The following is a 48,958-nucleotide window of genomic DNA, read 5'->3' as shown; positions in this document are numbered from 1 at the left end:
TACAGGCTACGCTTTAAGCAACTTCGCATAGTAAATGCCTCGGTCGGACTGGATATGCTGGTACACGCAGAAACAACACGGGAGGTGAGACTGCGGGGATATCGACCCTGTTTGCCGATCCGCTCGGACGGGCTCTGCTGACACTCCTGACGACGGATCACGGCCTGCCGGGCGCCCCACAGCGTACCGTGCTTCTGCGGGCGCTTCAGGATTTGCGTATCAGAGCCGACACGGACGGCGCATCCGCGTAAGTGCGGGGCGCAATCCGTTCGGCGTTGTGGGCCCTGCGCGCGGAGTTCCTGACGGCCTACGCGATGCAGCCTGCCGCTTGCGCGGATGCCGGGATGGATGCTTGAGCCGAACGCACACCTTCAACGATCGTTTGTTGGGCGGATCAATCGTTCAAGGGGACGCCGAAGCTTTTCAAAACGATCGATCGTGCCGTTCAAGCGTCGCCGTAGGGTCAGTGATGCAAGGCCCGGGACGACTTCGCCGAAAGCCTGCGGGGTGGCTCAGGGCAGCGCCGAGCCGATGCGTGCGCTTGCTCACTCAGATCAGCCCGCCGGCTGGGCTGGATGTCAGCGCACGACCAGCGCGTGTGACGAGCTTGGCGAAGGCCAGAGCCGCCGCCGAAGCCTGTGTTTCCGACGGGAAAGCCCGGTCCGACTCCAGGACCGTCAGCTCCGTTGCGTCGAGTAGGACCCAGGTCCACATGTGGCGACCTGTCGAACGGATTTCGAAGTGCATGGGTGGCTCGCGCGTCTGAACATGCCCACAGCATGGACTGCGAAAAGCCGCGCCAGATTAATGACTTGGGTGATGCAACAACCTGTGTCGGCTAACATCGGGCTTGTCCCCAACATCCCCGCAGATCACAAGCCAAGCCGGCCGCGTTCCGGCGCCGCAGGATGTTGCCAAGGGTCCTTGGATAATACGGGAGAGCTCAAGTTGGAATTGACGATGCAAACTGCGCATGTCCCGAACTTCCACGGGCTTCGAGTGAACCAGCCGGTTGACGCACGCCTGGATTGCATATTTGTGCGCAACTCAATCGCGCGTTATTTTGTTTGGTGAGCGGCCGGAACGCCGGCTGTCCCCACCGTTCTACTCGAAAGCCACGTTTGCATGTCTGCACGTCCGATCACTCACACGGCACCCAAGTTGGCGACCGACGCCGATCGCACCATCGGCAGCCGTATCGCCGTGCTGCGGGCTGCACAGGGCTTGAGCCAGACCGCCCTGGGAAACGCCCTTGGCGTCAGTTTCCAGCAAGTGCAGAAGTACGAGAAGGGGCGCAATCGCATCGGTGCAGGCCGTCTTCAGGCGATCGCCGACCTCCTGAAAGTCCCGGTCGAAACCTTCTTCGCACGTCAGCCGGGATCGAATGAGACTGAAGCCAGTCCGGTGACCTTTCTGGAAGATCCGCAGGCGATGGAGCTTGTGATGGCTTTCGCAAGCATCACGGACAGCACTGCGCGGGCTGGCGTGCTGGCGATCGTAAAGGCGACGGCCAGCCTTCAGCGACCGGCTGATCGAGGTTGAGGGTACCTGGCGGCGAAGGTCCGGCTCACTCGCGATGGAACGGACCCGCAGCAGCTGTTGCACCTTGAGGCGGCTTTCGTTGCGCCGATACCGAGAAGGCCCATTGCGGTGGTGGGCCGATTAGGGCGTGCTTTGATTGCTCGCGCGGGTTGGCCGGCCCATGCTCTACAGATTGGCTGGAAGCAGTCTCTCGCCGAGCGCAGTGCCAGCATCCTGGATGCACCCAAGCAGGTCGGCTTCTGAGAGCGGTTGGCCATGCGGATCGAGAACTGCGATCTCGGCGTAACCCTTCGCGACAGCATCGCGCAGCTTCTGAACAGACCAAATCGGCCGTCGGGCATGTATAAGTCACGTTGCCGCCATGTAAACGGCTGCTTCGGACAACGTAGATACGGGGCTGAACGCTCAAATCTCTATCCCCGCGGCTCCTAGTATCGCTCGCTACTTGATGATGCCGACTTGGTGTGTCCGGATTTCACCTTCAATATCGGCCGCATTGGGATCCTTCGCATCGCGCAGAACGCTTGCGGCAACTGCCAGAACTTCGATCACCCGCTCGTCCATCGCGATGGCGCGTGCGATTCCGCGACACAGCACGTCGCTTTCGATCGCGTTGGGTTTTTCCGGCGCCGACATGGCTGCTTAGCAGCGCAGCTGAAAATTCGTTCACTGTTGGAGATTGTTACGGCGTAATCGGCCCTCGTTTGCTGCCCGAATGACGATGCTACGGGGAGCCGATGTCGGTTCACACCAAGAAAGGGGCACAGGAGAACGCTACTGCAAGCGCGCCGTTGATTAAGCCTTTCGGAACGTTGCTGACCAGCACCGGCATCGTGGCAAGCACAGAGGTTGCAAGATTGGTACGGGCAGCCGAAGCGGAGGCTGCTTCATTCGGAACAGCCTACGGTCCCGCGGTTGCCGAGATTATCTGCGAGATCGGCGTGGACCAGAAAAAAGCAGAGTAGGCGCGGCGCGAAGAAGCCCGCTGCGGCTGGCCGGGCCGGCTTCTCGAGATCCGGACCGTGAGGGGATACCTGGGCTGGATCCCACCACAGGATGCAGTCCTCCAGTTATCGAAAAAGCCCCGCGCGGCGGAGCCGGCGGAGCTGAGTGAATCCTTGGGAGGAGCGCGGTTTATCGCAAGCATTGGGCCAACTAAGGCGGCCCGCTCGGCCCCGCCCCGATCTGCTTACGGGGTGGGGGAGCGTCCGATCTCACCAGTGGTGGGCCGCTACGCAACGCGGCCCCAGGGGCACCATGAACAGGGCGGGCTAGGCGGCCGTCACCGACGTTGGGTGTGCGCTGTCCCAGGCTGAAGCTGACGGGAACCGATTTGCCAGCCTCGTGCTACTTCGATGCAACCTGGGCGCGTCGCCGGAAAGCACCGGATTTGCGAAGTAGTTTAACTCGTTGTCTTCACTGGTAAATTGGTGAGCGCGTTGGGGTTCGAACCCAGGACCTACAGATTAAAAGTTATTTGCCAATCCAATAAAGATCAATGATTACAATGATGCCTGTGTCCAACCTCTGAGCCCTGATCGTGCAAATGCGCGTCGGGGAAAGCGGGAATTGGACACAGCTCCTGAGCGCCGGATCAGTGCGCGCGGCCGTCCCCAAACAGGTTGGCCCGGGTCTCCTTCCAGCACTCCTCCAGCTTGCGCATCCCGTTGATCGCGAGCCGCCGCTTATTCACGTCGCGGCTGTAGTGGCGCACCATCTGCTCCGACATCTCGACGATCGCCGACACCTCGGCCTCGGTGTTGCCGGCCTCCAGCAGCATGTTCACGGCATTCTTGCGCAGGCCGTGAAACACGAAGGCACCGTCGCGCAGCGTCTTCATCGCGGTGGCCTTCGCAGCAGAGACGGGCGCCGCCGTGCCCTTGCTGGTCTTCGACGTGACCTCGCGCTGCCAAGCGGTCCGATAGGCCGCGAGCGTCCAGGCCTGACCGTCCTCGCGCAGGTGCAGCGCCGGGTGGTCGATGTGAGTCCGGGTCAGGATCTCCCGGTACTCGGAATGGATCGGGACGAAGACCTCGGCGCCCGTCTTCCGTGCGATCAGCTCGATCGCGTTGGCGCCCGGCGCTGGCCGGACCATGGGCACCACATCGACCGAGCGCTGGCCGGTGTAGAGGGCCGAGTAGACCGGGAGATGCAGCCCGGGCCGCGCGTGCTCGAAGAACGCTTCGAAGGCGCGGTCCGACCACGGCTTGTGCGGCTCGACCTCGTGCTCAACTTTCTCGGTGATGCGGGCAACGTTCGCGGTGCAGTAGCCACGGGCGCCGCCGAACGAGAGCAGCTTGGACAGAACCGCCCGGAAGTAGCGTGCGCCCGATGGCGTGCCGGAGCGCAGATCGATCGCCTCTTGCGCGGCGATGGAGGTAAGGGCCGCGACGGGCTCGCTGCCCCACGCGCTGCTTATGGCCTTGAGGTGCCGGTCGTAGTCGCGCTTGGTCAGGTCCGCGAGCTTCTCGAAAGCCGGGTGAGCCCGGTAGACTTCGATCAGCGCGTCGAACGTCTTTCGGGCCTCGCCATCGTCCACGCGGTCCCGCATCTCAGCGGCATCGACGGCCGCCCAGAACGCGGCCGGTCCACCCTCCCCGCGCGGCTCCGGCAGCGGATAGGACCGCCCCGAGTCGCTCCTCCAGGCCCATTCCCATCCGGCATGTGTGCGCTCGGCGATCAGGGCCTCGCACTGCCGGCAGCGACGCCAGAAGGCATCGTCCTGCGGTGCGTCCAGGATCGGCACGACCGGCCAAGCGCGCGGCGTCCCGCGATAACGCTCGAAGCTGAAATACATCCGGCCCGACGGGTTCGGCCGGCCGCGCACGTGGCGCGGCAGGTCAACCATTCCGCCGCCGCTCCTGGGCCTGCCGCTCATAGGCTTCACGGGCCATCGCTCCGAGGTCCTTCTTCGGACCGGGAGATGACACCGCCGACTTGCCGCCCGTCAATTCCGGGAACTGACTCGGGTGCCGGTGCAGGCGCCACCGGTCGATCGCCTCCAGGCAGTACATGCCGGTGTCGGGATCCGGCCGCGGGAAGCCGCGCGTGAACAGGCGCACCCTACACGCTTCGAACTGCGCCAGCGTAAGATGTAATCGCCGAGCGACCTTCTCGGCTGGGATGTCCGCCGGGTCGACTGCAAACCGCACGGTTGACGGGCGAGGTGCGCTACGGGGCATCGACTGGGCACCCCCTTGCCAGCCAGTCACGAAGCTCGCCAGTGTTACGGAACCACTCGCCGGACGTTCGCAGATGCGCGAAGCATGCGTGGAGCCGCTTCTCCATTTCCACCGATCCGGAGATAGTCGCGAGTAGGGTGAGCTTCTCAGCCGATCCTATCTGCAAGTGGGCGAGGCGCTTGCGAGCGCCCTTGCTGGTGAAGCCGATCTTCACGTGCCCGCCGGAGCCGATGACATAGACGCACTGGCTGGGCTCTTCCGGCGCCAGCTCGCGCTTTGATCTTCGGGCTTGACCCGAAGGCTTCGCCAGGCGCGCTTTCAACTTTTCCAGCTCCCGCCGAATGACGGTCAGCCTATACGCGGTGATGCGGTACAGGCTCGGTCCGCCGGGCTTTCGGCAGAACTGTCGGAACTGATCGACGCTCACGCCCACCTCGTTGGCGGCCACCTGCAGGGGAATGTGCTGACGCATCGGATCGAACAAACTGCGTGGCATGCTTATCCCTCCTCTCCCCTGCCGCGTGCCCGGGCGACCCGCGCCCGCACGTCCGGCCAGTTTCGTCGATCGGCCCATTTCGCCCAGCGCGTGCCGGCATCGCGGTGCAGCTGCCGGATGGCGGTGAGCAGCTCCTCCGTCGGCGCCGATAGCAGTCGCGCCACACGCTCGGTCGTCCAAGCAGCGGCATCACGCACGCCATCGGCGTAGCCGGCCGCATAGTCGTCGCTGTCGGGGGGGCGCGCCGTCATGACCCCGGCCTCCCGAACCGCAGCCCCTCGATGCGGGCGATCTCGGCGCGCAGCTCGGCGAGCTTCGCCGCCTGGAGCTGGCGCGCGTAGTTCTCCGCCGCCCAGCGCCGCCGGTGCCACATACGGCCCTCACCCGTGAGCCGATACTCGTAGGCGCTGTGGGCGATGGTATCGCCCTCGATGCGGGCCCAGACCTCGGGGATGACGCCGTGCGTCAGCGGATCGCAAGTGAGGAATACCTGGACGAGAGGCACGGTCTCCTCGGTCACTCAGGCCTCCGGGATCTGCGGGTGGGGGAAGGTGCGCATCGTGCCGTCGCCGGCGGCCGCGCGGAGGCCATCCGACAGCGCCCGGGCGTCCGGGCGTCCCATGACGAAGCGGGCAGTGATGGGCTGGCCCTGGAGCGTGAAGGCAATCGCGAGCTCGACGCCGTCAGGTGTCGGCACCGCGTCGATTGTCCAGTCGGAGCCGTCGGGCGGGATGAGGCGGAGAGCGGTCACACGGCGGTCCTTCCGTAGGTGGTTTGTAGGGCCTTCCACGCCCGATCCTCTGCAGCCTCTGCGCGTTCGGCCCAGGCCTTCGCCTTGAGCCAAGCGGCCTTCGCGTCCTCCTCGACCTGCAGCTCCTTGATGAGCTGGCGGCGAGTTTGCGGCTTGCCTGCGGCCGGCTTCGGTGCGGCGTCGAAGTACCGCTCGCGCGCCGCGCTGGCCTCAGCGCGCGCCAGCGTGGCGCGCTTGCCCAGTACGTCCCACCGGGCGGACCAAAGGTCGGTCGCTGTGAACCGGATGAACCGATCGGACGGGAGGTGCAGCAGCTCCTCGCGGTCGAGATCGTCGAGGGCGATCGGGGGCGGGGCGGCGGTCATACCGAGCCCTCGCGCGCAGTCATCGACGGGATATGCCGCCAACGTTGGCCGTTCATGACCCTGCTGATTTGGTTCTGTCGAACGCCGTATTCAGAGGCGAGCTGCTGTTGAGGCACCTTGCCTTTCAAGCTTCGAATACGCTGAACGTCAGCCTCAGTGAGGCGTGCCCATGGGATTGAGCTACCCTGTCGATGCGTGCCGTGCCGCCGCTTATCAGCTGAATTTTCAGTAGGCGTGCCCCAGTATAGGTTGTCGAGCTTGTTGGTTCGCGGATCTCCGTCACGATGGCAGCCGTAATGGCCGACAGGGCGAGGGCCCACGAAAGCTTCAAGGACAAGCACGTGAGCCGCGGTTTGGCGGCTGTCATGATCCTTCCATAGCGTTAGATGCTGGTATCCCTTGTCGTCGGGGGCGGGCTTTAACAGACGCGCGCGCTGTCTCCGCCAGTATCCCTCTGAGCGCGCAGAGGCGGATATGCAGATGCGCCGCTCTAAGCTTCGAACACGCCCAAGATCGCTGACCTCGTAGATACCTTCGAAGCCAATCACGGCTTTCCAGCACTCTGTCATCGCTCACTCCATGCCGAGGGAGCGAAGGTACAGCTCCAAAATGGCTTCCTGCTCCTGGCGCTCGCTGTGATCCTGCTTGCGGATCCGTAGGATGGTGCGGACCGCCTTGGGGTCGAAACCCCGGCCCTTCAGCTCGGCGAAGACCTCCTTGATGTCGCCCATGATGCCGGCCTTCTCCTCCTCCAGCCGCTCGAGCCGTTCGATGAACTGCTTCAGCTCGTCGGCGGCCACACCCTCGGCGGAGGAGACGTCGCCAGATGTGTTGAGGCCCGCGGTCACGAGGCGGCCTCCGGAGTGCTAGCCTCGGTGACGACCGGCGGCGCCCAGGCACGTCCTGCCAGATAGGGCTCGGCCGCACGCGCGAAGCGGATCTCCCGGGCCACCTCCGCCGCCGCCTCGGCTTCGCGCCGGCCAGGCGGATCTCCCGTCAATGGCAGACCCCGTATGAGCGCTCGAGCGGGATCGCGGTAGGCATGGACCTCCGCCTCGGTCCAGCCTTTCTGAAACAGGTGCACGATGGTGCAGGCGCCCTCCGGGCCGTTCTTCTGCTCAACCATAAAGCGGGCCATGCGGAAGATCTCGGCGCGCGCATGCGGCGCATGACGGGCGGCATGGACGAGGGACGGCGACGGCATGGGCGGATCTCCTCAGGCGCTACAGGGGACGGTCGAAGGGTAATACGGAGGACGCGTCGGATGCCGTCCAGCGGCTACAGGCCGGTGCCCTGGCCCGCACATCACTGGCGATGCCGCCGGTCCAGCCCCGCCGCATCAGCCCGCATTTCAGGTAGACGCGCGCCATCTGCCGACGGACCAGGTGTCCGCAGGAGCCGCACGTTTCGCCGGCCTGACCTGTCCCGGGCAGCGCCGCGTAGCCCTTCGGTGTCGTACCGGCGCGCAGCCGCTTGCGCTCCTGGGGCGTAAGCGCACGATCGAGGTTGAACAGGTCGGCGAGCGGGATCACGTCAGTCCACCATCCGCAGGTCGAACGACACGAGTTCGCGCCGGTAGGGCATCTCGCGCAGCTGGGCCTCGAAGGCGGCGAGCTCGTCGGGATCGTGGGTCTTCGGCTGGAGGACGGCCACGTAGGCCAGGACGGGGGTCCCGCATTCCGTGGTGCCTGACCAGATCCGGCAGGGTGTGCCTTCGACGCGCTCGATGCGATCGGTGGGTTCGAGGGTGAGCTTCATCGAGCGCCTCCCGTTGCAAAGGCCGCCTTCAGCGCTGCCTCGGCATCCTCGGTCACCTCGACGAGGAGCCTCGGTGATACGCGCTCCAGCGCCTCCAGGATGTTGGCGATCGGCGGAGCGCCGCGTCGGCCGGCCCGGGCGTTGGCGATCGCCGCGGCGGCCGCCTCGATCATCTCGCGGGAGACAGTGCTGTCGGCCATGGCCCCCTCCGCTGCTGCGTCTATGCCTACAGGTCGCGAAGACTGATGGAGGCCACCGTTCGACAGGACCTCAGGCCCGAAATCAGTTCTGATAGGGCTCGTTAATCGACTTTTGGCAGAATGGCCGCGATCGAGATCACGAGGTTCTGGGATGATTGAGGAGCGGCGAGGACGTCCGCGGCGCGATCTGTTTCGGCTGGGCGAGCTGCTGCCGGATGGCGCCCTTACATCGATCGATTGCCTCGTGCGCAACGCCTCCGAAGGGGGTGCGCTGATTGAAGTCTTGGAGACCGAAGGACTGCCCCAGACGTTCTGGTTGAAGGTCGAGACTTTGCGGATGAACAAGCGCTGCCAAGTGGCGCGACGGACCAAGCATCTGCTCGGGGTGATCTTCATCGCCTGAGGGACGCGAGGCGCGCTCGTATCTACTCGTCCGCGCTCGCCCGCGTTCCAAACACCCGACGGGTCGCCGGTGGTCCGGTGGTGCTTGCTGCGCTCGGTCATGTCATCACCCCGAACAGATCGCCGGTGGTGGCCTTGCCGTCCGTCGGCAGAAACGGACGCACGCCATGCTCCGCCAGCGCCCGCAGATCCGGGATCATCTCCAGGGCGATCTCGACCTTCGTGTATTCCCAGCCGGGCAGGCACGCGTGGGAATAGCGCTCGTTGACCTGGAGGAAGCCGGGGAGCTTCGACCAAGTGATGTGGCACTCGCCCCGGCGCGGGTTGCTGAAATCGAGATGCATGACGCTGGGCACACCGCGGGTGTTCGGATCGGCGAGCGCACCGGCCAAAGCCTCGGCGGCGATTGCCGCGGCCTCGCGTTCCTGTCGGGTCGGCGGCGGGAGCTTGGGGGCGCGCTTCGTCATGCGGCAGCCCCCGCTCTATCGAGCGCCCAGGCGTAAAATGCCCGCCACGTGCGCAGATCGCTTTCCCATCCAGCCTGCACGTTGTGCCAGCGGCCTTCTACGACGCCCGCGATGCGCTCTCCAATCTTGCGAACGATCTGCACCCGGTCGCGCGCGTCGACTTGCGGCCACTTCGCTTTGAGCCAGTCGCAGCATAGGCTCGGTGCATCGCTGTGTCTGCCGAGGCAGTAGCGGACGCCGGCCAGCATCATGAAGCTGTCGTCGCTCGTCATGCCGCCCCCGCGATGTCGAGCGCGTCGGTCGGGGCGAAAACAGTTTTGAGCGGCAACTTGGATTTAATACAGTCGCCTATATCATGGCTATAAATTGTTCGGAGGTAGACAATGGCCGAAGATTTTAGAGACGAGCCCCGTAAGCCAGCTCTCAAAGCAGGGCAAATTTCTTTCGGCGCCCCACAAGACAGCCTCGACTGTCTCGTTTGGGACCTTAGCAAATCAGGCGCAATGATCGAAGTCGATCTGCATTCATCCCCGCCGGATACATTCCGTCTACTTTCGGCAGGACTTTCGCTTAACCAACGCTGCGAGGTGATATGGCGCAGCGATCGAAAGATCGGTGTCAAATTCGTTGATTGATTATTGATCTGCCTCACAAAATCACAATTGCAGGCGCTGTCTGGTAGATTACTTGCAGCTCTCGCAAAAATCGATGCGGGATATTGAATACAGTCGGCGCATATATATTTCAAGTTGTAATCGTGTTGATTTGACGCATGCCCGTAAAAGTATTTTGATCTCGTCAAGATATGCATAAACTGCGTTAGTACGGTTTCAAGCAGAGATTGCATGCCAGCCGATCCTCTAAAACCGCGAGTAGGCTTCAAGGTAGCGTCTGCGGCTTTTGGCGATCCGATCCGCACCATCGATTGCGTGGCGAAGCTCGAGGGGTTCCGGGAGGCGCGGGTCGAGCTCTCAGATCCGAGCCGCCTTCCGGAAGAGTTTCTTCTGATCGCAATGTCGATCCAGATCCGAAACCGCTGCCGTGTGGTGGAACGAGCGGCAGATTTTGTGCGGGTGAAGTTCACTTCAGAATGACGCTCACCCATGACTCGCCTCCGGCAGATTACGCAGACCACAGAATGGCCGGACGACGCAGCTGCCTTCCTGGAGTTCGCTTCCTTCCGCGCCAGCGTGCGCCGCAGCTGCTGATCCAGGACTGGGATCAGCACGAGGGCGAGCGCGATCGACAGGACGAGGACTGCCATGGCGATGCCAAGGGGCGCGGCGCGGCCGGTCACTGTACAGCCTCCTGTGCAAGGCGGATGCGCTCGACCGGTGTGAACCCCTTCCGCGTCAGCTGCCGCACGTACGCGAGCGATCCAGGCGGGTAGATCCGACGCAGGTCGGCGCCAGCGCGTGCGTTCGCCCGGGCGATCTCCACGTGGCACGGCAGATCCCGGACCCATTTCCACGCCGTCGGCTTGGACACGTCGAGGGCGGCCATGATGGTCGCCATGGTGCAGCCGTCGGCACGCATGGCCCGGGCGCGGGCCCGGAGATCCGCATAGGTCTCCCCGGAGATCGGGTGACGGCGGCGATCGCGCGCGGGCCAAGCCATCAGCCGGCATCCTCCGAGCTCGCCGACGCAGCGACGAGGGCCTCTGCGTTGTCGGCGAACGCGCGCCGGAGCTGCGGGGACAGGGCCGGGAACGCCGCGACGAAGCGCCGGCCGTCCGGATCGAAGATCAGGGTGGCGACAAGCGCGCTCGGCACCGCGTCGGACGTGGGTTGCGGGCTCGGCGCGCTGAACGTCTCGACCGGTACGCCTAGCGCGGCGGCAATCCGGTCCAGCAGTTCGGCGGAGCGGGAGGGGGCGGCGCTCATCGTGCGCTCCACGTCTGAGAGGCAGCCGGCGGCGGAGCCGCGTACCGGATCCGCTCGGGCTGGCAGTCGACGACGCCGAAGCGACCGTCGAACTGGACGCCGATACCGGCGAGTCCAGCGCGTGCCGGAGCGACCGTGCCGAGGCGCCCGGACAGGCGCTCGACGACGCGAGCGCCGATGACGGTCGGCGCGCCGGGATGGGTCTGCTTGACCAGGTCGTAGGCCATGTCAGGCGTTCTCCGCGCGGGGCGGCACGGTGAGACCGGCGGCCCGGGCCCGGGCGTCGTCGAGGCGCTGGAGGCGACCCTGCAGGTCCAGCAGGTTGTAGCCGGTCAGCCGCCCCTGGCCCGCGAGGCGGATCAGAGTGTCGATCGCGGACGCCGCGATGACCTCGTGATCCGGGATGGCGCCGGTCGGGCCGTAACAGGCCAGCAGCACCACCGGGATCTGATGGCCCAGCTCACCGCGATCGGCGGGATGCGGCGGAATGCCGACCTCCTTGAGGAAGCCGTCGAGATGCTGCAGGGGGAAGGACAGGTGCGCCACGAAGTGACGGCGCGACCAGTCGAAGGTCACGTCGACGAATTGGCCGGCATAGGCGCCCTCGCGGGCCTCTGATCCTTTGATCACGAGATCACTCCAACAGGGACTGGGTCGTAGGACGGCAGCTCGGCGTGATGAATGAGTGCGACGCCGGGGGCGGCATGGGCGAGCACGGCACCCGACACATGCAGGTCGAGTCCCGCGATGCGGTGGCGGAAGGCGTCTCCGACCGGATTGCCGGCTCTCAGCAGGTAGCCAGCGCCGGGGAGGCGATCGAGCCAATCCACGACGTAGAGGACGGTCCCGGTCTGGGCGTCGGGGACGACTTTGCGGCCGGCGAGCGGATGCTCCTTGGCATGGGGCATGTCAGGCTGCCTCCGCTCGGGCTTCGCAGCGGGCGAGCGTCATCAGGCGCCCGCGGATGGAGTTGGCCGGCCGGCCCATGGCCCGACCAATCGCGCTGTGGCCCAGGCCTTCGGCGTCCAGCGCCAGCAGGCGAGCATCATCGTCTGGCGTGAACCGGCGGACGACGTGGTCGCCGCGTTGGACTACAGCGGGCCCCGCCGCGGTCGCTGGTGTCGGGCGCGCCTTCGGATAGTCCGCGCCGAGCGCGAGGCAGATCCAATAGACGTTCGAGGCCGAGCACCCGAAGCGCCGGCCGATCTTGGCGTAGCTGTCGCCCGCCTCGCGGCGCTCGGCCATCTGCTCGCGCTGGGCATCGGTGAAACGGCGACCGGCCATGTCAGCCCCTCCCCAGCTTACGGGCGGCAATCACCGGCTTCGGCGTGAACACGATCGCCTGATGTTCCGGGCACCAGACCGCCGGCTTGTCTGGGTTGTGGTGGACCGCAGGGCGGCCGCAGAAGCGGTGATCGGTCCCGTGGGAGGTGCAGGCGAAGCGGCACTGGCTGTCGCCAAGCTGCTCCAGACGGTAGGCGCCGAACCCGGGACGGGACGGGGCCACGGCGGGCGCCGGTCCGGGCGCGGGCTGGCGGCGGGCGCGGGCGGCCATCAGAGTTCGCTCACGTCGATCACGCCGCGGCGGGACAGGACGGCGCCGGTGGCGCGGTCGCGCACCAGCCCATCCATGCCGCGGGAGGTCCGGTAGAAGGACGAGCCCGCCATCGGGCGGGACGGCGCCTTGGTGCCGCACTCGCGCTTCTCGAGGCGCCGCTGGTGGGCGATCTTGGCCGCGTCGGCGGCGTACTCGGCGCGGTGGCAGGGCGTGCACCAGACCGCGCAGTTGTCGAGCGTCGGGCGCCCACCCATGCGGTCGGCCAGGATATGGGCGAACTCGTAGTGGCCTGGGTGGAGGGCGCAGGGGCAGCGGTTGCCGTCGGCGTCTACGTGCTCGCAGCGACCTTCGGCGCGCTCGAGCGCAGCCTCGCGGACGCGGCCCGGGAAGTTCATGCGCAGCGCTCGCATCACAGCACCCTGGCGCGCTGGAGGAACAGGCGACGCGCGGTCACGAGGCGCGACGTGGCGGCGTCCAGCATGTCGGCCAGGACCTTCGCCTCGGCGGCCGTGTCAGTGGCGCCGGGGCCTTCGGCAGCCAGAGCGATCCGGGCCAGGAGGCCGAGCGCCTCGTGGAGGACGCGCTCGGCCTCGGTGCGGGTGCTGCGGGTGGCGGCGAGCGCGGCTGTCATCAGAACGCCCCCACGACGCGGCGCGGCCGAACGGCGGAAGCAGCACGTTCGTCCAGCGCCCGCAGGACCACGACCGCCGCCTGAAGATCCACGAACGCGGGTTCCACTAGGACCTTGTCGACGTGGATGCAGACGATGGTCGGCCCGGCCTCGCCTCTCAGCTCGGCGCAGTAGAAGCCCTCTCCGAAGGCGGGACCAAGGATGGTACCGGGGATGAGGGAGCCGTCGGGACGAGGGCGGCCGATGCGGGTGCCGCGGGGGAGCGAGGGGGCCATGTCAGCGGCTCGCCCGGTAGGCGGAGACGTGATCGGCGATCAGGCACGGCGCGAAGCACGCTGAGAAGATGCCGAGGGCGCCAAGCAGGCAGCTCGCGACCTGGATGGCGGCCGAGGCGTGCTGGAGGTGGTAGAGGTAGGTGATGAGCACCGGGGCGGCTCCGTCGCGGATGGCGATGGGTCGTATGGTATGCTGTAAATCTACCGCGTCAACCCGTTTCGCTGTAAAAATACCTCACGCGATATTCACATCCGTCCACACGCGACATAACGTCTGTTCTTGTTTTGTTCGGACGCAGGGCGTTCGATGGCGTCAACGCAGAGTTGAGGAACGCCCATGGCCCTGAAGCCAGTCGTCGCTCACGGTGTCCAACTGTTCGTTACCGAGAAAAGCCGACTTACCCAGGGGCGCTGCCTAGAGGCTAAGACCGCAGCAGAGGCCTGCAGGATCGCCGAGGAGAAGGTCCGCCTCGGCTGGGCCATCGGCGCGGCCGCCTTCACCCGCACGGTCGTGGATCCGGACTACGATGATGGCGGAGAGCCGATCACGCTGGCGATCTTCGGGAAGGTGCCACCGGGGCTGGCGGATCAGTTGCCGTTCTGAGCCGCGTCACACCAAGCGCAACTCGCCTGGCTCCAAGCCCAACCGGCGAACCGTATCCTTCGACAAGCCGCCGATGATCGCGGGTTTGGATCGTAGGGCGACTTCGTGTGCGACCGCCGCCAGAGCCTCCTCTGCCGCATTCGCCAGGACCGCGTAGACGGGTGCGGATCCTCGCTGGCGGTCGGTCGATACGAGAAAGCAGCGGAGTTTGAGCGGCTTGCTCGCCCAGATCGAAGGCGGCTCGGCCGCGCCGTTCGTGTGGGACGTGCAGTCCGCGTGATCGACCGGCCCCGCATCGAGCGACACCCTGAGGCGCAGCCGGATGGCACCCCGCGCATCTCGGACGGCGGCGACATAGTCCTGGCGCCCGGGCTCGTCCCTGAAGCCTTGGGTGACCCGCGTCAGGATCCGCACAGCCTGAGCGCGCGCGGCGACGAGGTCGGGCAGCTCGCAGCCCACGGTGTCTCGGACCGGCTCGGATCCGTCGTGCAGATCGATGAAGTAGCGGGGCATGAGAGGCAGCGGGACGCGGGCGCAGCATGCCCGATCTACGTAGTTCGACGGCCGCACGTCGTACCATCGCCGACGTGACGTTTGCGTGTCGGAGGCCTAAATGCGCAGCTTCCCGTCGATCCGAGTTAGACCGGTCCGCTGTCGCTGTTGCGCTGCTTGCACCGCCACCCGACGAAGCAGGCCGGCACGTCGAGAGTCGGCGCGTAGGCGGGCGCGCTCGTCTCATCCTGCTCGCACGCGCCGCTGTCCCGGTGGACGGTCTCATAAGCGAGCTCGCTCGACGCGAGCACCGCGTTGCCCGCCCGAGCGACGAAGGCCTTCAGGTCGGCGCAGTGGAAGGTACGCGTATAGGTGCGACCCTGGGCGGAGGCGCCAGTCGCGGCACCCAAGATGAGGGCGAGTGCGACGGCATTCGAGGTGAGAGGCATGGCGGTGCGCGGTACTGTTGGCATCGCCGCATGGTGCGCCTCGGCCTACGCGGTGGCCATGCCGGTCGCCGCGTCATAGGCACGCTGGCCGATCAGCGGACGCGCTGCGTGTGACCCTGCTGCGCTCGCCGATGCCAGCCGCTCATGCCATTCTCGGGCATGGCCAAATCAGACCACGCGATCTGCGAAGTCAAAGTCCAGGGCGCCTGGCAGCGCGTGGCGGCCGTCGAAGCGCACGCCCATCACCGTTCCGCACCGAAGCGCTGTACGGAGTGCCACGGCCCCGTGATGACGGCGAGCAACTATACCCAGCCGGTCCAAATCAGGCTGAGCCACCGAAAGGCGCACGACGGCTGCTCGCTGCAGCCGGACAGGTTCAAAGGGGTACGGTCGCCGCACCCACAGGCGCTGGCATAGGCCGTGAGCCGATCACGCTGGCGATCTTCGGGAAGGTGCCGCCGGGACCGGCGGATCAGTTACCATTCTGAGCAATGTGCTCGTGGCTAACCGGAACAATTAGCCGACAGTCTTCTCCACCTTACGAGACCACTGATAAGTTGTCGTCAGATAAAATGATGCCGTTTAGAGCAACGCCACCGCAAGCCGACAGTCGCACGCTGGCAGCATGAGACCATTTAAGCCATGAGCGAGCGGCGAGCGATCCCACGTCACGCAATCATCCTTCCCGCTCTATGTTGGCGCGCTGACGGGTCGGAGTTCCACGCCGTCACAGTCGATATCTCAGCGGATGGCATCCGCATGCGCTCCGCATCCATCCCACCAATAGATGCGCAGCTCGGTTGCTCGATCCGCGGCGTCGGCGAGATGGAGATCCGCGTCGTGCGGGCAGGGACCGCCGACTTTGCCGTCCGCGTCATGGGCCGCGGCGCCAAGCCTGGCGAGGTAGTGCGTAGCCTCGTGGGTCTGGCACGGCTGCAAGCTCCACCACCCGAGGAGGTGCGCGTGCACCGCCGGGTCGTACCGAAGCGCAGAACCGTCGAGATCGCGCTGGCGGACGGCACGGGCATTCCTGCGAGGATCTTGAACCTGTCGGCCTCGGGCGTGGCGCTGCAGTTGGACACCCAGGTGGAGGTCGGCCAGGCGATCGTGGTCGGACGCCACCGGGCAAAGGTCGCGCGCCGGATCGACGGGGGCGTGGGCGCGGCGTTCCTCATACCCCTCGACGAGGCGACGGTGGGCGAGCACACCGTGCTCTGAGAACAGGGCTCGGACGGGTGCCGCCGGGGCTGGCGGATCAGCTCCCGTTCTGAATGTGTCCCCGCCGCGCTGGCAGAGACCGGCCGAACATGGCAAATTCCGGTCATGCGTCGTCCCGGTCCCCAAACCTGCGAAGCGAAGGTCGACGGCACGTGGCGCTCGATCAGCCTTGAGGAGGCCAAGGGCGTCTACGCGATGGCGCCGAAACGCTGCCCGGCCTGCCACGGGGCGGTGATGCTTACCGGCACGCTCACGGCCGGGGCGCCTCGAAACCTCGTGCATCGGGTCGCCCATACGGGCTGCCCCCGCGATCCGAAGCGCTACTCCGGTACGTCCTCGCTCCATCCGCGGGCGCTGACGTAGGCTCGGAACCGATCCCGCTATCGATCTTCGGGAAGGTGCCGCCGGGGTTGGCGGATCAGCTGCCGTTTTGATGCGCGCTTCTATTCCACTCCGTTCCAAAAGTGTCCTGCTTTTCACGTAACACACTTTTTTGAAAATCTCGTTTAATATTTTTAGTCAGAGCCCGAACCCAATCAGCGTCCTTCAGCGCTCTTCTATAATCAAACTCTGGATCAAACTCGATGCTTTCAATATTAATATCTATAATAATATCACCTATGAAGCCGCTAATGGTTCTTCTAAATCTTTCGCGCTGAGCGGCATCTCTCATATAATCAGCTGGTTTCGCGAGGATCTCGTTAAAAGCCTCATCTTCCAAAAATATCTCCCTCAAAATGTACATAATCATATATCGAGTGAGATTATACTTCGCTAATAGCTCCTCTTTGATCTTAGGTAGCTGGTCGCAGATCTCCTCATCAATCACACGCAGCAGAACAATCCGATCCGCGTCCACCTCTGGCCGGGCAAAAAGCGCGGTATGTTTATCTTCAAATACCTCGTACTTGCGGAAGGTGCCCCAGGGTTCGCGAAAGTCGAACGCCATGAGATACAACCCCGCTTCTTCATTTGAGATGGGCGCGCCTTGACTGCCGGTTTCTCCGCGCTTGATTTCGTAGCTATATAGACCCTTATAGTTTTGAATGAATTCTGTTCGAAGACGAATTTGGGTCTGGCTGTTTGATTTAAAATCTCTCGACCGAACGCCATTTTGATTGTTGGAATACTCGGTGATCATCTTGGCTTCTTCAGATGCGGGATCCATTTGAATGAACTTTGTGAGTAATTTCAGATCATCTGTGATTACGTCGCGGTGGCCATGGAGTGATGTTATGCTTTGGCATCCATTCACAACATAGTAGTCCGAGATCTCAATTTTATCCCCGGATACCTCTATCCGCTTGGCAATTACGGTCACCCCGTTATGAAAAAGCGGGAATATTTTGTGAAGATTTTCATCGTTGATGCTCTTCACCAAATCTCTGTTGACGCTGGTTCGCCCTAAAGGTCCGCGAACGTTATATGAAAACAGAGACTGATCCTCAATTCCATCAAGCTGAACAAGTTCACGCGCTTTGATGGGTGCTATAACAGCCTTTCGGCTGCCGTCGACTATATGTTCGGCATATCTAATACCATAAATATCAAACGTAGCAGGTTTTTGATTGGGCAGATCCCTGGCATCCGAGATGTAATTTGCAATTAGCTTTGATTTTCCGATGAAGGTAATTTTATTTCCATGCTGCTGCAGAAACGCTAGTCCATTATTATCGAGGTCGATATTGGTGACGAATTCCCCTCTGAGCTGATGGGAGTCCAACTTCGTTAGGAGGCCGCTATGACGAATTAAATTCGCCACCTGAGCGTTGCCTGCCGTACTCATTAGGTGGGTTGCGGCTTCTACAGAGGCAAACTGCTCAAGAGTACCCAGAAAATCCCTGAGAGATGCGTCTCCCACAGTTGTGTTTGACTTGTGTGAGAGTTTCGATTGAAAAATAGTAATCGTCAAGTCATTATCGTTTATAAAAATTCCATCGACGCCTTTGTCTCCGCTTTGATCACATACGGCGTCAATGGCTTCGGTCGGATCAAGGCGATAGTACTGCTCAAGATACCAAATCAGAAATGCCGCGCTTTCCGATCGCTTAGGCGCGATATGTTCTCTGAAGTTATCTAAGAGCGCCGGGTAATCTACGTCGAGCGGCATAAAAGACCTATGATTTGCGTGCTTTGGTTGTCCGGTTCTATCGAACGGGTACCGTGCGCGCTGGGGCACAATTTCCAGGCATGAAAAATTGTGGAATTTCACGTGACCCGGCATGTCGATGACGAGGTGTTTTTGGCGCCGACTCGCTCACATGGCATCGGCATAACGTCACCCCTAGCACGTCACTGCACCTTCATCCCCCGACCTCAGCAACCGCAGCCCTGCCGCAACGACCTCCTGTAGATGCTCCAGCGCGTTCACCCCGATCGGTACCCCCACCCGCTGCCCTTCCACGGTGGTCACCACCAGGACGGCAAGCGCTTCCCCGAGTTGGAGCTCTGGATCCGACAGGCAGATCGGCTGGATGAAGTCGGTGTGGAGCTCGCCGAGCTGGAGGTAGGCGGCCTTGTCAGAACGGAAGGGCTTGGTGTCGGTCATGGCTTCCTCTCCAGGGCGCCCTTCACCAGCGAGCCATCCGGCCCGAACAAACGGTAGGTATCGGCGCACCACGCGTCCTTCCCTGTCCGCGCATAGGCCGTGGTCACCGAGGCGGTGCTCTCTCGGATCCTGTCCGCGATCGCTGCGTCCTCGGCATCGGTGATCCGGGCTTGCACGCGCGCGAGGGCGAGCTTGGACGCGCTCGCTCGAAAGCCGGAGCATGCCTGCTCCGCGAACGTCGTCGTGGAGAGGGTCCTGGCGTAGACGTTCAGCTGTTCGGCATGGCTCTGCGAGTACGCCACCCCGGGTGTGAGCGCGACTGCTAGCGCTGCGGCAAGGCGGAGACGCCGGCGCCGATCGCCGGCGCGGACTTCACGTGCGACCCCGGCCATACTGGCGTCGAGCGTCGCGGCCGAGATCATTTGCGCGTACCACCCGGGATCGGCGGACTGCCATCCGCGCCCTCGATCGCTCCGACGCCTGGCGACACGTCCACCGTACCTGCCGCGTCTGAGGCCTTCGGGGAACTCACGGCGTTCTTCGCCGTGTCACCCTCCATGCCGGAGGTGCTGTTGGCAGTCGGCGGCTTGTCGGTCGATGGCGCCTGTGCTGCGGCGCCTCCCACTGTGGCCGCGGTGATCAGAAGCGCGATGGTTGCGGTAGCGTAGCGGATCATCGTTTCCTCTCCCGATTATTTTATCGACGCGGCACCTTTGGCATCGGCCGGTAGGCGCCCAGCACGATCGCAACGATCTCGACGCTGAGCCCCTTCTCCAGCGCGTAGCTGAATATGCGATGGGGTACGTGGATTGGCTCGTCCCAGCGCGGGTCGTCGCTGTAGGCGCGCAGCTCGACGAACTGGTTCTCACCCTCGTGATAGGCTTTGGCCGTCCGCTCGCGCAGCTGGCCGCTGTCGCGAACCTTCTCCACGATGACCAAGTCGCCATTCACCGGGAGGCGACCGCTTGCTCCGATGTCGAGACAGTGAAGTGTGTCGCCATCGGCGGCGTAGAGGTTGAGCGACGTCCCCCGCACGACCAAGCCGTACTGCGCCTCGCGACGCCACCGCGGGTCGGGCGTGATCGGAGCCGGGTCGTAGCGCGACTCATCGATATGCTGTTCCACCTCAAGCCAGCGGCCGGCCGCCACCTCACCGAGGACAGGCATCAGCTGCCCGGCACGTTCGGCCGTCTCTTCCATGGCGCGCCGGAGATCGTCGTCGACCCGGGCGTGCCCATTGGCTTCAATGGCCTCTGGGCCTTCTGCCTTGACCAGCCAGTTCACCGTCGTCCCCAGGACGCTAGCGAGCTTGTGCAGGTTCTCCGAGCGGGGCGACTGCGACTTTCCGTTGAGGATGTTCAGCGCGAACGCGCTGCTGAGGCCCGCATCGAGCGACGCTTTGCGAGCGCTCATTCCGAGGGCATCGAGGCGCTGCTGAACGCGCTGAGATAAGCCGGCCTGGGTCACGCGGTATTTTAACCGCATGGAACGCACGAGCAGAGCTGTATGTTTACCGTTGACTCGTGCGGTAAACATACAGCATCTTCCGACTCGACATGACGCTTCTCGACGCCCTGCTGGCTGTCTCTGCGAGGTTCTGCGAAGCGCGCGGCATCAGCGCCGCGCGGACCTCGACGCTCGTCTTCGGCGACGGGAAGGTTCTGACGCGCCTCGCAGATGGCCGTGATCTCACTACCCGGCGGCTTGAGCTGGCGATGCAATGGTTTTCCGACCACTGGCCCGAAGACAAAGCCAAGTGGCCTGATCCAGTCCCCCGACCGCCCAAGTCCATCGCCATCGCCGCCCCCACCGAGGGAGCTGCCGCCTGATGGACATCGATCTTTTCATCCGCCGCGACGGCGAGAGTGAGGGCATCCCTCTCCATTACGGCCCCGTGCGGGTCGATCCGGATGGCACGGTCTCCCGCGTGCTGGCGCAGCCGTCCTTTCCCCTCGATGCCGAGCAGATCGTCCGCCTCACGGGCGCCGTGCTCACGCGCGTGCTCAACGCGATCCGGCACCCGGACGCAAAGAGGGCCTGCGAAGGCGGTGTGACGCTGGCCATCGCCGACTCGACTGGCGTCGCTTTGCCGGTCGAGTCGGGGCCCCACGGCTACCGGCGTCTGCTTCCTTACGGCAGCGAGAGCATCACGCTTCCTGAGGGGCGTCGTCTTCCCGGCTCGATCCTTTCGGAACGAGGGCCCGATACTCTTCCGGCGAGAGATGCAAGCTACGCGTCCCCTCGACAAGCTCAAGAAGGTCGAGGTGAAGGCGATGCATAGCAACGCGTATGATATCGGACGGGCGGCACGTGTCCCGGCCGACCCAAACCGGGATTGTGAAGTTCTGGAAGCCGCGTTTGGCGCGGAACGTGACCGGATACGCGTCCGTGTAGCCCGGGCTGGGCGCCTTTCTTTCTGCCGAGGCAAACTCAACTTCGAAGGGCTCTCGTTCTTCCGGCATATGTTCGGTTCCTTCGGTGGTGTCGCAATCACGAAGGTAGCAGCGCGGGTGGGCCGAGTCCTGCGGGGCTCGCGCCTGCCCGTGTCTGTGTTCGCCGCCCCCACAGCGGAAGCGGCCGCATGACCGGCGCCCGCAACCGCTGCCCCTACTGCGGCAGCCCCACAACGCCGAACGGCCACCACGTGCCAGCTGGGTCGGGTTTCCCGTTCAACGCCGAGCAGCTCGTCCGCTTCGCTGGCTTCGTCCTCAGCCTCTGGCACAAGCGCACCAAGCTGCCGGGCGAGGCGATCCCGTCCGCCGAGCAGCTGACGCTCGACCTCGCCGCGGCCGTCGGCGTGCCGCTCCCTACCCGGCAGGACGCGGTCGGCATCCTCGCCAACGGCAAGAAGGTCCAGACCAAGCTGCTGCCCTACGGCTCGACCTCGATCCCGGCCGCCCTCGATCGGGAGGGTTGCTAGGTGTTGCGCGTCGCTAGGATGCCCTTCGCGTGGGTGATCACCTCGTCGATCACCCTCGGTTCTAGCTTTCCGCTGGCCGCAAGATGGTCTGCGATCGTCTCGACTTGCTCGTACGGCTCGTCGGCGGTCCCCGGGTGTAGCTCTTCTATCTTCGCCACGAGCAGGCGGAGGACGATGTTCGTTCCCGTGGCGTGCGCCAGAGCCCGCGACTGCGGGACCAGGTCGTCGTCTGTCATCCCGAGCTCCATCCTGTCCGACAACAGTGCTGGTAGCGGGCGCGGCGGGGCTGTCGAGCATCATGCCCGGCGCCCCGCCTGCGTTTGCACACGTCCTTCGGCCGGCACGACCCGTGCAAGCCGTACCCCTGCCCCTCGTGGGCGTTTCCTCCCTTCGACTGGCCGGGGCCTTCGGGCTCCGGCCCCTTTGGGAGGCGCCTGACGATGGCGCTCATCCCGTCGGTCTTGAGCCTCAATTTCGCGAGCAACGCCGCGGTCGCGGCGCAGATGAGCTTCGTTCATCGCCGCAATCGCGCCGCGTGCGAGCTGCTGGCCGGTATCGCCGCGTGCCTGCTCGTCGCCGGCGGCGGGTTCCTGCTGATCCACCGCGCCTCGCTCGCGCGGTTCCACGACGACGGGGCGGCCCGCATGATGCCGGCCGCCCCCGCCTCCCTTCGCACGCCTCCTAGCCTGGCAGCCCTGGCGCGCGGCTCTGTGCACTGTCTGTCCCTCCTTTCGCGAGGCGCCCGTGAGCGGTAGCGCCTCGTTCTCTCAGCCCGGCCGCTTGGCTCGAACCGCCGCCTCGATACCCGCAGTGTCGAGGAAGGATATGCGGAAGTCTGGGACTGATGAGACCCGCGGTTGGGTGATTAAACCCCAACTTTGGGTAGACCAGTGGCACAAGCTCCACCCGGTCAAGCCAGCGCAATGCGTGGCTGAAGCTATCGACGCGCCGGTGCGTACGGTGGAGAAGTGGTTCTCCGGTGAGGCCAAGCCGTCGCTGGACTACGTAGGGCCGATCCTCAACCGATACGGGTTGGCGTTCGTAGTCGGCGCCATGGCCGCGCCTCTGCCCTGGCTCGACGACCTCGCCCGCGAGGACCGCAAGCGCAAGCTCCTGGCCGAGCGGCAGGCGATCGACGCCATGCTCGCCGAGGATTGGCAGCGGAGGGCCGGCACGTGAGGCCGCTTGCCTTCCACTGGCACCGTTTCCGCGAGTGGGTCGACGACCTCGGAGCCGCGCGCGCTTTTGCTCGCGTCCGCCGGGATCACGCGCTCGCACGGCGCCTGTTCGCCAGCGCCCGCCGCCACGGCGCCGCGGCCGATGCGATCTGCCCGCCGGCCGGCCCAGGCGGTGAGCCGCCGCCCGAGGCCGCCCCGCCCGAGTGGGACGCGCGCCTCGAAGCCCGCGGCGGCCACAGCCGCCCGCATCCCCCCGTCGGCGTTCCGGGCTCGCCGCCCGGCCGCTGCACATCCTGAGGAGCCAGCTATGGACCGTTTCAGCTTCAGCCTGGGCCAAGAGGTCCGCCTCGTCCGCAGCGGCGAGGCGGGCGTCGTCGTTGGCCGCGCCGAGTACACCGATGCCGCGCCCTCGTACTTCGTGCGCTACGCGGCTGCTGACGGCCGCCTCGACGAGCGCTGGTGGGCGCAGTCCGCCCTGGAGGCGGCTGACGCCGGTTCGCTCTGCGCCTCGCAAGCCTGACTGCCCCATCCGGACCGCGCGTCCGGCCATCCCGAGCCCTGAGGCCCCTTCGTGCGCACCGCTCTCCTCGCCCTCGCCGCCTGCCTGCTGTCCGGTACCGCCGCCCTCGCGGCCGAGCCCCCGGCCTTCCGTCTGTGCACTGGCTCCGAATCCGGCAACTACTTCCGCGCCGGCCACATCCTGAAGAGCAAGGCCGGGGGCCTGAAGATCGAGGTCGTCCCGACCCAGGGCTCGCTCGACAACCTGGACAAGCTCTCGTCCGGGCAATGCGACGGCGCCTTCGTCCAGTCCGACGCGCTGCTGGTCTACAGCTCGAAGAACGCGGCCGCGCTCTCCACGATCGAGCGGGCGGGCGTGCTCTACCAAGAGCAGGTCCACCTCCTGTGCAACCGGGCGGCGGGCATCGCCCGCATCACGGACCTCGGCAAGGCGACCACGGTGGCGGTGGGGCCCGACGGCTCGGGCGGACGCACCACGTGGGACGCCTTCGCGCTCGCAGACAAGAAGCGCTTCGGGCCGGTGAACGTCGACACCCGCTCGGGCGTGCGGGCACTCTCGGCCGTGGCCGACGGCAGCCAGGTGCAGTGCGCCCTGTGGGTCGGCGCGCTCAACGCGTCCTTCATCAAGAACGACGCGCAGGCCCAGGGCGATCGCGTGGTGCTGGTCCGCTCCGACGACCGGGAGATGGTCGGCTCGGCCAAGGACGCCCGCGGCCAGCCGGTCTACGGCTACGGCGAGATCCCGGCCGGCACGTACCCGCGCATCCAGCCGGGCGGCCTCGTGTTCGGCACCAAGGCGCTCGACACCATCGCGGTCGACGCCCTGTTCGTCACCGCTCTGCCCTGGGTGAACGCCAACGAGCGCCCCTACGATCAGCTGCTGCGGGCCTTCACGGCCGCCAAGCCGCAGATCCAGGCGATCGCGCAGCCGCAGAACTGACGCGATGGCCGCCCGCTCCCTCTCCCTCTGGCTCCTGGTCGCGGTCGTCGTGGTGACCGCGATCATGGTCCATCCGAGCTTCGCCGCGCTGCTCACGGCGCCGGTCCAGCTCGGGCTTCTCATCGCCCTGCGGTGGCAGGCGCGGCGCGAGGGCCGGGCGGCCGAGAAGGCCCTGCGCGTGCCGCTGCGGCGGGGGTTCGTCTGATGTCGGCCCGTTCGCCCATGCCTGGCCTGACGTCGGCATGAATCCCGGGCGCGCCATGCCGCGCGCCGTTCCCACTCGTAATCCCAATCCGGATCAGGGCTCGTTCATGCGTGAGCTGTCGCGGTGGAAGCCGAGCGACATCGCTGTGTCGGCGCGCCCCCTGTTGGAGCAGGAGCAGGAGCTCGCCCGCACGCGCATTTCTCAGAGCGGCAAGGGCGTGAAAATTTCACGACCTTCCTTGGCGATGGACCGGGCCGCGGAGCGGTACGGGATCACCGGCCGGACCCTGCGCAAGATCTTCGACGTCGCCGAAGCCGCGGCGGCCGACCCCGACCGCTTCGGCCACCTCGTGGCGATGATGGACAAGGCCGGCGGCCCGGATTCGGCGCGCAAGGAGCTGAACCGGATCCTCGATGAGCAGCGCGTCCTGTCGCTCGCTCCCGTCGCCGGTCGCTTCCGCACCCTCGTGGTCGACCCGCCGTGGGGTGAGGACAACATCTCCCGAGCGGCCGGGCACGACTATGCGACGATGCCGCTCGACGAGATTCGCGCGATGCCGGTCGCGGACTGGGCCGAGGAGAACTGCCACCTCTATCTTTGGGCGACGAACAACACGCTCGGGCTGGCCTTCGAGCTGATCGCGGGCTGGGGCTTCGCCTACAAGACGGTTCACACCTGGACGAAGTCGACGATCGGGCTGGGTCGCTACTTCCGCAACAGCACCGAGCATGTGCTCTTCGCGGTGCGCGGTGAGCTGCGGACGTTGCGGCCGGCCCGCTCGGTCCGGACCGATCACGACTGGCCGGTGGGCGCGAACAGCGAGAAGCCGGAAGATTTCTACAATCTAGTCCGCGCGTGCAGCTACCCGCCCTACGGCGAGGCCTTCCAGCGGCTCGCCCGGCCGGACTTCACGAATCTGTACGCCGCCCCACCAGCGATGAGCGAGGCGGCCGAATGAGCGCGAATCCGCATCGCCGCGGTCTGCTCGCCCTGCTCGGCGCCGGATCCGCCGCCATGGCCGCCAGCAGCGTCCCTGCCACCGGTCGGATCCTCGGCGCCCTGCGTCCGGGATTTGCCGGTGATTTGCGCGGTGCCGAGCTGGCGCGGCTCGCGAGCGTCGGCGCGCGAATCGAACGCGTAGCTCCGCTCGACTTGGCTGCCTCCCCGCACTTGGCGAGGCTGACCGCGGCGCTCGATTCGAATCCCGCCAGCATCCCGAAGCAACAGACCGCCGAGGCCCGCGCGATCGCCGCCCTGGCGCTCGCCTACCCGCCCGAGATCGCGGCCTACCGATCCTTCGGCGCCCCGATGCGCCGCCGGCTCTACGCCGAGCTGCTGACGCGCGAATCCGTGCGCCTCACGGCTGCGGGCGTACCACCGCCGATGCCACCGGCATCGCCCGGACCGGACGCCTAGCGTGGCGCCCGGGAGCAGGCCGCAAAGCGGCCCCGACTCCCGAAAGACTCGGACTCCATCCCGATTCCTGGCCTCTCCCGGCCACCCCTCCGCCTGCGCGCGGCAAACCTTTCGAGGTCATCGATGAGCACGCCCACCACCAAAGTGGTGATGTCGGCCGGAAACCCGACGGGCCGGAAGCTCGAGGAGCTGCTGGCCGACATCGTCCAGGACCTGCGCATCAAGAACGACGCGCTGGCGGGCGACACCTCGCCGACCTCCCGCGCGATCCTGCTCAACAACCTCGGCATCATCGACTGCCTGGCGCTGGCCGGCGCGCGCCAGAGCGACACGCTTCGGCGGCTCGACCTCCTCGGCCCCGATCAGGGCCCGGGCGGCACGCCGCGCATCGGCACCGACGCGGCCGCCGCGCCCGCGATCCCCACGCCCGCCACCGGCGTCGACCCAGCGCTCGCCGCGGCCGCGCCGGCTATGCCGTCCCCGCAGGCCTGACCCGTGGGCCTTTCCTCTCTCTCCCCGTTCGGACGCGGTCGCCCGTCCATGCGGGCGCTCCTCGGCGACCTAACAGGCAAGTACATGTCCATCGAAGCGTCACTCATGCGGATCGAGCAGCAGAACGCCCTCATCACGGACGTCCTGACCGGGGTGTTCAAGACGCAGAACACCCACAGCGACATGCTGAAGACGCTGGCCGCGGCCGCGCCCGGTGCGATCGACACCACCGCGCTCGACGCCTCGATCGCCGAGACGGATGCCAAGCTCGCCGCCCTGACGCAGCCGGCCGCCGGCGCTGCCGCGACTGGCGGCGCCCCGCAGCAGCCCGACCCCGCGACCGGGACGGCCGCGGCCGGCGCCGAGCCCGCTCCCACGAGCGCCCAGCAGCCCGACGCGCCCGCCGGCGCCTCGACCACCGCCTGACCCGGGAGCGCTGACGCCATGATTCCGCAGCTCTGGCCCCGGCCCCGCGGTCCCCCGCGCCAGGCCCCATAGATCCTCGCGCGCCCTGCGTCAGGTCCCCGCCTCGTGCCCGACTGATGCCGCCCGGTCCGGACGAGATCCGGCCTTCCGCAGGTCCTGAGCTGCCGCCTCCAGACGCCGTCCCTTTCGGCGGGGGCTGACGGCTCGGTCTGCGCCGCGGGATCCACCACCCGCCACACCGCCCGACCGGCCTTCGCGAGAAGCGATTCAGCCGACGGGTCTTCGCGTGCCCGGAGCCGGACAGGCTTCGCGGCCAAGCGCTCCAGTTTTGCCTGAAGAAGGCGCCCGCCATGACGATCATCCGCAGACGCCACACCAAGAACTTCACCGTCATCGGCAACGAGGTGTTCTCCGACGAACGGCTGGAGCTCGATGCGCTCGGGCTGCTCTGCTACCTGCGCTCGCGCCCGCACGACTGGAACATATCCACCGAGCATCTGCGCCGCCGGTTCGGCTGCGGCCCGGAGAAGATGCAGCGCCTGATGCGCGAGCTGATCGCCGTCGGATGGATCCAGCGTCACGAGCTGCCACGTGGCCCGCGCGGGATCTACGGCGGCTTCGAGTACGTCGTCCTGGACGAGCCAGACCTCGCCTCGGACGACCAGAACGCAGCGGAAACACAGGTCTCACGGGAAGCGGAAAAACCGACTCCCGTGCCGGAGTCGGTTCAGCCGACTCCCGGTGAACCGTGCACGGCTGAACCGGAGTCGGTCGAACCGGAGTCGGCAAACCCGACCGCCTACTTAGAACTAGATTCTACCAAGGGATTCTCCCCCCTTTATCCCCCCGCCAGCGGGGGGACGCGCCCGCTGGATGAAGATCGGATCTCCGAACAGGAGGCCTGGATCGGGAATCGGCCCGAACGAGGAACCGAGCGTCGGCCACGACTGTCGCAGGGCTGCCGGGGTGCAGCGCCGCCTCCGGTGCCGCCGGAGATCGCCGCCCGATTCGAGCGGCTCTGGGCGGCCTATCCCGAGAGCGGGCGGCTCGCCGCGGACCGACCCCGGGCGGTGGCGCTGTTCGCCGCGCTGGACCCTGCCGATCAAGAGCGGGCGATTCACGCCGCCTCCGCCGAGGCTCGGACCCGTGCCCGGCATCGCAGCCAAGCCCGGGCTCTGCACCGATGGTTCGAGCGCGGTCTCTGGCGCAACGGCGCCCCCGCGTCCGGCGGCGTCGGGTCAGCAGGGACGACGGCCGCGTCGGGAATAGCCGCCGCCGACCCGTTCGCCGTCCGCAATGCCGCTGGCATGGACCAGGCTCGCCGCGGCCAGTGGCCGGGCGGCTGCACCCACTTCGTGCTCGCTGATTCCGACGAAGGCGCGGCCTGGGAAGCCTACTTCGCGGAGCGCGCCGTCAAGCCCCGGTGGATGTCGATGCCGGGCGGGCTCGGCGCCTACATGCCGGCGCCGTTCCCGCCGGCGACCGCGGCAGCATGACGCTCGGCGCTCCCGGCAATCTCAACCCACAGGAGAGTACCCATGTCCGACGCCCACGACCCGATCCTCAACCACACCGCCGGCATCGTGGCGGCCTACGTCAGCCACAACACGATCTGGCCGCAGGACCTGACCGGCTTGATCGACACTGTCCACGGTGCGCTCCGCGACCTGGCGCAGGGACCGACGGTACCGGTGGCGACCGTGCAGCCCGACGTCGACTGGCCGAGCGCGGCCCAGATCCGCAAGTCGGTCCGTCCGGACGGGATCGTCAGCTTCATCGACGGCAAGACCTACAAGACGCTCAAGCGCCACCTGACCAGCCACGGGCTGGACCCGCGGGCCTACCGCGACCGCTACGGCCTGCCGGCCGATTACCCGATGGTCGCTCTGGCTTACGCCGAGCAACTCTCCCCCCTCGCAAAGGCGATCGGCCTCGGTGTGCCTGGCGGGCAGGCAAAGCGGCAGGCGGCGGAGTAGTGTGATGGCCGACGACTTCATCCGCACGTCGACCTTCGCGCATAGCTTTGCGACCGTAGCCTCGCGGAGAAGGAAGCGTGGATGATGTTCGGCAACGCCGACATCATGCCCAGGGCGGGCGCCATCGGCGCCCATCCGAGGGCAGGGACGCTTGTACGAGCTACTGCGAAGGCCAAGGCTTGGTATGCGGCGGCGATCACTTAACGGGAAAATCCGTCCAATATGCAGACCGGACGTCCGAGATGAGGGGCTTCATGCCCGTCCGCTTCTTGAGCATGGACGCATTAAAGCGAAATTGGCCGAGGGACCGGCTCACGACCCATTGCGAGCGGCGCTCAAAGTCAAGCTAAAGCGCCAATCGTCGCGCTGTGGAATACGTCCCTTAAGATGGTTTGATGCATCCGCGTACAGCTTAAAACAGAGTAGCAAGATAGTTCAATTGTCGGCTCCCTGCGCTGCATTCCTTTAACTTTGGCTTAAATAGCACGCTTGCACACCTATCTAGGATCAAGTTCCAGCCTCTGACCTATAACGGCCCCCGCGAAAACCAACAAATCCAACGTGTAACGTCGCCCCAATCGGTAAGGTTCTTGAGATAATCGAAATAACCATTCCATCCTTAACTTCTGCACGAAAAGGGGCGCCCGTGCCACGGCATTTGCTTCGAAATCAAACAGTGCGCCAACGCCAATGAAAAGACAGGCACGCATCTTAGGTGCGTAATCCCGGATCCATTTTTCCTGTGCGGTATTGCCGAGAGCCACGAGCACAATATTGGCGCCACTCTCGTTGATACGAGCGATAAGCTCATCTGGTGCGCCCGACCATCCATAGCCGTCTTGTACACCAACGATTTGAACGCCCAAGCGATCTCGGAAGGAATGGGCGGCTTTAGCAACAATCGACGGTCGCGCGCCGAACAGGAAGACCTTCGCTCTTGAACCCGCCTTAACTAAGAGCGCCGGCGTGAAGTCAGTGCCGGTTAGATTTTCTGGAAACGGCGCGCCGTAGAGCAGCCGCGAAGCCAGGTCGACCCCTATTCCATCATTCAGAACAATGAAGTCTTCGATAAGGCTGGCACTCTTCCGACGGTGGAGTAGAGTTAGCAAGTTGCTATTTGCGAAACAAACCGATGCTTTAGAACCCTGTTCGAGTCTATCCAGCAGCCATGCGATCATGCAATCCCGGCTTGTGACGCAGATTTGAACTTGCAGGATGGTTCGGACCAGAAAGGGGACGCGCTCATCGACGAATGCGATCACAAAAATGCTCCTCAAGGTGTTATCGGTAATCAGCCAATGTTCCGTGAAACAATGATTCGAATAGCATAGGCGGCTGCGGTCCATCTTTTGCAAGATCGCAATTCCGCCTATGGAACTTTCATCAAAAGGGCCAATTTCCAAAACGATGTAGCGCGTCGAGGAGGAATAAGACAAGCCATGAACCTTCAGATTAGCTCGCGAGCTTGACTTTCGAAGCCACTGGCTCAATCAATGCGAACGATCAATAATTATATAAGAACCCTCTACGGATCCATCGACTCAACATTGCTGGACCACCTATAACATCAGGAAATAATAACTCATAATATCGTGTCAACCTTTCGCCCACGTCAAATAAACGAAATAGAGCTTCACCGCCCTGCAATCATATATCGTTTGGTGCAGAATGGGCATGGTTCCTGCAGAGATCGTGGCTGACTCGCTTTCGGTGGGTATTGCAAGGCTCCAACTTGATGAGCGTTGAAAAAATCAGAGATCACTCGCCGACGTTTGCGGTCCCTATGCATATTGTCCGGCCGGTGTTCCCATCCCTCGAGAGCTTCGCTGAAGCCTTTCGTGAAACGCTTATCGGTGGTTCAGTCACGAATGGAGCTCGCTGGGTTTGCGAGTTCGAGCGTCAGCTTAGCGCTTTCCTCAATGTTCCAACGCTCACCTTCTGCAACGGACAAACGGCACTCCTCTCGATGCTGCGCGCCGCCGGTGTCCAAGGTGGGGAGGTCATTGTCCCTTCATTCACATTCGTAGCTACCCCAAACGCCGTGCGATGGTGTGGCGCCGAGCCGGTGTTCGCGGACGTCAATAAAGATGGCTTAACAATAGATCCAGAGGACGTTGAGCGAAAGATTACATCAAGAACTGTCGCTATTCTTGGTGTCGATGCGTACGGGGTGGCTTGCGACTATGGAGCCCTAGAAGAGATAGGACGTCGAAAAAACATCAAGGTGCTATTCGATAGTGCGGCAGCCTTCGGCACTTTAGTAAGCGAACGGCAAATAGGCGGGTTTGGCGATGCCCAGATCTTCAGCTTTCATGCAACAAAATCGTTCACAACTATGGAAGGTGGTTGCCTGTGCTCGCACGATCCAGTGCTGCTAGATCGGGCCATAGCCATCAGGAACTTCGGACAGATTGCAGGCGGCGATTGTGCCGAACCGGGGTTGAACGGAAAGCTCACAGAGGTGTGTGCCTTGATTGGACTCGAACAGTTAAAGGGGTTCGAGGCCGCGAGCCAAATGCGCCGCCGAGCGGTCGCGCAAATGCAGGAGGGACTCGGCCGCATTGATGGGCTTACGATTGCTCGGGCGCCGTTCGGCCAAAATCCGATCTGGCTATACCTCCCAGTTTTTGTAGATGGTACAGTTTTTGGCCTCGATCGAGATGCACTTGCGGTTGCCCTGCAGTGCGAAAATCTATTTGTCCGCAAATATTATTGCCCGCCGTGCCATAAGATGTCAGCTTATATAAGCGAAGGCGGGCGTTTGCCTTATACTGAAAAACTCGCTGATATGGTTCTCGCGCTCCCTGTTTTCAACGACATGACTAGTGCGGAATGTGAAAAGATAGTTGAGTCTTTCTTAGCGGTAAAATCGAGGCTTTGAGTCAGAACGGCGTTTAATGCCCGTCCAATCAACTTTCATTGCCTCGCACCGAAAATGAGCCTGGCCGCGATGCAGAGCTATTGTAATTCAAAACTATGCAGGCCGTCCGTACCGTGACTAGTCAGCCAACATTCGGATCATCCTTGCAAATCAAAAGACGATGGCGGAAATGAAAATTGCCACGCAGAAAATCCTGGTCGCGGGTGCAGGTGGCTACCTAGGCATCCCGACCTGTCTCGCTTTGCTTGGTGAAGGCTATGAAGTAGTCGCTCTCGACCGCTACTATTTCGGACGAAATAAAATGTCCGTTGCAGCGGGTCACCAAAAACTATCTATAATCGACGCGGATATTAGAACATTTGATAGCCTTTATCTGAAAGGAGTGCACACAGTTATAGATTTATCTGGATTAAGTAACGACTCTTCTGCTGAATTAAATGAAGAAATCACAAAGTCGATCAACTGCACAGGCGGGAAACGCTTGGCATGCCTGGCTAAGGAAGCTGGGGTGACGCGTTATATTTATGCAAGCTCCGGATCAGTATACGGATCGCAATACAATAATGTGCTCTCGGAAGAGTCCGATTGTAATCCGGTAACGCTTTACTCGCGCTGCAAGCTCGAAGTTGAAAATTATCTCATCAAAATTGCGTCCCATCATTTTCAACCTATAATATTCCGCATCTCAACGGTGTTTGGTGTCGCCACCCGCATGCGATTTGATTTGGTAGTCAACCTGATGTCGCTGCTCGCCTGGAAGGATGGGGTCATCCGGATCAACGGCTCTGGAGATCAATGGCGTCCCATAATCCATGTCAATGATGTAGTCAGGGCGTTTGTGCTTGGCATACAATGCCATCACTCATCTGCCCCAAATCAAATATTCAATCTTGGGTGCTCGTCGATGAATTATCAGATAAAAGATATTGCTGACATGGTTTTGAGATGCTTTCCACGGGCGGGTATCGAGCGACTGTTGGATGCCCAAGATGGTATGAGTTATCAGTTGTCATTTTCTAAGATTGCAAAATTTCTAGGGTTTGAAGCTGTGCTATCTCTGAGCGAGGGAATACACGAAGTTCAAGACGCACTCGCCCGTGGTTATATTAGTGGGGTTGATCCAACGAGCTACACCTCACAATGGTATCGTACCCTCCCGAATTTTTCTGCCGCGCCGTCGGAATGTAAGAGTATTATTACATAAATTCGATCTCCTTAATTTGTCAAATGTAGCCGAAATACGTCGAAATCTTTACGACTGATATCTGGATGGACGCTATGTACACTGGGAAGTTCAATGCCATTGCGAAACGCCTTTTGGATGTCGTTCTGGCTATTGCAGCGCTCCTCTTGTTGTGGCCGCTCTTCGTAGTCGTAACCATTGTCATCAAGGTCGAAACTAGAGGGCCTGTAGTTTTTAAGCAATTGCGTGGTGGACGTGGAGGCGTCCCCGTGGGTATTTACAAATTTCGGACAATGAACACGATCAATGGTGCACTTGAAAATTCAAATACGCAAAAAAATGACGTGCGTGTGACCAAATTTGGTAGGATTTTACGCAGGTTGAACATCGATGAACTTCCTCAGCTTTTTAATGTCATTAGGGGGGAGATGTCGCTAGTGGGACCTAGGCCCCATGTGCTTGCCGAAGACGAGTTCTTTTCGGTTCACATTCAGGACTATAGCGCGCGGTATCGTGTCAGGCCGGGAATCACAGGTTGGGCTCAGGTAAATGGGCTAAGAGGACCAGCCGAAGAAATTGAGACCATGCGCCGACGCTTAGCGTTTGATCTAGAGTATATCGAGCAGCAGACGCTTAGGCTTGATTTGAAGATTATTTTATGGACTTTATGCTCTCCGAAGGCCTTCCTGAATGCCTATTAGTCCAGCGATATCATTCTGGCTTCACCAGCTCAATGTCATTGTCACAAAGCTGAAAGTCCTCTTCAATTTACTAAATTGACTTCAGTTTCCCGCGCCGGGTTGCTGTTGCCGGAGAACTGATTTGAATTTCGAGTTGGAGAAGCTTGTTCCGCGGTCTGTTGGCCGGATCGGCTCCGAAGCAGGTATTGGCGATGCGTGGATAAAGGCTCTCTCGCGGGGCAACCGTACTCCGGGTCGGCCTCCTCAACTCTCTCGGGATCATTAGGTACAAGGCGGGGAGGATCTGAACAGAGGGGCCCTGCGAGGCCTCTTCCTGTTTCCGTCTGCTGCAGAACACCGCCGCCGCTTGTTGTCGCGACGGCCACGCTTTCGTGAGCGGGACCATGGTAGGAACGCGAAGCGGCGCTTTGGGGCGCCTCTCCGCGTTCGATGCTCGCCCGTCCGGAAGGTCCCGATCCTCCTCGTGAGCCTTGGACCTGCGCCGACGTCGAGCACTGGTTGAAGACCGCATCTCAGGCGATGCCTTACACCCCGATCTGCAGGCCGCGCATCTCAAGCGGAACTGAGGAACTGGCGAACGGTTGGCGGATCGTAAGCATCATCCGACGGTGGACGCCATGCGGGCTCTCTTCCCGGCAGCTCTCCTGCTCGCGGCCTCGGGCCCGGCACTGGCGCAGAGCACGACCGGGACCAACTCACCCTCGATCGCCAGCGTCAGCGTTGCACCGGCCACGCCGGGCACGGTCGGTCTATCGAGCGCATCGGTCGAGCCGACAGGCTCGATCGCGAATGCCGGTGGTTTAAGCGGCAGCAGCTATCCATCGATCTCAAGCCTCACGGGGGGCATCACCAATGCGGGCGCCCTGAGCTTCGGCGGCGGCGGATCGGGCGGCGGCTCTGTACCGACCCCAGCCGGTAGCTCATCGTCGACGCCCAGCCCCGCTGGTTCCCTCTCGACCGTCAGCACCGGCCTGAACGTCTCGGGTCTCACAAGCTTGTCTACGACGGGCAGCCAAACGCTCGGATTGACGGGCGGTACCAGCAGCGGCGTCGGTAAATCGGGGAGTCTCTCGGCATCGAGCACGGCCTCCACGGCGAACGCAGCGGTAAATGGCGTCGAGGCGGCGCAAGAGGCTTATCAGACTGCGTTGGGTGGATCGGGTGCGGGTATCGCCGGCGGGTCGGGCTCGAGCGGGAGTTCCTCCAGCGGCACTGCGTCGGCATTCAATTCAGGGACCTCCTCAAACTCGACGACCCTCACGGAACGCGCCTCCACCACTGTGCAATCGACGACGGGCGGCGGTTCGACGGGCGGCGCGGCAATCGCAAGTAACTCGACCGCGTTCACAGAGCAGGCCGCAAACGCGGCCCGAGCGACCACGACGACCGCAGCGGGCGGTGGATCGACCGGAGGGGCCGGCATTTCAGGTGCGGCATCAAACAGCCCGACCGACGCCTGTAGTCAGGCGTTTGGAGCGACGTGCGAGAGCACCGGCATCTACTGAGCACGACACGATCTGCTTCGTCCGAGCGGATATAGAACTTCATGGGGATTGCGACGAACTTCGATCGTCGCCTGCCGTGATGGCGCCTTGGCATCCGTCAAGCTGATCTCAGTCTCGCCGCGGGCGCCGCAGCGTAAATGCCTCGAAGGGTGCCAGCTCGCCATCAGGGCCAACGACGTCGTAATAGGTGACCCTCATCGTGGTCTCAGCACCGGGTCCAGCGCCCGGATCGACCTCGAATGCCGCAAAGCCGTAGGAATGCGCAGCATTGCGTACTGCTGACCAAGGCGCATCCTCCGTGACGTAGACGGATGGCCGCCGGCCCGTCGTCGGGTCCAGCGGGCCGACCGAGACGATCACTCGGCACCGCGGCGGGTCGAAGAAGCTCCCGTTCGTCGGCGCCGACGTGCCCCCGCCACCGATCACCATGTGCACCGTGCCCTTCGTGGTGTCGATCACATCAAGGGCGGTCGCCTGCGGTGTTGGAGTCAGCGTCCGGTTGGCTTCTTGCCCCCTGATCGGGTGCGAGCGCTCGTAGTGGTGCTCGTGCCCGCAGACCACGAGATCGACGTTGTACTTGTCGAACAGCGGCACCCATTCCTCGCGGATGCCGAGATCCGCGCCGTTGGACCTTTCGGCCGTGGAGATCGCGACCTGGTGCATGCAGACGACAATCCAGTCGATGCCGCGATCGGCGCGGGTGGCGGCCAGCTCGCCCTCCAGCCACGACTTCTGAGCGCCCGCCGAGTAGCCTCGGACGTAGGAGTCGCCGCCGTCCTGGTAGGTGACGTCGTCGTTGGCGATACTGATCACGCGGACGGACCCGGCCGTGAAGGCGTACCAGAGGCCGCGGGTGACATCGGTCTGCCCCGTCGCGGTCGGCACGGAGAAGAAGGTTTGGTAGGCCTTGTAGCCAATCGGCCCATTGCCGAGCTCGTTCTCGTGATTTCCGGGCGAGGGCATCCAGGGCCGGTTTCGGGCGCTGCGGGTGTTGTTCGCCCAGAAATCCCACCACGTCCGGATGCGGTCATGCGCTAGGTTGGCGTAGCACAGGTCACCGTTGAACAGGTGGAACAACGGCCGCAGCCGCTCGACGCCGAGCGCCGTGTCGCCCGCCGCTGGCGAGCCGAGATTGTCGTTGATGAACAGCGGCACCCGAAGCGTTGACCCAGCCAGCTTGTCGATTTGCCGACCTAGCGTCGGCGTTCCCTGGTCGCCGAAGCTGGTGAACGTGAAGGCTGCACGCCCGCGCGGCGCGGTCCGGAAGGTTCCGAATTCCGGAGCGGCGCCCTCGTGCGCGGCAGCGTACATGTAGGCGGTGTCGGGCTCCAATCCTGCGAGCTTCGCGTGGTAGGCGTGAACAGTTCGCCTCGATTTGCCGTCGACGTACTCGCTCGACGCGGCGTCTGCGGTTTGCTCAAGCCGACCGTCGAGGCGGCCGAGCAACACGCGTGGCGTTGAGACGGGCAACAGCGTGTGCCACGACACGGTGACCTCGCTGGCAGCGTCGGCACCGAACTGCAGGTGCAGCCCAGAGACGGTCGGCGTTCCAGGCTGCCCTGACGGCGCGCCCGATAGCGCAGATTGGCTCGCGGGTGCGGCGCCGATGTCCGACGACACGAGGAGGCCGGGTGCGAGGCCTGCAGCGGCTAGCAGCTTTCGGCGGCTCACCTCCATGTCCATTCCCTTGTGCTCGCCGGCCATTGTCGAACCTACCTGGTATAATCTGCCGAAGAGGGTCGGCTATCGCATGTGGATGACGGTCCGTTGAGTCTACCTTGAGCTCTGGGTTCGGCGGCTCCCCGTCGCCCATGGGGCGGTAAAGACACTCTCGATGCGGATGGGCGGAAGGCCGTTTCGCACGCTCGCCGCGTTCTGGCAGCGAACCAGACGGATCCAGACCATGATGACCCGTGCGCCACGCTTTCCTGATCAGGAACATGGTAGGAACGGGCAGCGGCGGTATGGGCCGCGTTCCCGCACCCGATGCCCGCCCTCCGCAAAGGCTCAAGCCCCCCACCGAACGATCGTGACTGGGATGCCAGGGCTGTCGAGTATTGGCTGCTCAGCCCCATGCGGCGGTTGCGCGATGGTGTCGACATCCTGGCGGCGCCCGGCAACCGGCTGATGGCTGCCGACTCGTCGATCGCCAGCGCCCCGTTCGACATCCTCGCCTTCGCACGCACTGTGTTGGGCGAGGATACGCCAGAACTAAAAGCCGTCATCACATGGGCGCGCATCCGCGCTGACGGCCGCGACATCGAAGCCTCGATCGCCGAGTGGTGCGATGCCTGGGGCTGGAACGAGCGCACCTTCCACCTGCGTCGCAAGCGCGCCTGCGAGAAGATTGCGAAAGCGAAGAACTCGGTCGACCACGAAAATAGAAAGCGTGGCGGCGATGCATCTTGACAGCTTCATTGACGGCGCCGGACCACGGTGACGTCGCCGCTTTGTATCGAACCGGCACAGCATTGGGGACCACCGTGCCGGCAACGACGACGAGCACCACCCAGGGCGCCCCCAAGCGCCGCAAGATGACGATCGAGGATGCGCTGCGCTGGGCGATCCGCGACGAGCTGCCGAAGCGCCGGGAGGACACCCCGATCCGCGGGCCACAGTGCGCGTCCGACCCAGTCTGGCGCATGGTCGCCATGGGCGGTCGGGTCGACAACTGGTCCCGCGAGCCCGGCATGCCGCCGGCCATGGGCGATCCCCATCCGGACGCCATCACGGTCGAGGCGCACATCCAGGTCCTGAGCGAGACGCTGCAGAAGGCGGCGGCCGGCTCGGCCACCTGCCCGCTCGACCTCACGCCCTATCCCATCCAGTTCCACCTGCGCGGCAAGGCCGACGTTGGTGTGATGACTTCCGCCGCGATGTACGCGACGCCCTCCTGGCTCGTGACGGCCGCGATCCGCAGGCCGCCCGAGGCCTGCGGCGGCATCGAGATCGAGCCGGTAAAGTCGGCGAACGGCAAGATCACGCTCTGGCGGACGATCCATACGCCCTGCGGCGAGGGGCCGGACGGCAAGCCGTGGTTCACGAGCCACGACGAGGTCGCGACCTCGAAGGGCGACAGCCGCGATACCGGCCTGTTCTGCAAGCTGAATTACACCCGTACCGGGATCGAGATCCTTGAGGAGCAGCTGCGCTACGCCTACTGGCACGCGGCGCTCGTCTACCTTGTGCCGGCGCTGCAATTCCTCACGAGCATCGAGGTCCTGCCGCCGAAGGCGCCGATCGCGCCTTGGCTGGAGCGGGAGGAAGAGGAGCGAGCCCCGCTGCTGAACCTGCGGCCTCGCCGACACATCGAGAGCGATCGCCGGGTGGCCGGACGTCGTGCAGCGCCGCTACGGGCTTCGCCGGTCCGGAAGATCGACCCACGAGACTGGACGCCGCCGAGCGAGCGGCAAGCCTGAACAGGCCACATCAAGCACTACGCAGCTGCGGAAAGTTCCATGCTGCGCTTGCTCGGCTCCAGGCCGAGCTTCGCCGCTAAGACACTGAGCAGAGGCCTGGCGAACACTGATATTGGCCCTCGCCCGAACCGGGCATCGAACTATCGAGACATCCCATGTCCACCCTCATCCGCGCCGGCCTCTCGCTCGGCGCCGTTGCAACTTATTTCGGCCTGTCCCGCCTCGCCACCATCGAGGCCGGAATGGTGGCCGGCCGCACCGCCGTCGAACAGCTATCCGACACCGACTTCGCCCCGCTTAAGACGAGTGCGACCGCCGACTTGGCGAGCGGATCTTCGATGCCGTTCCTCGCGCTACTCGCGGTGCTCGCCCTCATCTGGCTTGTTCCCAGCCGACGCGCGCCGCTGGCTGCGGTGCTGCTCGGCCTCGGCGTCGTGGCCGCGCCCGAGCCCTCGCGCGCCTACTTCAGCAAGTACGACTACGGCGAGTACATCGAGATCCTGCCGAACCAGTCGGCCTTCATGATCCCGGAGAGCGGGGACACGAAGACCAGCCAAGCCCAGTTCGGCTCGGAGCGGTTCCTCACCGAGAGCAAGGTCGCAGCCAAGCGCGTGCAGATCCCGCACACGAAGCTGCCGAACACCGGTACGCTGTCGGACTACTACGTGCCAGCCGCCCGCCTGATCATCGTCGACCGCACGCCGGTATCACGCGAATGGACGACCTCGGCCAGCCGCGGCACGTCGAGCACGGATCAGGGCTTCCGGTTTGAGACCGCCGACTCGATCGGGCTCTCGACCTCAGTCGTCATCTCAGCCTTCGTGAAGGAAGAGGACGCGGCCAAGTTCCTGTACTGGTTCGGTACGAAGCCCGCCGCCCAAGATACGGACGAAGCGCGCTTCGCCTCGGTGCTGTACGGCCGCTCGCTCGCCGAGGTGGTCGACGGCAACGTCCACCGCACGGTTCAGGCGGCGCTCGCGCGCGAGTTCAGCCGCCGCTCGACCGATGACGCGATCCACCAGAAGGCTGAGATCATGGCGGCCGTCGAGAAGGCGGTGATCGACCAGTTTGCGCCGATGGGCGTCACAGTCACGACGCTGGGTTTCGCCGACGAGCTGAGCTTCTCAAACGCGGCAATCCAGGCGGCGATCGACGACACGTTCATGGCCAACAAGCGGGCTCAGGCGGCCCAGGCGCAGCTCGCCACGCTGCCGATCCAGGAGCGGATCCTCGACATGGAGATCCGCCGCTCGGACGCGCAGGCACGTCAGACGCTGGCCGGTCGCTGGAATGGCAGCGCGTCCGGTTTCCTGCCGTCCTGGATCGTGATCCCAAGTGACATCGTCGGGACCATCAAGGGCTGGTTCGGTGGCGGCGAGCCGAAGCCTGCGATGCCGGCCCTAGCACCCGCCAAGGGCTGAGCTAACGCGCGAGTCGCCGTGTGGCAAAGGTTGCTTGCCACGATGGTACTGTCACCGGTTCGAGAGATCGCCTCACGGGCCTGGACACCGCCGAGCGACAATAAACGCGGAAAGCCACTTAAGTGCCGATGCTTGGTGCTTTGTGAGGAGGGTCTGCTTCCGACCCCGAGCCGAAGTTGCCGGACGGGCGACGAATGGCCGCTTTCGGGAAGTGGCGAAAGCTGTCCGCGTGACTGAGATGGGTCGGAAGCCGGCCCAACTATGGGTACCATCCGTCAGATTTTGACCACTAGCTTGTCGTCTGTCGCTCGGTCGTCCCCGCAGACGCTACAGCCGTCATCGCGGCCGGCTGCGGCTATCGCCTGCCGCGTCATGGCGGCCTGCTGCGGGTTCACGCGGTCCAGCGCGTTGAACCACTCGGGGGTGTGCGGCTTCAGGTCGGTCATGCTGTTCAATGCGTGTCCGGACGTTCGGACCCATGTGCGTCCAGTACTCAGCATGGACCTTTTCCCCGGTACGGGGCTTTCAGAGGATGGCCCAGACCGATGCATCGTCAGCACCTTACGCCCTCGTCGTTGACGATGATGGCTTGATCCGCATGGATGCTCTGGACATCCTAGAGGAGGCAGGGTTCCGTACTTTAGAGGCGTGCGATGGCGATGCGGCCATGGAGGTGCTAGCGCAGCATCACGCCGCCATCGTCCTACTGTTCACCGACGTGCAGATGCCCGGCTCCCGCAACGGGTTCGCCGTAGCTCGCGAGACTGCCCGGCAGTGGCCCCACATCGCCATCGTGGTGGCGTCGGGCCACATGCAGCCGGGACCAGACGATATGCCTGAGGGTGCACGCTTCATCGCCAAGCCGTTCATAGCGGAAATGGTCCACGACCACCTGAAAGAGATCTTGCCGGACGGTCAGAAGCCGGAGCCGCTGCGGGACTAGTGGTCAAAATCTGACGTTTGGTACCCATCCTTGAACGTCCGGGAAGGGTGGAAAGCCGCCGGTCCGCTTCTGGACGATGGATGCATCAAAGCGGACATCGCCGCTGGTACGGCTCACGACCCTTTGCGGAAGCCTGGAACGTCCGCTTACCGGCAGCTTAATGGGCGAAGACCAAAGGCCGGAGTGCGTCATTCGAGCACTTGTAAGAACAAATCTCAGCCGGCATGGCTGCCTCATGTCCGTGCGCCGCACTGTTACCGTCTCGATCACCCCAGAACAGGACGCGCTCCTGCGTGCCTTCCTCACGACTGGGCGTTACCGTAGCATCAGCGAGGTTCTGCGTTCGGCGCTTCGCCTGTTGGAGCGCGACGAGGCGGCTGCTCTGGCAGCGGTCAAGGCCTCGTCGCCGATCCACGAGCAGGCTCGTGGTTGAGCGGATGAGCCGAACGCCTGCATTCCTGGACGGCGGCGGTCCGATGGGCGCGTTGATCCGCGAACATGATTGGGGGGCCACGCCGCTCGGCTCGTTCGAGACTTGGCCGATCAGCCTACGCTCGGCTGTCGCGATGATGATCCGGACCCGCCAACCAGCCTATATCGCTTGGGGACCCGAACAGATCTCGCTCTACAACGACGGTTACATCCCCTTCCTTGGCAGCAAGCATCCCGCCGGCCTCGGGCAACCGGCCGCTGTGCTCTGGTCCGAGATCTGGGACGCACTGGAACCGCTCAACGCCGCCGTGCTCGCTGGTGAGGCCCAATGGTTCGAGGACGTGCCCTTCACGCTGGCCGGGCGCGACCGCGAGCAAAGCTGGTTCAGCTTCTCCTACACCCCGCTGGTCGATGACGCAGGGGTCGTCGCTGGGTTCTACTGCGGCGCCATCGAGACGACGGATCGCATCCTCGCTGAGCGCCGGTTCCGCGAGGGCGAGAAGTCTCTGCGGAAACTGAATGACACGCTCGAACAGCAGGTCGCCGAACGAACGCAGGAGCGAGATCGTCTCTGGCGTAACACGCAGGACATCCAGGTCATCATCGACGGCGCTGGTGTGTTCGAAGCGGTCAATCCGTCCTTCACGACGATCCTAGGCTGGTCGCCCGAGGAAGTGATCGGTCGGTCGGTGTTCGAATTCGTCATCCCGGACGATGAGGCTGTGACCGATCGCGCGCTCCAACACGCGCGGACCAAGACCTTGCCGACAGTGGAGAACCGCTACCGCCACAAGGACGGCGGCTTCCGCTGGATCTCATGGGTTGCGGCCCCCGAAGACGGCCTGATCTATGCCAGCGGCCGGAACGTGACGTTCGAGAAGGAACAGGCTCAGGCTCTCGCCGAGCGTACAGAAGCCCTTCAGATTGCGATCTCGCGGCAGCGCGCGATGTACGACGCAACCCGCCAGCTCATCGGCGTGCTCGATTTGGACGGCACCTTGCGGGATGCCAACCGTGCGAGCCTCGATGCCATCGGTGCGAAACACGGCCACGTCGTCGGCAAGCCGTTCGCCGAGACACCCTGGTTCACCGGCACGCCGGGCATGCCGGACATCGTCAGGGGCGGCATCGCGGCTGCGGGGGGCGGTGAGAGCATCAGGACGGAGATGGCGCTGAAGATGCCTGACGGCAGCACGCGCATCTACGACTTTGGCATGTCACCCGTGCGCGATCAGGCTGGGCGGGTGGTTGAGATCGTGCCTGAGGCGACCGACATCACGGAACTTCGAACTGCGGAGGAGGCCCTGCGGCAGTCGCAGAAGATGGAGGCTGTGGGTCAGCTCACGGGCGGCCTCGCGCATGACTTCAACAATCTGCTCGCGGGCATTTCTGGCTCGTTAGAACTGATGCAAACCCGCATGCAGCAGGGCCGCTTGACCGACGTGGATCGCTACATGACCGCCGCGCAGGGGGCGGCCAAGCGCGCCGCCGCTCTGACGCATCGCCTGCTGGCGTTCTCGCGCTGCCAGACCCTCGACCCGAAGCCCACCGACGTGAACCGGCTCGCTACGGGCATGCACGAGCTGGTCCAGCGCACGGTCGGACCCGGTATCCCGGTCGAGGTGGTCGGCGCGACCAATTGTTGGCCGGCCTTGGTGGACCCGCCGCAGCTTGAGAACGCCCTGCTCAATCTGTGTATCAACGCCCGCGACGCGATGCCGGATGGCGGCACCATCACCATTGAGACTGCCAACAAGTGGATGGATGAACGCGCGGCTCGCCAGCACGACATGCCGGAAGGCCAGTACCTGTCAGTCTGTGTGACGGACACCGGCACCGGCATGCCGCCCGAGGTGATCGCCCGTGTGTTCGAGCCATTCTTCACGACGAAGCCTATCGGCGAGGGCACCGGGCTCGGCCTATCGATGATCTACGGGTTCGCTTAGCAGTCCGGCGGGCAGGTGCGGATCTACTCCGAAGTCGGACAGGGGACGACCGTGTGCATCTACCTGCCCCGCTACTACGGGGCAGTCGAGGATGAGGCGGCTGCCAAGGAGATCGCCGACCTGCCGCGCTCGCAGGCTGGCGAGACGGTGTTGATCGTGGATGACGAGCCCACCGTGCGGATGCTGATCACCGACATCCTGGACGATCTCGGCTATGCAGCCATCGAGGCAGGTGACAGCGCCACCGGCCTCAAGGTTTTGCAATCTGACGTGCGTATCGACCTACTTGTGACGGATGTCGGCCTGCCCGGTGGGATGAACGGGCGGCAAATGGCAGATGCAGCACGTGCCCATCGCCCTCACCTCAAGGTGCTGTTCATCACCGGCTACGCGGAGAACGCGATCCTTGGGAACGGGACGCTCCCGCCGGGGATGGCGGTCCTGACCAAACCGTTCGCGATGGACATGATGGCTGCGCGCATCCGCTCAATGATCGAGGGCGGCAAAGAGCAAGCGCGGCACTCCTAGCCCTGCATCTACCTCGGGTGGGAGGTGGAATGTCCGCTTCGGGCTGAAGGGCCAGGGTCCGGTTTCCACCCATAGCGGACAGTGACGGCCATCGGCAGCGGCCTACTTCCGCTCGCTCTGCAGCTTGACCGGGAGAACGGCTTGCGGTAGCTCGGACCTTGCAGAGATTTAGAAGGCCCTGGCGGACACTCGCCGGGGCCTTCGTCGTTTCGGGCTGCGGCCCGTGCGAGATGGTGCGGCGGGCCTCGGTCCGTGAAAAAGGCATCGCAGTAAGCCGGTCAGCCAGGACGCCCGAAAGACCCACAGCTGCCGTAAGGCAGTGGTCGAAGCTGTAGCCCCGGCCCGCACCTATCCCATCCGCTCCCAAAGCGGTCCATTTCTTGGTAGGCTCGCTCCCATGACGGATCCGCGGCCGTGACCGAACGCGACATCGTGGAGCGCCTGCACGGCCTCTGCCTCCTGGCGGACCGGCTGCGCGCCCCGAGTCATCGCCACACCCAAGAGGACTACGTCGCCGATCGCGACGAGATCCGCGACCACGCCCGACGCTTCTACCGAGACCTGACCGGCAGCTGGCCGGGCCACGAGGCCGACGCCGCCGGACCGGCGCGTCGTGTGAGGCCGCCGGTTCCGACCGCCGTCCTGCGCCACCGCGAGCGCGTTCGGACGGCAGCGAGAACAGTCTGATCGACGGCAGCGGGCCGGGCTCTGCTGAGGGGCGTTGCTGTCCGGCCCGCTGGCTTTGCGAAAACTGCCTTCGCGGCTTCGCTTGGCAAATAGATACTGCCACAAATCTCTGTTCTGCGCGTTTGTATTTAAAATATCGACCGCGACAATTGATCACCCCGCCCCGCTCCGGCGGGGTTTTTCTTTGGAGCGTCCATGACCGCCGCCCAGCGCTCTGCGCTCCTCGACCTGTGTGCCGCCATCCAGCGCTGCGACTGCGCCCCGGCCGACATCCGCTTCCGGGCGAAAAGCCTCCAGTTCCTGCTGGCTTTCGACACCACGTTCTTCCGCTCGATCTTCGGCCGAGGCTGACCGGATGCTGTTTCAGGACACTCCCCCGCTGCGCGTCGGCGTGTCGGCGGATGCCCGGGCCCGCTCGGCGGCCGAGGGCGACGATGCCAAGCCCACCGCCGCCGAGAAGCGTCGCTCCGGCCGCACGCATCGCATGATCATGAGCCTCCCGTCGGATGGCGCCGTGGTCATCGTGCATTCGCCCTCCTGTGTCGGGATCTTCCGTGACACGATCGCGGCGATGCGTGGTCCAGAGGTCGCGGCGTGCACGCGCGTCGTCGCTGCCCCGAGCATCGCTGATGAGCGGGCGGTCACCCGACGCCTCAGCCTTCCAGTCTTCCGCGACCACTTCGTCGACGAGCAGCGCGAGCATGCTCGTGCGGTGATGCAGGCGTGGCGGCTCTGATGCCTCGGCTCATCGCGCGCCTGGCTCTGCTGATCGGCCTGCGCCGCATCACGCCGGATCCTGTCCGGTCCTGGCGCGATCCTGCGCCGCCGCTGTGCATCGACCGCCCGGTCCACGCCGGGCGCGCCCTGTCCGCCGGTGAAGCCCCCTGACATGCCCGACCTGATCGAGCGCCTGGCGCCCATCCCGTTCATCGCGGTGGCGCTGGTGCTGCTGATCGCGGTCGCCGGCCTCGACGCCCATCATCCATCCCGTTCCGCGGCGATTTCATTCCGCGACGTCCTGCTGATCGCCGCGCTTCACTTCGCGCTCGCCGCCTGCGTCCTGGTCGCCGCTCTCACCCTGGGGAATGCCGCATGAACACGGTCTTCGCCCTGATCCTGGTGTGCGCCGCCTCGACCGCGCAGCCCGAGTGCACGCGGGATACCGCGCTCGACGTCATCACCGTGAAGACGTCGTCTGTTCTTACCTGCATGATGGCGGGGCAGGCGAACGTCGCCCGTGACCGTCTCCTCGGCGATGAGCGATATGCAAAGGTAATTTGCGGCTCTCGGCCATGAGTGCGCGCCGCCGCCTCGCCTGGTCGAACGAACTCGCCCGCATCGGGCGTGATCGCGCGGATCGCCCAGAGGTCCGCGAGGAACGCCTCAACGTGACCCGGCCCTTGACGGTCGCCCTGTCCGCATGGCGCGGGGTGTCCGGTCGTCGCTACGTCGTCGGCGTCTGGACGCTGGACAAGGCCGTCGGGGCTGATGCGCCTGGCGCCGTATTCCTGGCGGTGCGTCGCAGTCCTGACGGCATCGCCCGCATCGTCGGCGCCGGCCATCGCGGCAGGATGTGGGAAGCTTTGGGGTGGGCCCGGTATGACCGAGCTACCGAGCTGCACCTCTATCACCTGGCCGATTTCGACTTCGAGCGAGACGCCATCATCGAGGACCTGATCGGTGACAACGCGCTCTGATCCGCCAGCCCACCTCGACCTCTGGTCGCTGATCGGCATCTACACCGCGGCGGCGACCATCATCGTCGAGGCGAACTACCAGCTGCCGATGGCCCTGCTCGCCGAGTGGGGCCGGATCCTGCGGGACGAATGATGTTCCGCAGATGGTACCGCCGGTTCGCTCTTGGCTTGGCTCGCGCGCTGAAGGAGCCGACCTGATCGGCTACTTCGGACTGCAGCCGATGCAGATGCCGCTGCTGATGGCATCTTGCTTTGCATCGTTGGTGGTTCGGCGGTTGATGTCCGTGTGGGCTGTAGGGCTCGCATCGCGGCTCGGCGGTCTCGTTTGACCGGTCGGCGTCACGTTGCCGGATCTGGCCGTCGTATCAGGTCCGCCGCCGGTGCCGGTCTGATCTGTCTGAGCGAATGCGGGCAGAACAGCGAGTGCGATGGCCGTGCCGGCCACAATGATCTTGATCATGGATACCTCCGTCGGGAATTCAACGCGCGAGCAAGGCCGAAGCTGCTGCCCATCTGGATCAGCTGAACAATGCCGCGGCGAGTGTCAGCATCACTTCCGCCAATTCTTCCTTCCAGCTGCGCGAAAGCCGATCCACGCCATTTCGACACCTCCCGCCGGCGGGTTGGAACGGTGGCCGAGCGGAGCGCCGCGGCCTGATTTGACCGGGATTTGATCCTGCCATCCGCAAGCTGAAACGGGCAATTTCCAAGGTCTTAAAAGACCTTGGAATATCCGGCCATTTAGACGCTAAAAGCGCAGCAATATCATGAGCTTGCAGGCGGTTTCGGGCTCACGCCGCGTAGCCCGCCTGCGGGAGCGGAATAAAGTCCAGGCGGAAGCGAAGGCTACTGCGGCAACCCGCGCTGTCGTCTACGTCCGCGTGTCGACCGACGAACAGGTCGCCTCGGGCAACGGCCTCGCTGATCAGGAACGCGCCGTCCGTGCTTTCGCGGAAAGCCAAAGCTACGCGCTCGTGGACGTGATCGCCGATCCAGGTGTCTCCGGTGCGGTCCGTCCCGCCGATCGCCCGGGCTTCAGTCGCATCCTCGCCATGGCAGAGGCCCGAGCCTTCGACATCCTGCTGGTGGCCAAGATCGACCGCCTGTCCCGCGATCTGCGGCACGCGCTGACCACAGTCTCCGACCTCGCCGAGCTGCACGACGTCGCATTCCGGTCTGTGACCGAGGCGGTGATCGACACATCCAACCCGATGGGGCGGATGTTCTTCACCTTTTTCGCCGGCATGGCTGAGCAGGAACGCTACGTCATTCGCGACCGCACCGCCGGCGGCCGCACCACGAAGGCCCGCAAAGGCGGCTTCGCTGGTGGCCAGGCACCCTACGGCTACGAACGCGACTTGGAAGGCGGCCTCCGGATCGTCCCGGCGCAGGCCCGGGTCGTTCGCCGCATCTTCGAGGCCCGGAAGCGCAAGACCACGTTGAAGGCGATCGCCGAGACGCTGAACGCCGACGGCATCCCGGCTCCCAAGGGCGGCCGCTGGTCCATTTCGACGGTCGCCTACGTGACCGACAACATGAAGTACCGCGGCGCCATCGAGTACCTGTTCCGCTGGAACGGGCAGGAAACCCACGTGCTCGCCGATGGCGACCATGAAGCCATCGTGAAGTGAACGCATGACCGAGGACCTCGACCGCACCCTCGAACGGCTGGAGGTCCGGCCGGGCGACATCCTGGTGGTGCGCACCACCCAGAAGCTGCCGAAGGAAAAGGCCGCGGCCTGGTCGGACGAGCTGATCCGCCTCTGCGCGGCCTCCGGCGTCACCGACGTGACCGTCCTCGTCCTCGACAACGCCGCCGAGCTCACGATCGAGCGGCCGGCCACGCGCCTCATGCAACAGTGCCGGGACGTGCCACAACCCATGCAGGTCTGGTGACCATGGCCGCGCAGACGCTGACGATCCTCGATCCGATCTCGGGTGAGCTGAAGACCATCACCGTCGGGCGGTGAGCCGATGCTGAAGCTCGACGCCAGCGAGTTCGGTCTGAAGTCCGAAGCCGTCGGCCGCGCTGCCAAGCAGGTGCCGTTCGTCGCGGCCTTCGCGCTGACCAACGCGATGAAGGATGCCCGGGAGGCCGAGCGCGAGACCATGCGGTCCGTGTTCGATCAGCCGTCGAACTTCACCCTGAACAGCCTGATGGTCCGGCCGGCCACGAAGCAGCGGCTCTCCGCCGAGCTCGGGTTCAAGGAAGGCAACGGCTCGATCGCGGCCTGGAAGTATCTCGGCCCGCAGGTCGCCGGCGGCACGCGCCGCCACAAGCGGTTCGAGGTCCTGCTGATCCGCAAGGGCCTGATGCTCGCCGGCGAGTTCGCGGTGCCCAGCACGCGCTGCCCGCGGGACGGCAACGGCAACGTGTCGGGAGCCTTCATTACCCGTATGCTCTCAGCGGTCGGTGCACAGTCCGACCGCCATCAGAACACCACGGCGCGCTCTAAGCGTCGGAACGCCGGTCGGAACATCGAGTACGTCGTCTTCCGGAACCACGGTAAAGCGCCCGACGGGATCTACCTGCAGAAGGACAAGTTCGCGGTACCGATCTTCCTGTTCGTGAAGGGCGTCAGCTACAAGAAGCGCTTCCCCTACTACGAGAAGGCTGGTGCCGTGGTGCCCGTCGCCTACCGGAAGCATTTCCGAGCGGCCTGGGAGCGCTTCGTCGTCAACGACGTGCGCCGGAAGGGCTGATCGGGCGGAGGCCGCCGGC

At 64.3% G+C, this 48,958-nt stretch carries 81 protein-coding genes and 2 pseudogenes; 44 read left to right on the top strand and 39 right to left on the bottom strand.

Translation table 11 applies throughout. From position 1 onward, the window contains the following. Positions 1 to 549 precede the first annotated feature (549 nt). On the bottom strand, positions 550 to 747 hold the full coding sequence (locus OXS49_RS06090; protein WP_267422778.1) for a hypothetical protein: 198 nt from the start codon (positions 745 to 747) through the stop codon (positions 550 to 552). Positions 748 to 1,125: 378 nt separating this feature from the next. Here OXS49_RS06090 and OXS49_RS06085 point away from each other — a divergent pair, with 378 nt between their 5' ends. Next, on the top strand, positions 1,126 to 1,542 hold the full coding sequence (locus OXS49_RS06085; RefSeq protein ID WP_244008079.1) for a helix-turn-helix transcriptional regulator: 417 nt from the start codon (positions 1,126 to 1,128) through the stop codon (positions 1,540 to 1,542). Between the two features lie 441 nt (positions 1,543 to 1,983). Here the strand turns inward: OXS49_RS06085 and OXS49_RS06080 are convergent, their stop codons facing one another. Continuing rightward, positions 1,984 to 2,178 carry a hypothetical protein gene (locus OXS49_RS06080; RefSeq protein WP_267422771.1) on the bottom strand — a complete coding sequence of 65 codons (195 nt, stop codon included), beginning with the start codon at positions 2,176 to 2,178 and terminating at the stop codon, positions 1,984 to 1,986. Between the two features lie 101 nt (positions 2,179 to 2,279). Here OXS49_RS06080 and OXS49_RS06075 point away from each other — a divergent pair, with 101 nt between their 5' ends. Then, on the top strand, positions 2,280 to 2,507 hold the full coding sequence (locus OXS49_RS06075) for a hypothetical protein (RefSeq protein ID WP_267422769.1): 228 nt from the start codon (positions 2,280 to 2,282) through the stop codon (positions 2,505 to 2,507). Positions 2,508 to 3,136: 629 nt separating this feature from the next. On the opposite strand, the gene OXS49_RS06070 is transcribed toward OXS49_RS06075, so the two are convergent. The 12 genes from OXS49_RS06070 to OXS49_RS06015 all read right to left on the bottom strand — a co-directional run bounded on the left by OXS49_RS06070 (position 3,137) and on the right by OXS49_RS06015 (position 8,294). Further along, on the bottom strand, positions 3,137 to 4,390 hold the full coding sequence (locus tag OXS49_RS06070) for an integrase (RefSeq protein WP_267422767.1): 1,254 nt from the start codon (positions 4,388 to 4,390) through the stop codon (positions 3,137 to 3,139). Continuing rightward, positions 4,383 to 4,604 carry a hypothetical protein gene (locus tag OXS49_RS06065; RefSeq protein ID WP_267422765.1) on the bottom strand — a complete coding sequence of 74 codons (222 nt, stop codon included), beginning with the start codon at positions 4,602 to 4,604 and terminating at the stop codon, positions 4,383 to 4,385. Before OXS49_RS06065 ends, OXS49_RS06070 begins: the two co-directional genes overlap by 8 nt. A gap of 109 nt (positions 4,605 to 4,713) precedes the next feature. Further along, on the bottom strand, positions 4,714 to 5,220 hold the full coding sequence (locus tag OXS49_RS06060) for a GIY-YIG nuclease family protein (RefSeq protein ID WP_267422764.1): 507 nt from the start codon (positions 5,218 to 5,220) through the stop codon (positions 4,714 to 4,716). A 2-nt stretch (positions 5,221 to 5,222) separates the two neighbouring features. Further along, positions 5,223 to 5,471: a hypothetical protein gene (locus tag OXS49_RS06055; protein ID WP_267422763.1), complete on the bottom strand. Its 249-nt coding sequence runs from the start codon at positions 5,469 to 5,471 to the stop codon at positions 5,223 to 5,225. Next, entirely contained in the window at positions 5,468 to 5,740 is a 273-nt protein-coding gene (locus tag OXS49_RS06050; RefSeq protein ID WP_267422762.1) for a hypothetical protein, read from the bottom strand. Before OXS49_RS06050 ends, OXS49_RS06055 begins: the two co-directional genes overlap by 4 nt. Further along, complete coding sequence (locus OXS49_RS06045) at positions 5,741 to 5,971, bottom strand: hypothetical protein (protein ID WP_267422761.1); 231 nt, start codon at positions 5,969 to 5,971, stop codon at positions 5,741 to 5,743. Continuing rightward, positions 5,968 to 6,336, bottom strand: a complete 369-nt coding sequence (locus OXS49_RS06040) for a hypothetical protein (protein WP_267422760.1) — start codon at positions 6,334 to 6,336, stop codon at positions 5,968 to 5,970. Before OXS49_RS06040 ends, OXS49_RS06045 begins: the two co-directional genes overlap by 4 nt. Positions 6,337 to 6,908: 572 nt before the next feature. Next, a complete protein-coding gene (locus OXS49_RS06035; protein ID WP_267422759.1) occupies positions 6,909 to 7,184 on the bottom strand; it encodes a DUF2312 domain-containing protein in 276 nt (91 codons plus the stop codon). After that, positions 7,181 to 7,540 (bottom strand): hypothetical protein, encoded by a 360-nt coding sequence (locus OXS49_RS06030; RefSeq protein ID WP_267422757.1) that lies wholly within the window; start codon positions 7,538 to 7,540, stop codon positions 7,181 to 7,183. Before OXS49_RS06030 ends, OXS49_RS06035 begins: the two co-directional genes overlap by 4 nt. A 19-nt stretch (positions 7,541 to 7,559) precedes the next feature. Next, positions 7,560 to 7,868, bottom strand: a complete 309-nt coding sequence (locus OXS49_RS06025) for a hypothetical protein (protein ID WP_267422755.1) — start codon at positions 7,866 to 7,868, stop codon at positions 7,560 to 7,562. A gap of 1 nt (position 7,869) precedes the next feature. Then, positions 7,870 to 8,094, bottom strand: a complete 225-nt coding sequence (locus OXS49_RS06020) for a hypothetical protein (protein WP_267422754.1) — start codon at positions 8,092 to 8,094, stop codon at positions 7,870 to 7,872. Beyond that, positions 8,091 to 8,294 carry a hypothetical protein gene (locus tag OXS49_RS06015; RefSeq protein ID WP_267422753.1) on the bottom strand — a complete coding sequence of 68 codons (204 nt, stop codon included), beginning with the start codon at positions 8,292 to 8,294 and terminating at the stop codon, positions 8,091 to 8,093. Before OXS49_RS06015 ends, OXS49_RS06020 begins: the two co-directional genes overlap by 4 nt. 151 nt (positions 8,295 to 8,445) lie before the next feature. On the opposite strand from OXS49_RS06015, the gene OXS49_RS06010 reads away from it, so the two are divergent. Beyond that, positions 8,446 to 8,697 carry a hypothetical protein gene (locus OXS49_RS06010; RefSeq protein ID WP_267422751.1) on the top strand — a complete coding sequence of 84 codons (252 nt, stop codon included), beginning with the start codon at positions 8,446 to 8,448 and terminating at the stop codon, positions 8,695 to 8,697. A 97-nt stretch (positions 8,698 to 8,794) separates the two neighbouring features. Here OXS49_RS06010 and OXS49_RS06005 read toward each other — a convergent pair whose 3' ends face one another. Together OXS49_RS06005 and OXS49_RS06000 are read right to left on the bottom strand one after the other, a co-directional pair. Then, complete coding sequence (locus OXS49_RS06005; protein ID WP_267422749.1) at positions 8,795 to 9,163, bottom strand: hypothetical protein; 369 nt, start codon at positions 9,161 to 9,163, stop codon at positions 8,795 to 8,797. Further along, a complete protein-coding gene (locus tag OXS49_RS06000) occupies positions 9,160 to 9,435 on the bottom strand; it encodes a hypothetical protein (protein WP_267422748.1) in 276 nt (91 codons plus the stop codon). Before OXS49_RS06000 ends, OXS49_RS06005 begins: the two co-directional genes overlap by 4 nt. A 111-nt stretch (positions 9,436 to 9,546) precedes the next feature. Here OXS49_RS06000 and OXS49_RS05995 point away from each other — a divergent pair, with 111 nt between their 5' ends. Further along, positions 9,547 to 9,798, top strand: a complete 252-nt coding sequence (locus tag OXS49_RS05995; protein WP_267422747.1) for a PilZ domain-containing protein — start codon at positions 9,547 to 9,549, stop codon at positions 9,796 to 9,798. 210 nt (positions 9,799 to 10,008) lie between these two features. Continuing rightward, positions 10,009 to 10,257 (top strand): hypothetical protein, encoded by a 249-nt coding sequence (locus OXS49_RS05990; RefSeq protein ID WP_267422746.1) that lies wholly within the window; start codon positions 10,009 to 10,011, stop codon positions 10,255 to 10,257. A 199-nt stretch (positions 10,258 to 10,456) separates the two neighbouring features. On the opposite strand, the gene OXS49_RS05985 is transcribed toward OXS49_RS05990, so the two are convergent. From OXS49_RS05985 to OXS49_RS05935, 11 genes are read right to left on the bottom strand one after another with little or no spacing between them, the layout of a single operon-like run. Beyond that, complete coding sequence (locus OXS49_RS05985; RefSeq protein ID WP_267422745.1) at positions 10,457 to 10,780, bottom strand: hypothetical protein; 324 nt, start codon at positions 10,778 to 10,780, stop codon at positions 10,457 to 10,459. Beyond that, a complete protein-coding gene (locus OXS49_RS05980; RefSeq protein ID WP_267422744.1) occupies positions 10,780 to 11,046 on the bottom strand; it encodes a hypothetical protein in 267 nt (88 codons plus the stop codon). Before OXS49_RS05980 ends, OXS49_RS05985 begins: the two co-directional genes overlap by 1 nt. Further along, the gene (locus tag OXS49_RS05975) at positions 11,043 to 11,273 is read right to left on the bottom strand and encodes a hypothetical protein (RefSeq protein WP_267422742.1); all 231 of its coding nucleotides are present in this window, start codon (positions 11,271 to 11,273) and stop codon (positions 11,043 to 11,045) included. The genes OXS49_RS05980 and OXS49_RS05975 overlap by 4 nt, the downstream gene beginning before the upstream one ends. 1 nt (position 11,274) lies before the next feature. Next, entirely contained in the window at positions 11,275 to 11,676 is a 402-nt protein-coding gene (locus tag OXS49_RS05970; protein WP_267422741.1) for a hypothetical protein, read from the bottom strand. Next, on the bottom strand, positions 11,673 to 11,954 hold the full coding sequence (locus OXS49_RS05965) for a hypothetical protein (protein ID WP_267422740.1): 282 nt from the start codon (positions 11,952 to 11,954) through the stop codon (positions 11,673 to 11,675). The genes OXS49_RS05970 and OXS49_RS05965 overlap by 4 nt, the downstream gene beginning before the upstream one ends. Before the next feature lies 1 nt (position 11,955). Beyond that, positions 11,956 to 12,330: a helix-turn-helix domain-containing protein gene (locus OXS49_RS05960; protein WP_267422739.1), complete on the bottom strand. Its 375-nt coding sequence runs from the start codon at positions 12,328 to 12,330 to the stop codon at positions 11,956 to 11,958. Between the two features lies 1 nt (position 12,331). Then, entirely contained in the window at positions 12,332 to 12,553 is a 222-nt protein-coding gene (locus OXS49_RS05955; protein WP_267422738.1) for a hypothetical protein, read from the bottom strand. A 47-nt stretch (positions 12,554 to 12,600) separates the two neighbouring features. After that, a complete protein-coding gene (locus OXS49_RS05950) occupies positions 12,601 to 13,014 on the bottom strand; it encodes a hypothetical protein (RefSeq protein ID WP_267422737.1) in 414 nt (137 codons plus the stop codon). Continuing rightward, positions 13,014 to 13,235 carry a hypothetical protein gene (locus OXS49_RS05945; RefSeq protein ID WP_267422736.1) on the bottom strand — a complete coding sequence of 74 codons (222 nt, stop codon included), beginning with the start codon at positions 13,233 to 13,235 and terminating at the stop codon, positions 13,014 to 13,016. The genes OXS49_RS05950 and OXS49_RS05945 overlap by 1 nt, the downstream gene beginning before the upstream one ends. Then, positions 13,235 to 13,510, bottom strand: coding sequence for a hypothetical protein (locus OXS49_RS05940; protein WP_267422735.1), 276 nt, complete (start codon positions 13,508 to 13,510; stop codon positions 13,235 to 13,237). The genes OXS49_RS05945 and OXS49_RS05940 overlap by 1 nt, the downstream gene beginning before the upstream one ends. Position 13,511: 1 nt before the next feature. Continuing rightward, positions 13,512 to 13,661 carry a hypothetical protein gene (locus tag OXS49_RS05935; RefSeq protein ID WP_267422733.1) on the bottom strand — a complete coding sequence of 50 codons (150 nt, stop codon included), beginning with the start codon at positions 13,659 to 13,661 and terminating at the stop codon, positions 13,512 to 13,514. A gap of 186 nt (positions 13,662 to 13,847) precedes the next feature. Between OXS49_RS05935 and OXS49_RS05930 the strand changes: the two genes are divergently transcribed. After that, positions 13,848 to 14,114: a hypothetical protein gene (locus OXS49_RS05930; protein WP_267422731.1), complete on the top strand. Its 267-nt coding sequence runs from the start codon at positions 13,848 to 13,850 to the stop codon at positions 14,112 to 14,114. Between the two features lie 282 nt (positions 14,115 to 14,396). Here OXS49_RS05930 and OXS49_RS05925 read toward each other — a convergent pair. Together OXS49_RS05925 and OXS49_RS05920 are read right to left on the bottom strand one after the other, a co-directional pair. Continuing rightward, positions 14,397 to 14,627, bottom strand: a pseudogene (locus tag OXS49_RS05925) (hypothetical protein); the annotation flags it as partial. A 125-nt stretch (positions 14,628 to 14,752) separates the two neighbouring features. After that, positions 14,753 to 15,055 (bottom strand): hypothetical protein, encoded by a 303-nt coding sequence (locus OXS49_RS05920; protein WP_267422728.1) that lies wholly within the window; start codon positions 15,053 to 15,055, stop codon positions 14,753 to 14,755. Positions 15,056 to 15,814: 759 nt separating this feature from the next. On the opposite strand from OXS49_RS05920, the gene OXS49_RS05915 reads away from it, so the two are divergent. Both OXS49_RS05915 and OXS49_RS05910 read left to right on the top strand, forming a co-directional pair. Next, the gene (locus OXS49_RS05915) at positions 15,815 to 16,273 is read left to right on the top strand and encodes a PilZ domain-containing protein (protein WP_267422725.1); all 459 of its coding nucleotides are present in this window, start codon (positions 15,815 to 15,817) and stop codon (positions 16,271 to 16,273) included. Between the two features lie 105 nt (positions 16,274 to 16,378). Beyond that, positions 16,379 to 16,636: a hypothetical protein gene (locus OXS49_RS05910; protein ID WP_267422723.1), complete on the top strand. Its 258-nt coding sequence runs from the start codon at positions 16,379 to 16,381 to the stop codon at positions 16,634 to 16,636. A gap of 55 nt (positions 16,637 to 16,691) precedes the next feature. On the opposite strand, the gene OXS49_RS05905 is transcribed toward OXS49_RS05910, so the two are convergent. The 5 genes from OXS49_RS05905 to OXS49_RS05885 all read right to left on the bottom strand — a co-directional run bounded on the left by OXS49_RS05905 (position 16,692) and on the right by OXS49_RS05885 (position 20,357). Next, positions 16,692 to 18,383: an AIPR family protein gene (locus OXS49_RS05905; protein ID WP_267422721.1), complete on the bottom strand. Its 1,692-nt coding sequence runs from the start codon at positions 18,381 to 18,383 to the stop codon at positions 16,692 to 16,694. Positions 18,384 to 18,557: 174 nt separating this feature from the next. Next, complete coding sequence (locus OXS49_RS05900; protein ID WP_267422720.1) at positions 18,558 to 18,821, bottom strand: hypothetical protein; 264 nt, start codon at positions 18,819 to 18,821, stop codon at positions 18,558 to 18,560. Beyond that, positions 18,818 to 19,243, bottom strand: coding sequence for a hypothetical protein (locus OXS49_RS05895; protein ID WP_267422719.1), 426 nt, complete (start codon positions 19,241 to 19,243; stop codon positions 18,818 to 18,820). The genes OXS49_RS05900 and OXS49_RS05895 overlap by 4 nt, the downstream gene beginning before the upstream one ends. After that, positions 19,240 to 19,497: a hypothetical protein gene (locus tag OXS49_RS05890; protein WP_267422718.1), complete on the bottom strand. Its 258-nt coding sequence runs from the start codon at positions 19,495 to 19,497 to the stop codon at positions 19,240 to 19,242. Before OXS49_RS05890 ends, OXS49_RS05895 begins: the two co-directional genes overlap by 4 nt. A gap of 20 nt (positions 19,498 to 19,517) precedes the next feature. Continuing rightward, positions 19,518 to 20,357 carry a S24 family peptidase gene (locus OXS49_RS05885; RefSeq protein WP_267422716.1) on the bottom strand — a complete coding sequence of 280 codons (840 nt, stop codon included), beginning with the start codon at positions 20,355 to 20,357 and terminating at the stop codon, positions 19,518 to 19,520. Between the two features lie 20 nt (positions 20,358 to 20,377). On the opposite strand from OXS49_RS05885, the gene OXS49_RS05880 reads away from it, so the two are divergent. From OXS49_RS05880 to OXS49_RS05870, 3 genes are all read left to right on the top strand, one after another. Beyond that, positions 20,378 to 20,650 carry a hypothetical protein gene (locus OXS49_RS05880; RefSeq protein ID WP_267422714.1) on the top strand — a complete coding sequence of 91 codons (273 nt, stop codon included), beginning with the start codon at positions 20,378 to 20,380 and terminating at the stop codon, positions 20,648 to 20,650. Beyond that, positions 20,650 to 21,102 carry a hypothetical protein gene (locus tag OXS49_RS05875; protein WP_267422712.1) on the top strand — a complete coding sequence of 151 codons (453 nt, stop codon included), beginning with the start codon at positions 20,650 to 20,652 and terminating at the stop codon, positions 21,100 to 21,102. Before OXS49_RS05880 ends, OXS49_RS05875 begins: the two co-directional genes overlap by 1 nt. Positions 21,103 to 21,402: 300 nt before the next feature. After that, complete coding sequence (locus OXS49_RS05870) at positions 21,403 to 21,741, top strand: hypothetical protein (protein WP_267422709.1); 339 nt, start codon at positions 21,403 to 21,405, stop codon at positions 21,739 to 21,741. On the opposite strand, the gene OXS49_RS05865 is transcribed toward OXS49_RS05870, so the two are convergent. Then, on the bottom strand, positions 21,738 to 21,977 hold the full coding sequence (locus OXS49_RS05865) for a hypothetical protein (RefSeq protein ID WP_267422706.1): 240 nt from the start codon (positions 21,975 to 21,977) through the stop codon (positions 21,738 to 21,740). The genes OXS49_RS05870 and OXS49_RS05865 overlap by 4 nt on opposite strands. A 204-nt stretch (positions 21,978 to 22,181) precedes the next feature. On the opposite strand from OXS49_RS05865, the gene OXS49_RS05860 reads away from it, so the two are divergent. The 12 genes from OXS49_RS05860 to OXS49_RS05805 all read left to right on the top strand — a co-directional run bounded on the left by OXS49_RS05860 (position 22,182) and on the right by OXS49_RS05805 (position 28,893). Then, complete coding sequence (locus OXS49_RS05860; protein WP_267422704.1) at positions 22,182 to 22,496, top strand: hypothetical protein; 315 nt, start codon at positions 22,182 to 22,184, stop codon at positions 22,494 to 22,496. A gap of 172 nt (positions 22,497 to 22,668) precedes the next feature. After that, positions 22,669 to 22,920: a hypothetical protein gene (locus OXS49_RS05855; RefSeq protein ID WP_267355705.1), complete on the top strand. Its 252-nt coding sequence runs from the start codon at positions 22,669 to 22,671 to the stop codon at positions 22,918 to 22,920. Continuing rightward, positions 22,917 to 23,216 (top strand): hypothetical protein, encoded by a 300-nt coding sequence (locus OXS49_RS05850; RefSeq protein ID WP_267422702.1) that lies wholly within the window; start codon positions 22,917 to 22,919, stop codon positions 23,214 to 23,216. The genes OXS49_RS05855 and OXS49_RS05850 overlap by 4 nt, the downstream gene beginning before the upstream one ends. Before the next feature lie 10 nt (positions 23,217 to 23,226). Further along, positions 23,227 to 23,439 carry a hypothetical protein gene (locus OXS49_RS05845; protein ID WP_267422700.1) on the top strand — a complete coding sequence of 71 codons (213 nt, stop codon included), beginning with the start codon at positions 23,227 to 23,229 and terminating at the stop codon, positions 23,437 to 23,439. A gap of 51 nt (positions 23,440 to 23,490) precedes the next feature. Then, positions 23,491 to 24,378: a TAXI family TRAP transporter solute-binding subunit gene (locus tag OXS49_RS05840; protein ID WP_267422698.1), complete on the top strand. Its 888-nt coding sequence runs from the start codon at positions 23,491 to 23,493 to the stop codon at positions 24,376 to 24,378. Between the two features lie 4 nt (positions 24,379 to 24,382). Then, entirely contained in the window at positions 24,383 to 24,583 is a 201-nt protein-coding gene (locus OXS49_RS05835; protein WP_267422696.1) for a hypothetical protein, read from the top strand. A 106-nt stretch (positions 24,584 to 24,689) separates the two neighbouring features. Continuing rightward, the gene (locus OXS49_RS05830; protein WP_267422693.1) at positions 24,690 to 25,541 is read left to right on the top strand and encodes an MT-A70 family methyltransferase; all 852 of its coding nucleotides are present in this window, start codon (positions 24,690 to 24,692) and stop codon (positions 25,539 to 25,541) included. Further along, on the top strand, positions 25,538 to 25,999 hold the full coding sequence (locus OXS49_RS05825; RefSeq protein WP_267422690.1) for a hypothetical protein: 462 nt from the start codon (positions 25,538 to 25,540) through the stop codon (positions 25,997 to 25,999). Before OXS49_RS05830 ends, OXS49_RS05825 begins: the two co-directional genes overlap by 4 nt. 123 nt (positions 26,000 to 26,122) lie before the next feature. After that, positions 26,123 to 26,491: a hypothetical protein gene (locus OXS49_RS05820; protein WP_267422687.1), complete on the top strand. Its 369-nt coding sequence runs from the start codon at positions 26,123 to 26,125 to the stop codon at positions 26,489 to 26,491. Between the two features lie 48 nt (positions 26,492 to 26,539). Beyond that, positions 26,540 to 26,917 (top strand): hypothetical protein, encoded by a 378-nt coding sequence (locus tag OXS49_RS05815; RefSeq protein WP_267422685.1) that lies wholly within the window; start codon positions 26,540 to 26,542, stop codon positions 26,915 to 26,917. 350 nt (positions 26,918 to 27,267) lie between these two features. Next, the gene (locus tag OXS49_RS05810; RefSeq protein ID WP_267422684.1) at positions 27,268 to 28,413 is read left to right on the top strand and encodes a helix-turn-helix domain-containing protein; all 1,146 of its coding nucleotides are present in this window, start codon (positions 27,268 to 27,270) and stop codon (positions 28,411 to 28,413) included. A 42-nt stretch (positions 28,414 to 28,455) separates the two neighbouring features. Continuing rightward, positions 28,456 to 28,893 carry a MucR family transcriptional regulator gene (locus OXS49_RS05805; RefSeq protein WP_267422683.1) on the top strand — a complete coding sequence of 146 codons (438 nt, stop codon included), beginning with the start codon at positions 28,456 to 28,458 and terminating at the stop codon, positions 28,891 to 28,893. 497 nt (positions 28,894 to 29,390) lie between these two features. Here OXS49_RS05805 and OXS49_RS05800 read toward each other — a convergent pair whose 3' ends face one another. Further along, a complete protein-coding gene (locus OXS49_RS05800; protein WP_267422681.1) occupies positions 29,391 to 30,329 on the bottom strand; it encodes a WecB/TagA/CpsF family glycosyltransferase in 939 nt (312 codons plus the stop codon). A 299-nt stretch (positions 30,330 to 30,628) separates the two neighbouring features. Between OXS49_RS05800 and OXS49_RS05795 the strand changes: the two genes are divergently transcribed. From OXS49_RS05795 to OXS49_RS05780, 4 genes are all read left to right on the top strand, one after another. Further along, positions 30,629 to 31,774, top strand: a complete 1,146-nt coding sequence (locus OXS49_RS05795) for a DegT/DnrJ/EryC1/StrS family aminotransferase (RefSeq protein WP_267422679.1) — start codon at positions 30,629 to 30,631, stop codon at positions 31,772 to 31,774. A 169-nt stretch (positions 31,775 to 31,943) separates the two neighbouring features. Then, entirely contained in the window at positions 31,944 to 32,978 is a 1,035-nt protein-coding gene (locus OXS49_RS05790) for an NAD(P)-dependent oxidoreductase (RefSeq protein ID WP_267422678.1), read from the top strand. 65 nt (positions 32,979 to 33,043) lie between these two features. After that, positions 33,044 to 33,658, top strand: coding sequence for a sugar transferase (locus tag OXS49_RS05785; protein ID WP_267422676.1), 615 nt, complete (start codon positions 33,044 to 33,046; stop codon positions 33,656 to 33,658). Positions 33,659 to 34,239: 581 nt separating this feature from the next. Beyond that, positions 34,240 to 35,163 (top strand): hypothetical protein, encoded by a 924-nt coding sequence (locus OXS49_RS05780; RefSeq protein WP_267422673.1) that lies wholly within the window; start codon positions 34,240 to 34,242, stop codon positions 35,161 to 35,163. A 108-nt stretch (positions 35,164 to 35,271) separates the two neighbouring features. Here the strand turns inward: OXS49_RS05780 and OXS49_RS05775 are convergent, their stop codons facing one another. Beyond that, positions 35,272 to 36,867 carry a metallophosphoesterase family protein gene (locus OXS49_RS05775; protein WP_267422671.1) on the bottom strand — a complete coding sequence of 532 codons (1,596 nt, stop codon included), beginning with the start codon at positions 36,865 to 36,867 and terminating at the stop codon, positions 35,272 to 35,274. A gap of 282 nt (positions 36,868 to 37,149) precedes the next feature. Between OXS49_RS05775 and OXS49_RS05770 the strand changes: the two genes are divergently transcribed. From OXS49_RS05770 to OXS49_RS05760, 3 genes are all read left to right on the top strand, one after another. After that, complete coding sequence (locus OXS49_RS05770) at positions 37,150 to 37,572, top strand: hypothetical protein (RefSeq protein WP_267422669.1); 423 nt, start codon at positions 37,150 to 37,152, stop codon at positions 37,570 to 37,572. 74 nt (positions 37,573 to 37,646) lie between these two features. Then, positions 37,647 to 38,582, top strand: coding sequence for a hypothetical protein (locus OXS49_RS05765; protein WP_267422667.1), 936 nt, complete (start codon positions 37,647 to 37,649; stop codon positions 38,580 to 38,582). Positions 38,583 to 38,737: 155 nt separating this feature from the next. Continuing rightward, positions 38,738 to 40,003 carry an SPFH domain-containing protein gene (locus OXS49_RS05760; RefSeq protein ID WP_267422665.1) on the top strand — a complete coding sequence of 422 codons (1,266 nt, stop codon included), beginning with the start codon at positions 38,738 to 38,740 and terminating at the stop codon, positions 40,001 to 40,003. A gap of 275 nt (positions 40,004 to 40,278) precedes the next feature. Here OXS49_RS05760 and OXS49_RS05755 read toward each other — a convergent pair whose 3' ends face one another. Beyond that, on the bottom strand, positions 40,279 to 40,449 hold the full coding sequence (locus tag OXS49_RS05755; RefSeq protein WP_267422663.1) for a hypothetical protein: 171 nt from the start codon (positions 40,447 to 40,449) through the stop codon (positions 40,279 to 40,281). Between the two features lie 86 nt (positions 40,450 to 40,535). Between OXS49_RS05755 and OXS49_RS05750 the strand changes: the two genes are divergently transcribed. From OXS49_RS05750 to OXS49_RS05700, 11 genes and pseudogenes are all read left to right on the top strand, one after another. Beyond that, a complete protein-coding gene (locus tag OXS49_RS05750) occupies positions 40,536 to 40,946 on the top strand; it encodes a response regulator (protein WP_267422661.1) in 411 nt (136 codons plus the stop codon). 235 nt (positions 40,947 to 41,181) lie between these two features. After that, a complete protein-coding gene (locus tag OXS49_RS05745; protein WP_267422659.1) occupies positions 41,182 to 41,379 on the top strand; it encodes a type II toxin-antitoxin system ParD family antitoxin in 198 nt (65 codons plus the stop codon). A 4-nt stretch (positions 41,380 to 41,383) separates the two neighbouring features. Continuing rightward, positions 41,384 to 43,852 (top strand): annotated as a pseudogene (locus OXS49_RS05740) (PAS domain-containing protein). 414 nt (positions 43,853 to 44,266) lie between these two features. Further along, positions 44,267 to 44,539: a hypothetical protein gene (locus OXS49_RS05735; protein WP_267422657.1), complete on the top strand. Its 273-nt coding sequence runs from the start codon at positions 44,267 to 44,269 to the stop codon at positions 44,537 to 44,539. 195 nt (positions 44,540 to 44,734) lie between these two features. Beyond that, entirely contained in the window at positions 44,735 to 44,890 is a 156-nt protein-coding gene (locus OXS49_RS05730) for a hypothetical protein (protein ID WP_267422654.1), read from the top strand. Positions 44,891 to 44,894: 4 nt separating this feature from the next. Then, positions 44,895 to 45,275, top strand: a complete 381-nt coding sequence (locus OXS49_RS05725; protein WP_267422651.1) for a hypothetical protein — start codon at positions 44,895 to 44,897, stop codon at positions 45,273 to 45,275. Further along, positions 45,275 to 45,427: a hypothetical protein gene (locus tag OXS49_RS05720; protein ID WP_267422648.1), complete on the top strand. Its 153-nt coding sequence runs from the start codon at positions 45,275 to 45,277 to the stop codon at positions 45,425 to 45,427. Before OXS49_RS05725 ends, OXS49_RS05720 begins: the two co-directional genes overlap by 1 nt. Before the next feature lies 1 nt (position 45,428). Next, positions 45,429 to 45,635 carry a hypothetical protein gene (locus tag OXS49_RS05715; RefSeq protein ID WP_267422645.1) on the top strand — a complete coding sequence of 69 codons (207 nt, stop codon included), beginning with the start codon at positions 45,429 to 45,431 and terminating at the stop codon, positions 45,633 to 45,635. After that, complete coding sequence (locus tag OXS49_RS05710; RefSeq protein WP_267422643.1) at positions 45,632 to 45,835, top strand: hypothetical protein; 204 nt, start codon at positions 45,632 to 45,634, stop codon at positions 45,833 to 45,835. The genes OXS49_RS05715 and OXS49_RS05710 overlap by 4 nt, the downstream gene beginning before the upstream one ends. After that, positions 45,832 to 46,236: a hypothetical protein gene (locus tag OXS49_RS05705; protein WP_267422641.1), complete on the top strand. Its 405-nt coding sequence runs from the start codon at positions 45,832 to 45,834 to the stop codon at positions 46,234 to 46,236. The genes OXS49_RS05710 and OXS49_RS05705 overlap by 4 nt, the downstream gene beginning before the upstream one ends. Continuing rightward, complete coding sequence (locus OXS49_RS05700) at positions 46,220 to 46,369, top strand: hypothetical protein (RefSeq protein WP_267422638.1); 150 nt, start codon at positions 46,220 to 46,222, stop codon at positions 46,367 to 46,369. Before OXS49_RS05705 ends, OXS49_RS05700 begins: the two co-directional genes overlap by 17 nt. Before the next feature lie 69 nt (positions 46,370 to 46,438). Here OXS49_RS05700 and OXS49_RS05695 read toward each other — a convergent pair whose 3' ends face one another. Continuing rightward, positions 46,439 to 46,696, bottom strand: a complete 258-nt coding sequence (locus OXS49_RS05695) for a hypothetical protein (RefSeq protein WP_267422636.1) — start codon at positions 46,694 to 46,696, stop codon at positions 46,439 to 46,441. Positions 46,697 to 47,003: 307 nt separating this feature from the next. Here OXS49_RS05695 and OXS49_RS05690 point away from each other — a divergent pair, with 307 nt between their 5' ends. The 3 genes from OXS49_RS05690 (at position 47,004) to OXS49_RS05680 (ending at position 48,939) form a co-directional block, all read left to right on the top strand. Beyond that, positions 47,004 to 47,867 carry a recombinase family protein gene (locus OXS49_RS05690; RefSeq protein WP_267422634.1) on the top strand — a complete coding sequence of 288 codons (864 nt, stop codon included), beginning with the start codon at positions 47,004 to 47,006 and terminating at the stop codon, positions 47,865 to 47,867. A 4-nt stretch (positions 47,868 to 47,871) separates the two neighbouring features. Further along, the gene (locus OXS49_RS05685) at positions 47,872 to 48,132 is read left to right on the top strand and encodes a hypothetical protein (protein WP_267422631.1); all 261 of its coding nucleotides are present in this window, start codon (positions 47,872 to 47,874) and stop codon (positions 48,130 to 48,132) included. A gap of 78 nt (positions 48,133 to 48,210) precedes the next feature. After that, a complete protein-coding gene (locus OXS49_RS05680; protein WP_267422628.1) occupies positions 48,211 to 48,939 on the top strand; it encodes a hypothetical protein in 729 nt (242 codons plus the stop codon). Positions 48,940 to 48,958: the final 19 nt, after the last annotated feature.

This window comes from Methylobacterium sp. GC_Met_2 (assembly GCF_026540795.1).
In the GTDB taxonomy this organism is placed as follows: Bacteria; Pseudomonadota; Alphaproteobacteria; order Rhizobiales; family Beijerinckiaceae; genus Methylobacterium.
Note: the sequence above shows the minus strand (reverse complement) of the source record. Positions and strands in the feature narration are given on the sequence as shown.

Excerpts from the sequence above, each read along its gene's own strand:
- OXS49_RS05975 (WP_267422742.1), bottom strand. The coding sequence starts at position 11,273 with ATGGCCTACGACCTGGTCAAGCAGACCCATCCCGGCGCGCCGACCGTC.
- OXS49_RS05940 (WP_267422735.1), bottom strand. The coding sequence starts at position 13,510 with ATGGCCCCCTCGCTCCCCCGCGGCACCCGCATCGGCCGCCCTCGTCCC.
- OXS49_RS06005 (WP_267422749.1), bottom strand. The coding sequence starts at position 9,163 with ATGACGAAGCGCGCCCCCAAGCTCCCGCCGCCGACCCGACAGGAACGC.
- OXS49_RS06030 (WP_267422757.1), bottom strand. The coding sequence starts at position 7,540 with ATGCCGTCGCCGTCCCTCGTCCATGCCGCCCGTCATGCGCCGCATGCG.
- OXS49_RS05790 (WP_267422678.1), top strand. The coding sequence starts at position 31,944 with ATGAAAATTGCCACGCAGAAAATCCTGGTCGCGGGTGCAGGTGGCTAC.
- OXS49_RS05830 (WP_267422693.1), top strand. The coding sequence starts at position 24,690 with ATGCGTGAGCTGTCGCGGTGGAAGCCGAGCGACATCGCTGTGTCGGCG.
- OXS49_RS05915 (WP_267422725.1), top strand. The coding sequence starts at position 15,815 with ATGCGCTCCGCATCCATCCCACCAATAGATGCGCAGCTCGGTTGCTCG.
- OXS49_RS05710 (WP_267422643.1), top strand. The coding sequence starts at position 45,632 with ATGAACACGGTCTTCGCCCTGATCCTGGTGTGCGCCGCCTCGACCGCG.
- OXS49_RS05750 (WP_267422661.1), top strand. The coding sequence starts at position 40,536 with ATGGCCCAGACCGATGCATCGTCAGCACCTTACGCCCTCGTCGTTGAC.
- OXS49_RS06040 (WP_267422760.1), bottom strand. The coding sequence starts at position 6,336 with ATGACCGCCGCCCCGCCCCCGATCGCCCTCGACGATCTCGACCGCGAG.
- OXS49_RS05960 (WP_267422739.1), bottom strand. The coding sequence starts at position 12,330 with ATGGCCGGTCGCCGTTTCACCGATGCCCAGCGCGAGCAGATGGCCGAG.
- OXS49_RS05870 (WP_267422709.1), top strand. The coding sequence starts at position 21,403 with ATGACCGGCGCCCGCAACCGCTGCCCCTACTGCGGCAGCCCCACAACG.
- OXS49_RS06080 (WP_267422771.1), bottom strand. The coding sequence starts at position 2,178 with ATGTCGGCGCCGGAAAAACCCAACGCGATCGAAAGCGACGTGCTGTGT.
- OXS49_RS05815 (WP_267422685.1), top strand. The coding sequence starts at position 26,540 with ATGCGGGCGCTCCTCGGCGACCTAACAGGCAAGTACATGTCCATCGAA.
- OXS49_RS05730 (WP_267422654.1), top strand. The coding sequence starts at position 44,735 with ATGACCGCCGCCCAGCGCTCTGCGCTCCTCGACCTGTGTGCCGCCATC.
- OXS49_RS05895 (WP_267422719.1), bottom strand. The coding sequence starts at position 19,243 with ATGATCTCGGCCGCGACGCTCGACGCCAGTATGGCCGGGGTCGCACGT.
- OXS49_RS05690 (WP_267422634.1), top strand. The coding sequence starts at position 47,004 with ATGAGCTTGCAGGCGGTTTCGGGCTCACGCCGCGTAGCCCGCCTGCGG.
- OXS49_RS05920 (WP_267422728.1), bottom strand. The coding sequence starts at position 15,055 with ATGCCTCTCACCTCGAATGCCGTCGCACTCGCCCTCATCTTGGGTGCC.
- OXS49_RS05930 (WP_267422731.1), top strand. The coding sequence starts at position 13,848 with ATGGCCCTGAAGCCAGTCGTCGCTCACGGTGTCCAACTGTTCGTTACC.
- OXS49_RS06015 (WP_267422753.1), bottom strand. The coding sequence starts at position 8,294 with ATGGCCGACAGCACTGTCTCCCGCGAGATGATCGAGGCGGCCGCCGCG.
- OXS49_RS06070 (WP_267422767.1), bottom strand. The coding sequence starts at position 4,390 with ATGGTTGACCTGCCGCGCCACGTGCGCGGCCGGCCGAACCCGTCGGGC.
- OXS49_RS06055 (WP_267422763.1), bottom strand. The coding sequence starts at position 5,471 with ATGACGGCGCGCCCCCCCGACAGCGACGACTATGCGGCCGGCTACGCC.
- OXS49_RS05880 (WP_267422714.1), top strand. The coding sequence starts at position 20,378 with ATGACGCTTCTCGACGCCCTGCTGGCTGTCTCTGCGAGGTTCTGCGAA.
- OXS49_RS05785 (WP_267422676.1), top strand. The coding sequence starts at position 33,044 with ATGGACGCTATGTACACTGGGAAGTTCAATGCCATTGCGAAACGCCTT.
- OXS49_RS06010 (WP_267422751.1), top strand. The coding sequence starts at position 8,446 with ATGATTGAGGAGCGGCGAGGACGTCCGCGGCGCGATCTGTTTCGGCTG.
- OXS49_RS05845 (WP_267422700.1), top strand. The coding sequence starts at position 23,227 with ATGGACCGTTTCAGCTTCAGCCTGGGCCAAGAGGTCCGCCTCGTCCGC.
- OXS49_RS05745 (WP_267422659.1), top strand. The coding sequence starts at position 41,182 with ATGTCCGTGCGCCGCACTGTTACCGTCTCGATCACCCCAGAACAGGAC.
- OXS49_RS05770 (WP_267422669.1), top strand. The coding sequence starts at position 37,150 with ATGCCCGCCCTCCGCAAAGGCTCAAGCCCCCCACCGAACGATCGTGAC.
- OXS49_RS05885 (WP_267422716.1), bottom strand. The coding sequence starts at position 20,357 with ATGTTTACCGCACGAGTCAACGGTAAACATACAGCTCTGCTCGTGCGT.
- OXS49_RS05985 (WP_267422745.1), bottom strand. The coding sequence starts at position 10,780 with ATGGCTTGGCCCGCGCGCGATCGCCGCCGTCACCCGATCTCCGGGGAG.
- OXS49_RS05725 (WP_267422651.1), top strand. The coding sequence starts at position 44,895 with ATGCTGTTTCAGGACACTCCCCCGCTGCGCGTCGGCGTGTCGGCGGAT.
- OXS49_RS05875 (WP_267422712.1), top strand. The coding sequence starts at position 20,650 with ATGGACATCGATCTTTTCATCCGCCGCGACGGCGAGAGTGAGGGCATC.
- OXS49_RS05905 (WP_267422721.1), bottom strand. The coding sequence starts at position 18,383 with ATGCCGCTCGACGTAGATTACCCGGCGCTCTTAGATAACTTCAGAGAA.
- OXS49_RS05910 (WP_267422723.1), top strand. The coding sequence starts at position 16,379 with ATGCGTCGTCCCGGTCCCCAAACCTGCGAAGCGAAGGTCGACGGCACG.
- OXS49_RS05945 (WP_267422736.1), bottom strand. The coding sequence starts at position 13,235 with ATGACAGCCGCGCTCGCCGCCACCCGCAGCACCCGCACCGAGGCCGAG.
- OXS49_RS05685 (WP_267422631.1), top strand. The coding sequence starts at position 47,872 with ATGACCGAGGACCTCGACCGCACCCTCGAACGGCTGGAGGTCCGGCCG.
- OXS49_RS05995 (WP_267422747.1), top strand. The coding sequence starts at position 9,547 with ATGGCCGAAGATTTTAGAGACGAGCCCCGTAAGCCAGCTCTCAAAGCA.
- OXS49_RS05680 (WP_267422628.1), top strand. The coding sequence starts at position 48,211 with ATGCTGAAGCTCGACGCCAGCGAGTTCGGTCTGAAGTCCGAAGCCGTC.
- OXS49_RS06090 (WP_267422778.1), bottom strand. The coding sequence starts at position 747 with ATGCACTTCGAAATCCGTTCGACAGGTCGCCACATGTGGACCTGGGTC.
- OXS49_RS05860 (WP_267422704.1), top strand. The coding sequence starts at position 22,182 with ATGGCGCTCATCCCGTCGGTCTTGAGCCTCAATTTCGCGAGCAACGCC.
- OXS49_RS05695 (WP_267422636.1), bottom strand. The coding sequence starts at position 46,696 with ATGATCAAGATCATTGTGGCCGGCACGGCCATCGCACTCGCTGTTCTG.
- OXS49_RS05720 (WP_267422648.1), top strand. The coding sequence starts at position 45,275 with ATGCCTCGGCTCATCGCGCGCCTGGCTCTGCTGATCGGCCTGCGCCGC.
- OXS49_RS05825 (WP_267422690.1), top strand. The coding sequence starts at position 25,538 with ATGAGCGCGAATCCGCATCGCCGCGGTCTGCTCGCCCTGCTCGGCGCC.
- OXS49_RS05965 (WP_267422740.1), bottom strand. The coding sequence starts at position 11,954 with ATGCCCCATGCCAAGGAGCATCCGCTCGCCGGCCGCAAAGTCGTCCCC.
- OXS49_RS05810 (WP_267422684.1), top strand. The coding sequence starts at position 27,268 with ATGACGATCATCCGCAGACGCCACACCAAGAACTTCACCGTCATCGGC.
- OXS49_RS05820 (WP_267422687.1), top strand. The coding sequence starts at position 26,123 with ATGAGCACGCCCACCACCAAAGTGGTGATGTCGGCCGGAAACCCGACG.
- OXS49_RS06085 (WP_244008079.1), top strand. The coding sequence starts at position 1,126 with ATGTCTGCACGTCCGATCACTCACACGGCACCCAAGTTGGCGACCGAC.
- OXS49_RS05900 (WP_267422720.1), bottom strand. The coding sequence starts at position 18,821 with ATGACCGACACCAAGCCCTTCCGTTCTGACAAGGCCGCCTACCTCCAG.
- OXS49_RS06020 (WP_267422754.1), bottom strand. The coding sequence starts at position 8,094 with ATGAAGCTCACCCTCGAACCCACCGATCGCATCGAGCGCGTCGAAGGC.
- OXS49_RS05795 (WP_267422679.1), top strand. The coding sequence starts at position 30,629 with ATGAGCGTTGAAAAAATCAGAGATCACTCGCCGACGTTTGCGGTCCCT.
- OXS49_RS05990 (WP_267422746.1), top strand. The coding sequence starts at position 10,009 with ATGCCAGCCGATCCTCTAAAACCGCGAGTAGGCTTCAAGGTAGCGTCT.
- OXS49_RS05760 (WP_267422665.1), top strand. The coding sequence starts at position 38,738 with ATGTCCACCCTCATCCGCGCCGGCCTCTCGCTCGGCGCCGTTGCAACT.
- OXS49_RS05775 (WP_267422671.1), bottom strand. The coding sequence starts at position 36,867 with ATGGCCGGCGAGCACAAGGGAATGGACATGGAGGTGAGCCGCCGAAAG.
- OXS49_RS06000 (WP_267422748.1), bottom strand. The coding sequence starts at position 9,435 with ATGACGAGCGACGACAGCTTCATGATGCTGGCCGGCGTCCGCTACTGC.
- OXS49_RS05950 (WP_267422737.1), bottom strand. The coding sequence starts at position 13,014 with ATGCGAGCGCTGCGCATGAACTTCCCGGGCCGCGTCCGCGAGGCTGCG.
- OXS49_RS05715 (WP_267422645.1), top strand. The coding sequence starts at position 45,429 with ATGCCCGACCTGATCGAGCGCCTGGCGCCCATCCCGTTCATCGCGGTG.
- OXS49_RS05890 (WP_267422718.1), bottom strand. The coding sequence starts at position 19,497 with ATGATCCGCTACGCTACCGCAACCATCGCGCTTCTGATCACCGCGGCC.
- OXS49_RS06060 (WP_267422764.1), bottom strand. The coding sequence starts at position 5,220 with ATGCCACGCAGTTTGTTCGATCCGATGCGTCAGCACATTCCCCTGCAG.
- OXS49_RS05835 (WP_267422696.1), top strand. The coding sequence starts at position 24,383 with ATGGCCGCCCGCTCCCTCTCCCTCTGGCTCCTGGTCGCGGTCGTCGTG.
- OXS49_RS05865 (WP_267422706.1), bottom strand. The coding sequence starts at position 21,977 with ATGACAGACGACGACCTGGTCCCGCAGTCGCGGGCTCTGGCGCACGCC.
- OXS49_RS06075 (WP_267422769.1), top strand. The coding sequence starts at position 2,280 with ATGTCGGTTCACACCAAGAAAGGGGCACAGGAGAACGCTACTGCAAGC.
- OXS49_RS05705 (WP_267422641.1), top strand. The coding sequence starts at position 45,832 with ATGAGTGCGCGCCGCCGCCTCGCCTGGTCGAACGAACTCGCCCGCATC.
- OXS49_RS05805 (WP_267422683.1), top strand. The coding sequence starts at position 28,456 with ATGTCCGACGCCCACGACCCGATCCTCAACCACACCGCCGGCATCGTG.
- OXS49_RS05980 (WP_267422744.1), bottom strand. The coding sequence starts at position 11,046 with ATGAGCGCCGCCCCCTCCCGCTCCGCCGAACTGCTGGACCGGATTGCC.
- OXS49_RS05755 (WP_267422663.1), bottom strand. The coding sequence starts at position 40,449 with ATGACCGACCTGAAGCCGCACACCCCCGAGTGGTTCAACGCGCTGGAC.